Genomic DNA, 54,080 nt, shown 5'->3' on the forward strand with positions numbered 1-54,080 from the left:
GGTTGATAGGCCAGATATGGAAGCGCCGTAAGGTGTGGAGTTGACTGGTACTAATAGGCCGAGGGCTTGTCCTCAGTTGCTCGCGTCCACTGTGTAGGTTCTGAAGTAACGAACTCGCCTTTGCTGGCTGGAGTTCAACTTCATAGTGTTTCGGTGGTCATAGCGTTAGGGAAACGCCCGGTTACATTCCGAACCCGGAAGCTAAGCCTTTCAGCGCCGATGGTACTGCAGGGGGGACCCTGTGGGAGAGTAGGACGCCGCCGAACAAATTTTGATAAAGCCTCGTCCCGAGTTGAAGTAATTCGACTCGGGGCGAGGCTTTTTTGCGTTCTGGGGCAGGGCAGGGCAGGGCAGAGCAGAGGGGCGGTAACCGCCGGTCGGCGGGATGGGGGCGGTAACCCTCGGTCGGCGGGAGGGCGCGGGAGAGCGGGAGGGTGGGAGAGCGCGTAGTGCCGGCCGCTGGGGCCCGAGTCCCACGTGACGTAGATCGTCGTTGTGTGTCTAGGTCGCTTGACCTAGTGTCGGGGTGTGGACGATGACATCCAGCTTGATGTGACGGGCCCGGTTCTTGTGGTGGGCGGCTACGGGACCGTGGGCGGGGACTTGGCGCGCATGGCGGCTGCTTCGTGGCCGTTGCTCCTGACGGGGCGTACGCCGGAGCGTGGGAGGGCGCTGGCCGAGGAGGTCGGGGCGTCGGTGCGGCGGTGGGATCTGAGCGATCCGGAGCCGTTCTCGGCGAAGGTGCGGGCCGTGATCAGCACGGTGAACGACCCTGACGACCGGGTGCTGTTGGCGGCGATCCGGGGTGGTGTGCCGTATGTGGACGTCACGCGGTGGACGGCGCGGCTGCAGCGGGCGGTCGCGGTGGCGGCGGTGCATCCGCCGAAGGCGCCGGTGCTGCTGTCGTCGAGCTGGATGGGCGGGGTGACGGCGCTGGTCGCGGCCGCGCTGGCGGCCGAGGTCGGCGGGGCGTCGGCGGTGGAGATCGCGATCCGGTATGACCTGAAGGACCGGGCGGGCACGGACTCGGTGGAGTTCATGGACCGGCTGGGCCTGGACTACGAGGTGACCGTGGGCGGGCAGCGGCGGATGATCATGCCGTTGACCGGGGCCGGCCATGTGTCCATCGGGGAGCACCGGGCGAAGGTCGCGCGGATCGACACGCCGGAGCAGTTCACGCTGCCGCTGGTGCTGGGGGTGGACACCGCCCTCACGCGGATCGGGTTCAGTGCCAACTCGTCGACGTCGACGCTGCTGGCGCTGAAGAAGACCGGGTTCTTCCGGTGGGGGCGGGGCGAGAAGTTCCGGTCGACGCGGCGGTCGATGTTGTATTCGCCCGGTGAGGGCGGGAGTGCGTGCCTGCGGATCGATGTGCGCGGGCGGGGTGGTCAGCGGCGTACGGCCGTGCTGACGGATCCGGCCGGTCAGGCTCATCTCACCGCGCTGGGCGGGCTGTTGGGGCTGCGTCGGGTGCTGGGTGAGGACGGTGCGGCCGCGCCGAGCGGGGTGGTGTTCCCGGAGATGACGCCGTTGCCGCAGGACGTCGTCGCGGCGCTGGAGAAGGCGGGCGTCGGGGTGGAGGTGTCATGAGCGAGGAGAAGAGCGGTGCCGGGAAGGGCGCGACGCTGACGCGGCAGGGCAGTATCCGGCGGACGAGTCTGCTGGACGCGGCGGAGGCCGTGCTGGTGGCCAAGGGGTCGGATGCCTCGTTGCGGGCGATCGCCGGTGAGGCGGGGGTGCGGGTCGGGCATCTGCAGCACTACTTCCCGACCCGGGCCGATCTGATCAAGGCCGTGCTGGAGCGGGCGTTGGAGCGTTCGCTGGAGCGGCTGGCGGAGACGACGGGGCTGCGGATGGTGCGGGACGACCCGTCGGCCATCGAGGTCCCGGAGGGGCCGGCGAACCCCGACGAGGTGGTGGGGGTGGTCCTCGCCGAGCAGGAGGATCCGCAGCTGGTCCGGCTGTACGTCGAGGTGTGGGCGCTGGCGGCGCGGGACGACGAGATCGCCACCGTGGTGCGGGAGTTCTACCGGAAGTACGTGGCCCATGTGGAGGCGTATGTGCAGCAGGGGCGGCCGGACTGGTCGGGTGAGTTCTGCCGGGCCCGGGCCGAGACGTTCGTGGCGCTGGTCGAGGGGGCGGCCCTGATGCGGTCGGGGATCGCCGGCAGCCGGTCGTCCGCGATGGATGAGCAACTGGCGCAGTTTGCCGTGCAATTGCTCCGGGACTGAGGGTTCCGGGGCCAACGGGGAATCAGCGGGAAGTACGTCATGACCGTAGTGGTGGATCTGGCCGAGCTGGCGTCGACGGCGGGGCTGGAGCGGGAGCTGGACCGGCTGGCGAAGAGCCATCAGATCATCCGTGCCCGGCAGTTGAACGGGCTGGAGACCTGGACGGTGCTCGGGGCGGCGCTGACGCGGGAGCTGCTGAGCGATCCGCGGCTGTTCAACGACGTGCACACGCATGCGCCGCACGGGGCGTTGGTGGGATGGCGGTGATGCTGCTGGAGCAGGATGGTCCGGATCACGCGCGGCACCGCCGGCTGGTGAGTGCGGCGTTCGCGTCGCGGGCGGTGCGGGGGCTGGAGCCGCGGATCGCGGAGATCACCGGCAGCTCGGGCACAGCATGGGCGCGCTGATCGCCTACGAGGTGACCCGGCTGCTGGAGGGGGCGGACGCCGGCCGGCCGGTGCGGCTCGTCGTCTCCGGCGCCTGGGCGCCCTCCCGGGTCCGCGGCGGCACCGTCCATCTGCGGGACGACGACGGACTGGTGGAGGAGATCCGGCGCACCGGTGGCACCGACCCCCGGGTGCTGGCGGACCGGGAACTGCTGGCTCCGGCGCTGCCCGTGGTCCGCAGCGACTACCGGGCCGTCGAGACTTACCGGCACCGCCCCGGCCCGCCGCTCGCCACCCCCGTCACGGCCCTGGTCGGGGCCGCCGACCCGCTGGTGACCGTCGACGACGCGGCCGCCTGGCGGGCGCACACGGCCGGGGACTTCCGGCTGCGGGTCTTCCCGGGCGGTGACCACTTCTGCCTCACCCGGCACTGGCCGGACCTGGCGCGGGCCGTCGTCGGAGCGCCGGACCGGCAGGCGGCGGACCGGCAGGCGTCAGACCGGCAGGGAGCGGTGCGGCCAGCGGGCCCGGGCCTGCTCCGGGGAGCGCAGGGTCGCGAGCGTCAGCAGACCGCGGGCCCGGCCCGCCTCCAGCAGATCGGGTAGCGCGGGCAGCGGCGCCAGTGCCGCGATGTCGTCCAGGACGAGGGTGAGTGGTGGGTCGAGCCGACCGGCGGATGACCGTTCGGCCATGCGGCGGCCGTGCTCGACCACGTACGTGAGGAGTGCGGTGAGCAGCGGCATCGCACCCGGGTCGGTACGCGGGTCCTCGACGGGCTCGCCTACCACGTAGAGCGTTCCCCCTTCGTCGATGAATGATTCGAGAAGGAGCGAATCCGCGCGCAGCGGATTGCAGGCGTCCCGGATGTGGATCGACGACAGCGCGCCCAGCGCCCGCCCGACCAACTCCTTGGCCGCTTCCCGGCGTTCGGCGTGCGCGGTGAGCACCGACTCCAGCTCACCGGCCTGCCCCGCGGACGCCTGGGCGCTGGTCCGCAGGATCCGCACCGGCTCCTGCGCGCCGCCCGCTGCATGCGCCCAGCGGTGCAGCTGCCTGAACGGCCGGCCGTCCACCGCCGCGGCGTGCAGCCAGCAGCGCAGCAGCGTCTCCGCGGCGTCCGCGAGCGCCGAGTCCAGGGTGCTGGTGGGGCGTACGGGGGCGAGCAGGGCGGCGGCGCGGGCGGCCGCGGTGGCGAGGTCCTCGCAGCCGGCGGTGGGCGACCAGCGCATCCGGGCCGGGGTGTCGAGGCGGTGCGTGGGGTCGTAGGTCAGCAGCGGGCCGAGTTTGGCGCGGGCGTCCTTGGTCGCGTCCCACAGCGCGGGGTCCGTGGTGGCCACGATCAGCGCGCCGGGGGCGGCGGCCGCGACGGTGGCGGCTGCGGCCCGTGCGGCGGCCCGGTCGGCGGTGAACTCGACTTGCGGAAGCGCCGGTTCACCGGATGCCGCGACCGCCCCCGGCCGGCCCGGCGACGCGGTGCGCTGCTCGGGCACCGGGCCGGACGGGGCCGTCGCCGCACCGTCGGCCACGCCCTCCGGTACGGCCGGTGCCTCCGGTACGGCCGCGGCTTCCGGTACGGCCGGGGCGGCGGGTACGGACTGTGCGACGGGGGAGGCCCCCGTGGCCGATGTGGCCGATGTGGCCGATGTGGCCGATGTGGCCGGTGCGGGTGGGGCGGCCGCCGTGGCCGGCCCGGCCGGTGCGTCCTCGGCGAGGCGCTCCCGCGCCACCCGGGCGGCCCGGGCCTTCGCCCGGCGGGCGGCCCGCACGGCGCGGTAGCGGGTGATGGTGCCCATCGTGAAGATCGTCAGGACGAGCAGCACCATCAGCTCGCCGATGAAGATGCCCCAGAACAGGCCGTACCCGGAGAGCTGGCCCTTGGGCGTGCCCGGCCAGGCGGCGGCCATGTCGTGCGGTGCGGACACCAGGTGGCGCAGGGCGATCGGCGTACCGGAGTAGTCGACGCCCTCCGGCCAGGCACCGTGCGCGAACAGCCCGGCCAGCCCGGTCGCCGTCCACACCAGCAGGGTCAGGCCCAGCAGGAAGGCGAGCAGCCCGACCAGCAGCGAGTCCGGGATGCCCCGGCCCCGGCCGCCGTGCCGGTCGCGGGGGTGCGGGCGGTCCGGGGGGTGCGGTCCTCCGTACCACCCGTCCCGGCCGCCGTCGTACCGCTCGCCGTGCCGTCCGCCGTAGGGCCCGTCGTCGTATCCGCGCGTCACGCCACCGTCTCGCTCGACTCGTCTCTCCACCGGCGTTCCATCGCCATCGCCTCGGCGCGGGCCTCGGCCTCCGCGTCCGCCGCCGCATTGAGGGCCGCCCGGGTGTCGTCCGCCGGCAGCGGGGACGACTCGGTCATCGCCCGGTCGGTGTAGACCAGCGGCCGTTCGGCCTCCGTGATGAGGTGCTTGACGACCTGGACGTTGCCGTTGACGTCCCAGACCGCGATACCGGGCGTGAGGGTCGGGATGATCTCCACGGCCCAGCGCGGCAGGCCGAGCACCCGGCCGGTGGCCCGTGCCTCGTCGGCCTTCTGCGCGTAGATGGTCCGGGTCGAGGCCATCTTCAGGATCGCCGCGGCCTCCCGCGCGGCCGCGCCGTCCACCACGTCCGACAGGTGGTGGACGACCGCCACGAACGACAGGCCCAGCCGGCGGCCGAACTTCAGCAGCCGCTGGAAGAGCTGCGCCACGAACGGCGAATTGATGATGTGCCAGGCCTCCTCGACCAGGAAGATGCGTTTCTTCCGGTCGGGCCGGATCCAGGTGTGCTCCAGCCAGACGCCGACGATCGCCATCAGGATCGGCATCGCGATGGAGTTGCGGTCGATGTGCGAGAGGTCGAAGACGATCAGCGGGGCGTCCAGGTCGATGCCCGCCGACGTCGGCCCGTCGAACATGCCCCGCAGGTCACCGTCGACCAGCCGGTCCAGCACCAGGGCCACGTCCAGGCCCCAGGCCCGTACGTCGTCTATGTCGACGTTCATCGCCTCGGCCGATTCCGCCTCCGGGTGCCGCAGCTGCTCGACGATGTCCGTCAGCACCGGCTGCCGGTCGGTGATGGTCTCGTTGACGTACGCATGGGCGACCTTGAGGGCGAAGCCGGCCCGCTCGTCGAGGCCGTGGCCCATCGCCACCTCGATGATCGTCCGCAGCAGGGCCAGCTGTCCCGTCGTGGTGATCGACGGATCGAGCGGGTTGAGGCGGATGCCGCCGTTGAGGGCGGCGGTCGGGTCCAGCCGGATGGGAGTTATCCCCAGCTCCTGGGCGATGAGGTTCCACTCGCCGACGCCGTCCTCGCCCTGCGCGTCGAGCACCACGACCTGCCGGTCCCGGAACCTCAGCTGCCGCAGCACGTACGTCTTCTCCAGCGCGGACTTGCCGTTGCCGGACTCGCCCAGCACGAGCCAGTGCGGCGCCGGCAGCTGCTGGCCGTACAGCTGGAAGGGGTCGTAGATGTAGCCCTTGCCGCTGTACACCTCGCGGCCGATGATCACGCCGGAGTCGCCGAGACCGGGCGCGGCGGTGGGCAGGTAGACCGCCTGGGCCTGTCCGGTGGAGGTGCGTACCGGCAGCCGTGTCGTCTCCACCTTCCCGAACAGGAAGCTGGTGAACGCCTCGGTGAGCGCTCCGAGCGGATCGAGCATGGCCATGACGTACGCGCCTCCCAGCGGCTTTAGCGGCGGATCCCGGTCGCGAACGGCAGGGTGTTGACGAACGCCCGGTGGTGCTCCCGGTCGCACCACTCCAGCTTGAGGTACGACTTGCCGGCCGAGGCCCGGATGGTCCGCTTGTCCCGGGCCAGTGCCTCCGGCGACCGGGACGAGACGGTGAGGTAGCCGACGAGGTTGACGCCGGCCGCGCCGGACGCCAGGTCCTCGCCGCGCTGGTCGACGCGGCCGTGGTGGGCGACGTCCCGCGGGTCGACCACCCGGTTCATCTTCGCCGCGCGGCTCGCCTCCGCGTCGTCGTTGGTCTTCTCCGTCAGCATCCGTTCGATGGCGACCTCGGTGGGCTCCAGGTCCATGCAGACCGCGACCGTACGGATCACGTCCGGGGTGTGGACCAGCAGCGGCGCGAGGAAGTTGACACCCACCGGGGTCAGCGGCCACTCCTTGATCCAGGCGGTGGCGTGGCACCAGGGCGCCCGGGTCGACGACTCCCGGGTCTTCGCCTGCAGGTACGTCGGCTCCATCGCGTCGAGCTCGGCCGGCCAGGCGTTGCGCTTGCTCATCGCCTGGATGTGGTCGATGGGGTGGTCCGGGTCGTACATCGAGTGCACCAGGGACGCCAGCCGGGCCTGGCCGAGCGGCTGCCGGACCCGGATGTCGGCCTCGGCGAGCCGGGCGCAGATGTCGGTCAGCTCACGGGCCATCACCACCGCGAGCCCGGCGTCCCGGTCGAGCTTCTTGCGCAGCAGCCCTCCCTGGTGCATCCGGGCGGCCCGCGCCATGGTGTGCGCCTCGGAGGCCAGCTCGCGGGTGTAGTGCATACAGGCGACGAGGTACGCGCGGTGCTGCTCACTGCTGGTCGACACCATCGACTGCAGCTGGTCGTAGGAGTCCTGCAGCCACTGCGGGGAGTTCCGGTCGCCGCGCTGGGCGACGTCCTTGGCGTGCGCGTCCGGGTCGGCGGGGAGGGTACGCGCCAGCATCTGCAGCCGCGTCACGAAGCCGTCCCCGTTGGCCACGTGCTTCAGCAGCGTCCCGAACCGGTCGACCAGCGCCTCCTGGTCCTCGCTGTCGCGCAGCCCGACGCCGGGTCCCTCGATCTCGATGGCGGCGGTGACCGTCCGCCGGTCGGCGTGCAGCAGCACCGCGATCTCGTCCGGCCCGAAGGGAGCGCTGAGCCAGTTGATCCGGCCGATGCCGGGCGGCGGGCCGATCTCCACCTCGCGGCCGTCCAGCCGGGTGCCGGCCTCCGCCGCGCCGGAGCGGTAGACCGCGCCGCCCTTGCGGACCGTGCGCCGGAAGCTGCGCCGGATCTCGAACCACCGGTAGAACGTACGGCCCTTGTACGGCACGTAGACGGCGGCCAGCCCCAGCATCGGGAAGCCGGTGAGGCTGACGATCCGCAACGGCAGCATCGGGACCAGCAGGCCGCACATCATGCCGAGGAACGCGCCCGCGATGATCAGCGCGATCTCGCCGGTCTCGCGGTTCTTGCCGACGATCGCGTTCGGCCGGGCGCGGCCGATGAGATAGGTGCGACGTGGCGCGATCGGGTGGGACTGCGTGCTCAACGCCCCTCACCTCCTGCTGTCTTGCCGGTGCGGGCGCTGCTGCTCGGGCCGGGGCCGGGATTCGTACGGGGCGCGGGGGCGGCGGGGGACGGGGCGCCGCCGCCGGTGCGGGAGCTGTGCGCGGCGACGCCGCCGGAGACCGCGTCGGCCGACCGGGACTGGCCGCCCTGCGCGCCCTGCACCTGGCCGCCGCCGTCCCCGCCGGAGCGGCGGGTGCTGTGCGTCTTGATGCCCTGGGAGACCAGCGCGGCGGGGGAGCTGAGCACCGCGGCGGCGGCGTTCTCCGCGCCCCGGCTCATCCGGTTGTTCCGCGACGCGGCGATCTCGTCGCCGAACCCCGGGACGAACCGGTAGATCACCGCACTCGCGAAGATCGCCAGCAGGATGATGGCGAGGCCGGACACCACCGCCGAGATGGCGTTGGGGCCCTTGTCACCGGAGAGCGCCCCGGCGATGCCCAGCACGATCACGATCACCGGCTTCACCATGATCACCGCGATCATGATGCCGGCCCAGCGGCGCACGTGGCCCCACATGTTCTTGTCGACCAGCCCGGCGTACACCACCGTCCCGAGCAGCGCGCCGACGTACAGCAGCGCGGCCCGGATCACCAGCTCCAGCCACAGCACACCCGCGGCCAGCACGGAGACCAGGCTGACCACGATCAGCATGATCGGCCCGCCGCCGATGTCGGTGCCCTTCGTCAGCGCCTGCGAGAACGACCCGAAGAAGGTGTCGGTCTGCGCGCCCGTACCCTTCGCGATGATCGCCGTGACCCCGTCCGCGGCCGACACCACCGTGTACAGGATCAACGGTGTGAACGCCGACGCCAGCACGGTCAGCCACAGGAACCCGACCGCCTCACTGATCGCCTCCGTCAGCCGCACCCCACGCACCGCCCGCTTGGCCACGGCGAGCAGCCACAGCACGAGCGTGAGCACGGTCGAGGCGGCGAACACGACGGCGTACTGCCGCAGGAACGCCGCGTTGGTGAAGTCCACCTGAGAGGTGGCGTTCACGGCGTCGGACAACTTGTTGACGATCCACGCGGCGGCTTTGGCACAGCCTTTGGCGAGGGATTCGAGGGGGTCGAGGGGGTTGTTGTCGAACGGGCTGGGAGGGGTCGTGTCCCCTCCGGATTGGTTGCCCTCTTTGCAAGAGTGAGCGAATGGACCACTGAGGAGGTCGCACTTCTTGCCGCCCGGTCCCGGCGATGGAGCGGCCATGGCGCGCGTGGCCAGGGCGAGCGCAATCGTTTGTACGCCCGCGAGCGCGGCGGCGACTGAGAGCGCACGGCGATGCTTGGGCTTACCGGGCATAGGTGAAACCTCCATAGCCTTGGACCGCCTTGGTCATGTCCTCAGCCGATGCGGCAGCTTGGTCGCGTCCGATCGGAGCGGGGCCGTCCTTCTGCGTGGAGTTGGTGACCTTCCAGTCCCCGCCCGTCCACTTCATCTCGAATGTGTTGGTAAGCCAGCTCTCCGTTACGGGATTCTGCGACTGCGGACCGGCCAGCCCGAAGAGGGCGGAATACCAGACCGAAACCTTCGCCGTGTCGCCCTTGAGCGATTCGACCTTTGCGCCGACCGGGTTCGCGCGGGAAACGAACGTCATGCCCTTCGGGGCGGTCCCGTCCGGTTTGAGGCCGACCCGCCCGAGGGACGCGGCATCGGTGTACTCCTTGTTGAGGATCTTCGCGCGCGACGCTGCCACGGAGGGCGCGAACACGGTCCGAATGATCTCCTGCCGCCTGGCGGCGTTGTACATCCCGTCGCTGGTCAGCGCCACCACATAGTTCGCCGCCGCCGACTGCGCCCCCTGTTCCGTCTTGGGGAAGCCCGCGGCGATGCCGCCGTTCTTCGTCGTGACGGGCTTGGTGCCGGTGGGTGAGGTGGGGCGGGCGGGGCCGGGGGCGTTCTTGGGGGAGTCGCCGGAGGTGTCGGAGCCGGCGCTGCCGCTGCCGCCGCGGTTCGCGAAGGCGATGGCCGCGAGGAGCAGGACGATCACGCCGACGACCGTGATGAGGTTGCGGCTGGACAGCCCGCTCCGGGGCCGGCGCCCCGGGCCGTAGGGGTCGCCGCCGCTGTCGGGAAGTCTGGTGCGGGTCTGGCCCGTCTCGGGGCCGCGGTGGCCGTCGCCGCCGTAGCCTCCGTCGTCGCTGAGACTCATCGCCCCTGTGCCCCCTCTGCCTTGACCCCGGTCGCCGTCCGTGCCGTCGTTGTGCCGCCCACATATGACCGTAGCCGCGCGGGCGGCAGCTCGGGCGCAGGGATACGAGTACATCTCACGGTGACGGTTCCTCAGATGCGTGGCCGCGGAGGCGAATGGGGGACTGTGGGTTATTTGTACTCATCGCCTCGCTCCGCGTCGGCCGTCGCCCTCTTGCGCCTTTTCGGGCCTTCCTTCCCCCGGATCCACCTGTCCCCGTCCTGCGGTCAGCCCAATCGGCCCGCTGGTGGCGGGTGTGCGAAGGGCGCGCGGTGGGCCCGGCGGGCCGGGGTGAGTGGGCGTCAGCATGGGGCCTTCGCAGGGGAGGTGCGGCCGGGTGGAAGCGGGCGGGGGCACGGGACGGCGGAGAGAGGACGGGCGGGGGCGCAGGGGAGCGGCGCGGGGACGGACGACGCCTGCCCGGGTGCGCCCAGGGGCGGAGGCCGGGGTGGGGGCGGGAGGGCGGGTGAGGAGGGGGCGGACGCCTGCCGGTTTCCCGCCCCACTGCCCCGCTGTCCTGCTGCCTCGCCGTCCCCTCGGTCCCTGGCCTTGCCCTGGGCTTGTCCTGACGTTGCCCCAGGTTCCCGCCCGGCCCTCGCCTCCCGCCGCCCCGCGCCCTACACCGCCATCCCGTACACGATCGTGAACAGCGTGCCGAGGGAGCCGATGATGAAGACGCCGGTCAGGCCGGCCACGATGAGGCCCTTGCCCTGTTCGGCGCTGAAGGTGTCGCGCAGCGCGGTGGCGCCGATGCGCTGTTTGGCGGCGCCCCAGATCGCGATGCCGAGGCACAGCAGGATCGCCACCGCCATGACCACTTCGACCATCACGCGGGCCTCGTTGCCCAGGCTTCCGAACGGGCCCCAGTCCGGGGCGATTCCGCCGATGATGGTGGTGATGTCGCCCTTTTCGGCTGCAAGGACCATGTGTGACATCTGCGCCATGTGTGAACTCACCGCCCTTTATGGGTAGTTGTTGAAAAATGCCGCTGCGCCGGCCGGCGCAGGTCGGCCGCTCTCTTCGCCCTCTATCTTCGCTGACAAAGACGCCGTCAGAAGTCGACTTGACGCCTTTCTTCGACGGATCCCATGGGGGTGGCGTGTACGTGCGGGTGCGGACCACCCATTGAGCCGACGGGTCTCACTGTGTGTATCACGAGGGATAACCGTGAGCAATGATCATCGGTGCGGCGGGCAGGGGCTCAGGCGTGCGGGGCCGGGTCCGGGCGGCGCGCCCCCTGTGCCGCCGGTATGCCACCGGTGTGCCGCCGCTGTGACGCGCGACGCGCAGCGCACGGCCGGAAAAAGGCAGTGAACCGGGCCTGAATGGGGGAGGGTTGGGGGGTGCGGAAATTCTGGGTGGCCGGTGGGCTCGGGACGGGGCTGGTGCTCCTGCTCGGGCTGCTCGTGATCGGTACGTACATGGCGGCGGCCGGACTGGCCGGGGTCGGCGGGCGGGCACTCGGGCTGGCCAAGGGGGCGGTGCCGGCCGCGTACCAGGACCTGGTGCAGAAGTGGGGCACGCTCTGCCCGGCCATAAGTCCCGCGCTGCTCGCCGCGCAGCTCTATCAGGAGAGCGGGTGGAACCCCAAGGCGCAGAGTCCGGCGGCCGCGCAGGGCATGGCGCAGTTCATCCCGGCCACCTGGCAGACGCACGGGATCGACGGGAACGGTGACGGGAGGAAGGACGTCTGGGACCCGGAGGACGCGATCCCGTCGGCCGCCTCGTACGACTGCGAGCTGGCCAGCTACGTCAAGAAGGCGCCGGGCAACGCCACGCACAACATGCTCGCCGCCTACAACGCCGGCGCCTACCGCGTCATCCAGTACAACGGCGTCCCGCCGTACCGCGAGACCCAGAACTACGTGAAGACCATCACGACCCTGGCCAAGAGCTTCGAGGCGCCGCGCGGGCCGGTGGCGCCGTCCCGGCAGGCCGCCGGGGCCATCTACTACGCCCAGGACAAGCTCGGCAGGCCGTATCTGTGGGGCGGGACGGGGACGGCCGCGCAGGGCGGGCGGTTCGACTGTTCCGGGCTGACCCAGGCCGCGTACCGCTCGGTGGGCATCGAGCTGCCGCGGGTGGCGAACGACCAGTGGAACGCCGGTCCCCACCCCAAGCGCAGCGAGCTGCTCCCGGGGGACCTGGTGTTCTTCGCGTACGACCTGAACGATCCGCGCTCGATCCACCACGTGGGGATCTACGTCGGTGGCGGGTACATGATCAACGCGCCGTACACCGGGGCGGTGATCCGGTTCGACAAGATCGACACACCGGACTACATCGGGGCGACCCGGGTCACCTCGGATGGCGCAAAAGCGCTCCCCGCCGCGAACGCTGCGTGAACATAGGGCCCTGAACTGCAGTGATGAGTCAAGCTTCGATAACGTCCTGGTGATCATCCGGTGGAGAGTGGAACGCCCGGGGCGGCCGTCACGTTTCCTAGGCGTGGGGACGTAGCAGCTCGCAGCAGCACCCGCTCGACGACCACGGGGGTTGGCAGCACACGGACGGCGCACGCGCGCGCGAAAGATAAGGGGCCGCGGTAGATGGCTGGACTCGCATTCGAGGGGCCGAACCCCGACGTCGACGTGCTCGACGGCATCAACGGCCTCGCGAAGGACGCGCCCCACTGGGTCAACAAGGCCATGGAGTACATCGGCGAGTACGGCATCATCGCCGCCCTCGCGGTGCTGTGCCTGATCGCCTGGTGGTCGGCCCGCCGCCGGCCGGGCGCCGCGCCCGCCGTCGCCGGCCTGGTGTGGGCACCGCTGGCGGCCGGCATCGCGCTGCTGGCCAACATCCCGATCCGCGAGTTCGTCGAGCGGCCCCGGCCGTTCAAGGACCACGCCGGGCTGGCGGTGCTGATCCCCGGCAAGAGCGACTTCTCGTTCGTCAGCGACCACGCCACGCTGACCATGGCGGTCGGCGTCGGACTGTTCATCGCGCACCGCACCTACGGCCTGATCGGCATCGCGCTGGCGCTGGCGGAGGGCTTCTGCCGCGTCTACATGGGTGTCCACTACCCCACCGACGTGATCGGCGGCTTCGCGCTGGGCACCGCCGTCGCCCTGCTGCTCGCGCCGCTCGCCCAGGCGCTGCTGGTCCCGCTGACCACCGCGATCGGCCGCTCAAAGGCCTCCTGGCTCATCCGGGCGCCGGGGGTGCCGGCGGACGGCCGTCCGGGCCAGGACGGCGAGGGCAGCCGGGTGGTGGCATCCGGGCCGGCCCTGCCGCGCGGCCCCAAGGCGCGGGACAAGGACCTGGCGGCCTGACCGACGGCCCGCCGGCCCGGTTCCCGTGCAGGAACGAAGACCTGGCGGATGCGAACGGCCCGGACCCCACGCGGGGCCGGGCCGTCCGCATGCCCGCCGGCGGTCTCAGAGCGCCTGCGGGAAGGTGCTGAACAGCCGCTGCGGGTCGTAGGTCTTCTTGACCTCGGCGAGCCGCCCGGCGGCCGCCCCGTAGTAGGCGGTCTTCCAGTTCGTCAGGTTCGGGTCGGTGTAGTTCTGGTACGCGGCGCCCGAGGAGTACCGGCGCATCGCGTCGTGGAACGAATTCAGCCACGCTGTGCGGGTGCCGGACGAACCACTGGCCGGCCAGGACGTCAAGTACTGGGCCAGGAACCGCGATCCGCGGTGCACGAACGCGGTGTCGGTGCGGCCCACCCGGTTGATCGCGCCGCCCAGCGCGGTCAGCGCCACGTTCCCGGCGACGCCCTGGCGGCCGCCGCGCTCGATCTGGTCCATCAGGGTCCGGATGCCGGTCGCCGACAGCGAACGGTCGAAGAAGTGCGAGCGGGCGGCGTAGGTCTCGCGGCCCAGCTGGCCGCTGCCGGTGTGCCCGGGCAGCGAACCCGGCATGTGGCACTGCGCGGAGGTCTTCGACGAGCAGCCCGCGTAGGTCTCCATGGCGTCCAGATAGCCGATCGGGGTCAGGTGCACGGTGGACGCCGGGCCGGGGCCGCCCGCCTGGTCGGCGAGCCGGTCCACGGCGTTCTTCAGGTCGCCGTACGACCCCAGGGAGAACGCCGCCACCGACACCGCCGGGGTGCCGCCGGGCCGGGCGTCGAGGTGGCAGGCGGACCATATCTCGTCCGCCTGCACCGGCCCCCACTTCTGCCAGGACGCGACCACCTTCGCCGCCTTGGCCCAGGGCCAGGTGATGTACGCCATCACCGCGCGCGGCGCCGGATGCGTACGGAAGCGCAGCTCGGTGACCACGCCGAAGTTGCCGTTGCCGGCGCCGCGCAGCGCCCAGAACAGGTCGGCGTGCTGCTTGGCGTCGCAGTCGACGGTCTTCCCGTCCGCCGTGACGACGGTCGCGCCGACCAGGCTGTCGCAGGTCAGCCCGTACGCCCGGGAGACCACGCCGTGGCCGCCGCCGAGCGTCAGGCCGGATATCCCGACGGTGGGGCAGGAGCCCCCGGGTATCGTCACGCCGTGCGCCGCCAGGCCCTGGTAGACGTCGATGAGCTTGGCGCCGGCGCCGATGCGGGTCACGCCGCCGGACGGCGCGCCCACCTTCGCCAGCGCGGAGACGTCGACGATGAGCTTGCCGTTGCCGCTGGACCAGCCCGCGTAGGAGTGGCCGCCGCTGCGGATGGCCACCTGGGTGCCGTACCGCCGGGCGAACGCCAGGCATTCGGCGACGTCCGCCGGGTGCTTGACGTACGCGATCGCCGACGGCTTCAGACCGTCGTAGCGGGTGTTGTAGAGCCGCCGGGCGGCCGCGTAGGCGGCGTCCGAGGCGCGGACGAGCTTGCCGTCCAGGCTCTTGCCGAGCGCCGTCCAGGAGGCCGGTGTGGCCCGTCCGGCGGCGATCCGCGCGGGCGCGGAGGCCGCGTTGGTCTGCACGGCGTCGGAGCCGGCCGCGGCGGCGGAGGAGGAGGCTGCGCCCGTCCCGCCGCTCTTGTTGTCGCAACCGGTGGCCCAGACGACCGAGGTCGCCGCGAGTCCGCCGCCGGTCTGCAGGAGTGTGCGCCGCTTCACTGGGATGGATCCCCCTCGATGTCGAACGGTCCTGCCCCGTCCGCCGGTGGTCCGGCTGGTCGTCCGCGGGGCGGTCACGGGACCGCTGTTACTTCCCTCACTAGGCAGATGCGTGAGGGGCGTTGGGGGTTCCAGGAACGGATTCCCTCATTCCACGGGGTGGTCGGGGCGGGTCCCGTCGCCGGCCTCCGTCAGGTGCCGCGCCGCGTCCGTCCGCGCCTGTGAGCGGGCGCGCCGGGCCGGCCCGCGCCAGCCGCAGGCGCAGCGGGCCGTGCAGAAGGAACCGCGTTCGGTGGTGGAGGTCGTATGCAGCGCTCGGTCGGGCACGAGCACAACGCTACGCGCCCCGGATGTCGCCAGCGTGACGAGCCCCCTCAACGGTCGTTGAACGGATCGGTCGACGGAACGTCAGGCGCGGACGGGCGGGACGTCGGACCCTCCCGAGCGGACCGGCCGGCCAGGCCGGCCCCGAAGACGGCGGCCGAGGGGGCTCGTACGCGATGGTGGTGCAGGACAGGCGGGGCGGCCGGACGGCCGCCGTGGCCCTGGCGTGCGGGACGGGTCTGGCGGTCGGACTGCTGACGGCGGGCTGTTCCTCCGAAGGCGCCGCGGCCGACGACCACGAGCCCGCCGGCCGGTCCGCCGCCGCGGCCGCCGACCGGGTCCGCGGCAGCGCCGACGCCCTGCTCCGGGCCCGCTCGGCCCGGGTCCGTACGGCCATGGAGACCGACAGCGGCGGCACCCGCGTCGCCATTCGCGGCACCGGCGGCTACGACTTCACCACCGGCACCGGACGGCTCGTCGTGGTCCTCCCGGACCCGGCGGGCCGGCCCGGCGAGGGCCGCCAGCCGATCACCGAGATCCTCGCGCCCGGCGCGCTGTACATGAAGAACCGCGGGGCCGGGGTGCCCGCCGACAAGTGGGTGCGGGTGGAGACCGCCTCGCTGACCGACGGCAACCTCGTCACCGGCGGCGCCACCGATCCGCTCGCCGCGGCCGAACTGCTGCGCGGCGCACGGCAGGTGACGTACCAGGGCGAGGAGCGGCTGGACGGCGTGCTGGTGCGGCACTACCGCGGCACCACGGACATCGCGGTGGCCGCGCGGGCCGCCTCGGCGCGGACGAGGCCGGCGCTGGTCGCCGCGGAGAAGGGGTTCACCACCGGCGCGGTGCCGTTCGATGTGTATCTGGACGAGGCGGGCCGGCTGCGCAAGGTGCGCGAATCCTTCCATTTCGCCAATGGTGCGCCCGACGGGGCGGCGGTGACCTCCATCACCGCACTCTCCGGATTCGGCGCGCCCGTCGCGGTCAGCCTGCCGGACCGGCGTGATATCTACGCCGGCAAGATCGCCTCCGCGGCACCGTAGCCGGAGAGCCCCCCGGGGCCCGGTCGCCGGGAGCGGAAATGGTCCTTCCGTGCCATGCGCGCAGCGTGGGCCCGTCCTTACGCTGGCGGTACCACCGTACGCGCGCGAGGCGCCCGGAGGAGGAGGTGTTGTCCGTGGCCGGCCACCGCCATCCGACGGCCTGGGACCCCGTCGCCCTCGTGGAGATCGACCTGACCGGGGAGTTGATGATCGCGGCGGCGGCCGCGAGCGAGGACCGGCTCAGCCCGGACCGGATCGACGAGGTGCTGGACGTGGAGGCGGACGAGGACGGGGGCGGTGGCGAGCCGTCCGGCGGCGCCGGCCGGGGATAGTCCGCGGTCAGCTCCGCAGCATCCGCTCGATGGCCTTGGTCGCCTCCTGCACCTTGGCGTCGATGGCCTCGGGCCCCTTGACCGCCGCGTCGGCGACGCAGTGCCGCAGGTGCTCCTCCAGGAGCTGGAGACCGAAGGACTGCAGGCCCTTCGTGCTCGCCGAGACCTGGGTGAGTATGTCGATGCAGTAGACGTCCTCTTCGAGCATCCGCTGCAGTCCGCGGATCTGGCCCTCGATGCGGCGCAGTCGCTTGATGTGCGCGTCCTTCTGCTGTGCGTAGCCGTGGGCGCCGGGGGCAGGGGGAGTCTCTGCGGAATCGGTCACGGTCCGGGTCGTGCCTCGGAGGTCGGTTTTCAGCTGCGCGGGGTGCCCGGCCGCGGCGGCTGCGGCGCTGCCGGGGGGCTCGGCGTCCGTGGTCGTCATGGCCGTCTCCCGTGGTATCTAGGCGATCCATATACCCCTGGTGGGTATATAGTAACGAACTTTGCGGGCACTCGTGGTACCCCGTGCAGAGCATGCTGCCCGATGCGCGACACTGAAGGAATGCCGGTTAGCAGTGGCTGGATGATGCGCCTAGCATCAACTCGACCGAATCCGATGCACCCCGAGGATTTCACGTGCGTTTTCGTCTGACCCCCAGGGAGACGAGCTTCTACGACATGTTCGCCGCCTCCGCGGACAACATCGTCACGGGCTCGAAGCTCCTGATGGAACTGCTCGGGGCGGACGCCTCCGCGCGGACCGAGATCTCCGAGCGGATGCGCGCGGCCGAACACGCGGGAGATGACGCGACCCACGCGATCTTCCACCAGCTGAACTCCTCGTTCATCACGCCGTTCGACCGCGAGGACATCTACAACCTCGCCTCGTCGCTCGACGACATCATGGACTTCATGGAGGAGGCCGTCGACCTGGTCGTCCTGTACAAGGTCGAGGAGCTGCCCAAGGGCATCGAGCAGCAGATCGAGGTGCTGGCGCGGGCGGCGGAGCTGACCGCCGAGGCCATGCCGAACCTGCGGACGATGTCCAACCTCACCGAGTACTGGATCGAGGTCAACCGCCTGGAGAACCAGGCCGACCAGATCCACCGCAAGCTGCTCGCGCACCTCTTCAACGGCAAGTACGACGCCATCGAGGTGCTCAAGCTCAAGCAGATCGTGGACATCCTGGAAGAGGCGGCGGACGCGTTCGAGCACGTCGCCAACACGGTCGAGACCATCGCGGTCAAGGAGTCCTGAGCCCTCAGCCATGGACACCTTCGCGCTCATCGTGACCATTGCGGTCGCGCTCGGTTTCACCTACACCAACGGCTTCCACGACTCGGCGAACGCGATCGCGACCTCGGTCTCGACCCGGGCGCTGACCCCGCGGGCCGCCCTGGCGATGGCCGCGGTGATGAACCTCGCCGGTGCCTTCCTGGGCAGCGGCGTCGCCAAGACGGTCAGTGAAGGGCTGATCGAAACCCCGCACGGCGACCAGGGCATGGGCATCCTGTTCGCCGCGCTGCTCGGCGCGGTGGTCTGGAACCTCGTCACCTGGTACTTCGGGCTGCCCTCGTCGTCCTCGCACGCCCTGTTCGGCGGCATGGTCGGCGCCGCGCTGGCCGGCGGGACCGAGGTGATCTGGTCCGGGGTGATCGAGAAGGTCGTCCTGCCGATGTTCATCTCGCCGGTGATCGGCCTGGTGCTCGGCTATCTGGTGATGGTCGTCATCCTGTGGCTGTTCCGGCGGTCCAACCCGCACAAGGCCAAGCGGGGCTTCCGCATAGCGCAGACCGTCTCGGCCGCCGGCATGGCGCTCGGGCACGGCCTGCAGGACGCGCAGAAGACCATGGGCGTCGTCGTCATGGCCCTGGTCATCGCCGACGTCGAGGACAAGAACGCGGCCATCCCGATCTGGGTCAAGCTGGCCTGTGCGATCACCCTGTCGCTCGGTACGTACGCGGGTGGCTGGCGCATCATGCGCACCCTCGGCCGCCGCATCATCGAGCTGGACCCGCCGCAGGGCTTCGCCGCGGAGACCACCGCGGCGTCGGTCATGTACACCGCGTCGTTCATGTTCCACGCCCCGATCTCCACGACCCATGTCATCACCTCGGCGATCATGGGCGTGGGCTCGACGAAGGGCTCGCGCGCGGTCCGCTGGGGCGTCGCCAAGAACATCGTGATGGGCTGGTTCATCACGATGCCGGCGGCGGCGCTGGTCGCGGCGGTCGCGTACTGGCTGATCCGGCTGGCCTTCGGCTGACGCACCGGCCGGAGAACGCACCGGCCACCACCACGCAGTGGGCCCGCCCCCCCCGGGAAGGAGGGGCGGGCCCTTCGCCTTGCGGTGGCACCGCCATGCAGCACCGCAGGACGCTCAGGGGGCGTCGGCCGGGGCACGCCCCGGGGAGCCCGGCCTAGCCGAAGCGGCCGGAGATGTAGTCCTCCGTGGCCTGCACCGACGGGTTGGAGAAGATCCGCTCGGTCTCGTCGATCTCGATCAGCTTGCCGGGCTGGCCGACCGCCGCGAGGTTGAAGAACGCCGTACGGTCCGAGACCCGCGCCGCCTGCTGCATGTTGTGCGTCACGATGACGATCGTGAAGCGCTCCTTCAGCTCACCGATCAGGTCCTCGATGGCGAGGGTGGAGATCGGGTCGAGGGCGGAGCAGGGCTCGTCCATCAGCAGCACCTGCGGTTCGACGGCGATCGCGCGGGCGATGCACAGCCGCTGCTGCTGGCCGCCGGAGAGGCCCGAGCCGGGCTTGTTCAGGCGGTCCTTGACCTCGTTCCAGAGGTTGGCGCCCTTGAGGGACTTCTCGACGATGTCCTTCAGCTCGCTCTTCTTGTACGAGCCGTTCAGCCGCAGCCCGGCCGCGACGTTGTCGAAGATCGACATCGTGGGGAACGGGTTGGGGCGCTGGAAGACCATGCCGACGGTGCGGCGGACCGCGACCGGGTCCACGCCGGTGCCGTAGAGGTTCTCGTCGTCCAGCAGCACCTTGCCCTCGACGCGGCCGCCGGGGGTGACCTCGTGCATCCGGTTCAGGGTGCGCAGGAACGTCGACTTGCCGCAGCCGGACGGGCCGATGAAGGCGGTCACCGTGCGCGGCTCGATGGTCATCGAGATGTCGTCGATGGCCTTGTGGCTGCCGTAGTACGCGGAGAGGCCGCTGACGTCGATTCGCTTGGCCATGGAAATCACTGCTTCTTTCTGTCGCCGGGCTTGGTCAGCGGCCGGACTTGGGGGCCTTCCAGCGGGCGATGCCGCGGGCCACCAGGTTGAGGATCATGACGAAGGCGATGAGGACCAGTGCCGCGGCCCAGGCGCGGTCGTAGGAGGCCTCGGATCCCTGCTGCCACTGCTGGAACACGTACAGCGGGAGCGACTGCTGGGCGTCTTCGAAGGGGTTGTTGTTGATCGTCTTCGCGCCCCACACCAGGAGCAGGACCGGGGCGGTCTCTCCGGTGATGCGGGCGATGGCGAGCATCACGCCGGTGGTGATGCCGCCGATCGACGTCGGCAGGACGACCTTGAGGATGGTGCGCCACTTGGGGACGCCCAGGGCCAGCGACGCCTCGCGCAGCTCGTTGGGGACGAGCTTGAGCATCTCCTCGGTGGAGCGGACCACGACCGGCATCATCAGGATGGCCAGCGCCATCGCCCCGGCGAAGCCGGAGGGGCCGAAGCCGAGGATCAGGATCCACACGGACAGGATGAACAGGCCGGCGACGATCGACGGGATGCCGGTCATCACGTCGACGAAGAAGGTGACGGCCTTCGCGAGCCGGCCGCGGCCGTACTCGACGAGGTAGATCGCGGTGAGCAGACCGACCGGCGCGGCGATCAGGGTCGCCAGGCCGACCTGCTCCAGGGTGCCGATGATCGCGTGGTAGATGCCGCCGCCGGGCATGGCGTCCGGCAGGGTGCCCATCGAGTGCGACAGGAAGTAGCCGTCCAGGACCTTGATGCCGCGGGCGACGGTCTCCCACAGCAGGGAGGCCAGCGGGATCACGGCGAGCAGGAAGGCGACCCAGACCAGGCTGGTGGCCAGCCGGTCCTTGGCCTGCCGGGTGCCCTCGACGGCCGCGGACAGCACGAAGGTGCCGGCGATGAAGAGCAGGGCGGCGATCAGGCCCCACTGGACGGTGCTGCCCAGTCCGGCGGCCAGCCCGATGCCGGCGCCGGCGCCGGCCGCGACCAGTGCGAGCACCGGCGGGGTCCAGCGGGGCAGCCGGGCCTGCTTGAGGGAGACCGGGAGCGGGTTGCCGCCGTTGGCGACCGTACGGTGGTCCGTCATCACGCTCATGCGGCGGCTCCCGAGTACTCCTTGCGGCGGGCGATGATCAGGCGGGCCGCGCCGTTGACGAGCAGCGTGATCACGAAGAGGACGAGACCGGAGGCGATCAGGGCGTCCTGGCCGAACTGGTCGGCCTCGCTGAACTTGCTGGCGATGTTCTGCGCGAACGTGCCGCCGCCCGGGTCGAGCAGGCTGGCGCTGATCAGGAAGCTGGGCGAGAGGACCGTGGCGACGGCCATGGTCTCGCCGAGCGCGCGGCCGAGGCCGAGCATGGAGGCGCTGATCACGCCGGAGCGACCGAAGGGGAGCACTGCCATCCGGATGACTTCCCAGCGGGTGGCGCCGAGGGCCAGCGCGGCCTCCTCGTGCATCTTCGGGACCTGGAGGAACACCTCGCGGCTGACGCTGGTCACGATCGGCAGGATCATGATCGCGAGCAGGATGCCGACGGTGAACAGCGAACGGGGGGCGCCCTGGGAGTAGCTGAAGATCCCGGTCCAGCCGAGGTAGTCGTCCAGCCAGCTGTAGAGGCCGGTCAGGTGCGGGACGAGGAAGAGCGCGCCCCACAGGCCGTAGACGATGCTGGGCACCGCGGCGAGCAGGTCGATGACGTAGCCGAGCGGCGAGGCCAGCTTGCGCGGGGCGTAGTGCGAGATGAACAGCGCGATGCCGACGGCGACCGGGACCGCGATCAGCATGGCGATCACCGAGCTGACGACGGTGCCGAAGGCGAGCACCGCGATGCCGAACTTCGGCTCGGTGCCGGTGGCGTTCCAGTCGAACGTGGTGAGGAAGTCGGCCTTGTCGCCGGAGATGGCGAGCACGGACCGGTAGGTGAGGAAGACCGCGATGGCGGCCATGATCACCAGCAGGGCGACGCCGGAGCCCCGGGAGAGCCCGAGGAAGATCCGGTCACCGGGGCGGACCGCCTTGCCCGAGACGGCGGAACGCGCGTCTCCCGGTGGTGGCGGGTTGTCGGCTATGGAAGAAGCAGAAGTCATGAATTCTCCGGTCTGCGGAGTCCCGAGGGGGACTCCAGGCGCGGCGGTGCACCGGACGGGTGGCGGCCCGGCAGGGGCCCTGTGGAAGGACCCCTGTCGGCCGTGCGGTGACGGTCGGGCCGCCACCCGGGGTTGTCAGGAGAGCGTCTTGACGGTCGCGCGGACCTTGTCGGCGATCTCGGTGGGCAGCGGGGCGTAGCCCAGGGCCTTCAGTGCGGCCTGGCCGTCCTTGCTGGAGACGTAGGTCAGGAAGGACTTGGTGGCCGGCAGGGTCTCGGCCTTGTTGCCCTTGTCGCAGGCGATCTCGTACGTCACCAGGGTGATCGGGTAGGCGCCCTCGGCCTTGGTGGTGTAGTTGAGCTGCAGGGCCAGGTCGTTGCCCTTGCCGACCTGCTTGGCCTCGGAGATGGCCTTGGAAGCATTGTCCACCGTGGCCTCGACCGGCGCCTTCGCGCCGGTGTTCAGCTTGACCGTGGGGATCTTGCCGGAGGTCGCGTAGGACAGCTCGAAGTAGGAGATCGCGCCGCTGGTCTGCTTGACCTGCGAGGAGACGCCGGCCGAGCCGGACGCCGCCTGGCCGCCGGTGCCCTCCCACTTCTTCGCCGGCTCGTGCTTCCAGTCGCCGGGTGCGGCGCCCTTGAGGTACTTGGTGAAGTTGTCGGTGGTGCCCGAGTCGTCGGAGCGGTGGAAGGCCTGGATCTTCAGGTCCGGGAGCTTGGCGCCCGGGTTCAGCTTCTTGATCGCGGCGTCGTTCCACTTGGTGATCTTCGAGTCGAAGATCTTCGCCAGGGTCGGGGCGTCCAGGACCAGGTTGTCCACACCGGGGACGTTGTAGCCGACCGCGATCGGGCCGCCGACCATGGGCAGGTCGACGGCCTGGCCGCCCTTGCAGACCTGCTTGGACTTGGTGATCTCCTCGGGCTTGAGCGCCGAGTCGGAGCCCGCGAAGGCGGTCTGGCCCTGCAGGAAGGTGGTGACGCCGGCACCGGAGCCGGTCGGCTGGTAGTTGATCTCGGTGTCCTTGCAGGCGCCCGAGTAGTTCTGCACCCAGACGTCCATGGCGTTCTTCTGCGCGGACGAGCCGGACGCCAGCAGCTTGCCCTTGCCCTCGCACTTGATGTTCGCGGGCTTGGCGGCACCGCTGCCACCGCTGCCGCCGGTGGTGTCGTCGGAGCCGCACGCCGTCAGGGCCAGGGCACCGGAGACGGCGAGAGCGCCAACGGCGAGGGCGCGAACCCGGTTCTTGCGCTGAAGCTTCACTGTCGGGAATTCCTTCCTGGGGCGCGCCGCGTCGTCGGCGTGCGAGTGGTGAGGTGTGTGATGACCGCCGTGGGGGTGCGGCTTGGGCATGTCCTATCCGTGTCGCGCTTGCCTTCCGGGCGTGACGCGCACTCGGTACGGCCGAAATTAGGCAGATCAAGTGAAGCCGCCGATGGAGGGGAGTGAACGCAGGGTGAACCTCGGCCATCGGCTGGGTGCGTGGAAAGAAGTGCTCGCCCACCCGTACTAAAGGGCCCGTCGCTCTGTTGAATTACCGGCCGGTATGGCAGCATCCGCGCCGGAGAGCGACGCGAATCGGTGCGGAACGACCGGAGGTGGCTGGTGGGGAGCCAGGGGGCACGGCAGGGCGTTCGGGGCGTACGGGGGGCAAGGCCCGTACCGGGCGTACCAGGTCTGCGGGAGGAAGCGGGCGGGCCGGCCGTCACGGGCCGCCGGCTGGCGGTGTGCACGGCCGTCGTCCTGTGCGTCACGGGCCTGCTGGGCGCCACGGCGTCCACCGCGTACGCCGACGACCCGAAGGACCCGCCCGCGGGCTCCGGACGGGACGCCGACGACGCGGACGCGGGCGCCCGCCACCTCGACGACGTACGCAAGAAGATCGACGCCCTCTACCGCAAGGCCGAGCAGGCCACCGACGCCTACAACGCCGCCAAGGAGCAGGTCGAACGCCAGCAGAAGGAGATCGTCGAGCTGGCCCGCACCATCGACCGCACCCAGCACGATCTGGCCGCCCTCAAGCGGCAGGCGGGCGCCCTGGCCAGCGCGCAGTACCGCGGCGGCGGACTGCCGGCCGAGGCGAAACTGCTGCTCAACGCCGACCCGGAAGCCTTCCTCGACAACGCCACCCTGGCCCGCAAGGGCCAGCTGGCCGCCAAACGCGTGATCAGTCAACTCGGCCGGCTGCAGGGCGATTTGCAGAACTATTCGAAAGCCGCGACCGACCGCTGGGAACGGCTGGAGGCGAACCGCAAGAAGAAGGAAAGCGCCCGGAAGGACATCGAGAAAAAGATCGACGCGGCGAAGGAGCTGGAATCCCGGCTGGCCGCGAAGGAAAAGGCCCGGCTGCAGAAGCTGGAGGACGAAGCGGCCTTCCGGGAGCAGCAGAAGTGGCTCGACTCGGGCGTACTGGACGAGATCAGCGATAAAGCGTCGGCGGCCGGCCGTAAGGCGATTTCCTACGCCACCGCACAGCTCGGCAAGGATTACGTGTGGGGCGCCGAGGGCCCGGACACCTTCGACTGCTCCGGGCTCACCCTGCGGTCCTGGCAGCACGCCGGGCGGACCATTCCGCGGACCTCGCAGGAGCAGTGGCGGCAGTTGCCGCACGTCGCCCTCCGGGACATGCGGCCGGGCGATCTGATCATTTATTTCTCCGATGCCAGCCATGTCGGGATGTATCTCGGTGACGGCGCGATCGTGCACGCCCCGCGGCCCGGCCGGCAGGTGACGATCACCGGGGCCGGCTCGATGCCGATCCTCGGAGTGGTCCGGCCGGACGGTGACCCGCGACACCATGACGCGGATCACGTCCGCGATAAATGACCGGATTGTTTCCTCTCCGAGAGTTGCCGGCTTGTCGCCGAATGCACTCATGCGGGGTGATATTCGTCATTCCGCATTCCTCCCGGTCCAGGTCAAATGGCTTATCGGCCGCGGCATATGACGATGGCCGATTGCCGGCGGCCATTCCGTACCGCTCCGTTCTGCCGCTATGGTCGCCTGTCAGTGCCCGCGCGCCCGTTCGAGAGACCGAAGCGCGGAGAGCCGGGCACCGTGGCGCGCCGGTCGGCGCCCCATGGGCCCCTCGGGGGGAGGGAAGGAAGCAGACCGATGCCCGTACCCGTACCGCACCAGCGGACGGTCGTGCTGCCGCAGCAGGCAGGACCGGTGGACGCCGCCTGCGCGCGGACCGCCCGGGTCGCCGGCGCGCCGGGCGCGGGGGACGCGACGCACCGGGGCCCGGACGCCCCGGAAATCGAACAGCGACTTTCGGCCGACCACGTCCCCGCTCCGCAGGGCCTGACCCTGCTCCTCATCGGCGAGGACCCCAACAGCCACGTCCCCGAGATGTGGGACTGGGCCGGCCGCAAGGTGCGGCTGCGCACCGCCCGCAACCTCACCGAGGCCGAGCGGCTGCTCACCGACGACGTGCACTGCATCCTGCTCGACCTGCCGCCGGCCGAACCCGCCGACCGCACCGCGGGCGAGGGCGGCACCCCCGCGGGCGACGCCCTGGGCATGCTGCGCGACGTCCTGCGGATGGCCCCCTCGCACGCCGTCCTCGTCCTCACCTACGAGACGGACGCCGAGCGCGCCGCCGACGCCGTACGCGTCGGCGCCCAGGACTACCTCTTCCGCGACGAGCTCGACGGGGCGGTCCTCAGCCGCGCCGTGCGCTACGCCGTCGAACGCAAACGCGCCGACCTCGCCCAGCGCCAGCTCACCGAGTCGCGGATGCTCGCCCAGGAGAACGCCCGCCTGGAGCGCGGACTGCTGCCCACCCCGCTGCTGGACGGCTCCGACCTGCGGTTCGCCGCCTGCTACCGCCCCGGCCGCAGCCGCGCCCTGCTCGGCGGCGACTTCTACGACACCGTCCGCACCGCCGACGGCACCGTGCACGCCATGATCGGTGACGTCTGCGGCCACGGCCCGGACGAGGCCGCCCTCGGCGTCGAGCTGCGGATCGCCTGGCGCGCGCTGACCTTCGCCGGGCTCTGCGGCGACGAGCTGCTCGCCACCCTCCAGAAGGTGCTGGAACACGAGCGCGCGGACGACGAGATCTTCGCGACGCTGTGCACCGTCGACATCTCCGCGGACGGCCGCCGCGCCGGGCTGTGCCTGGCCGGCCACCCCGCACCGCTGCTGGCCAGGGCCGGCGAACGCCCGCAGTTGCTGCCGTACGAATGCGGCGGCCCGGCGCTCGGCCTGCTGCCGGAGGCCCGCTGGCCGCGCCGCCAGGTCGAGCTGGGCGGCTCCTGGAGCCTGATGATGTACACCGACGGCCTGATCGAGGGCCGGATCGGTGAGGGCAACCAGCGGCTCGGCCAGGAGGGCATGGCGGAGCTCGTCGGCCGGCAGATGGAGTCCGGGCTGCAGGGCGACGCCCTGCTGGACGCGGCCGTCCGGGAGGTACGCGACCTCAACGGCGGCGAGCTCACGGACGACGTGGCCGTGCTGCTGCTGGACCGCCGGTGATCGGCTGAACCGGGGCGTCGGCCGTTGAGCGGGGCGGGACGCGGCCGGGGGCGGGCTCAGCGCCCGCCGTTGAACGGCCCGTAGGGCCCGTCGGAGCTGGAGCCGCCGCGCCGCGGCCCGCGCCCGCCGCCGGAGACCGCCCGCAGTGCCGGCCGGACGTCGACGGTGTAGACGATCACCGCGATCACGCCGATGATCGGCAGGAACGACATCACCGGCAGGATGAACAGCAGCGCCGTGGCGAGGGCGAGGAAGATCAGCCACATACCCTTGGTCTGCTTGCTCGCCGCGCGGTAGGCGTCCTCGCGGCGCACCGCGGCGTCGATCAGCATCACGGCGGCATAAATGCCCAGGGCGAGCTGCGCCCAGCTCAGAATCGACTGGAACCCGTAGATCAGCACGCCGTCCTCCGCCCGTTCGCCTGCTGTGTGGTCTGGTGCCGTGTGGTCCGGCTGCCGGCCCGCCGGGGCCGGGGGGCCGCTGACTGCCGCCCGTGCGGCCCCACCGTACCCGCACAACGGGCCGGGCACGCCAGTGTGTGCCCGGCCCCGGCCGTGATCCGCGCCTCAGCGCGCGGTGCGCGGCCGTACGCTCACTTCGCGGACGGCGGGGTGCTCTTCTTCGCCGGTGCCGGTGCCGGTGCCGGCTTGCGCTGTGCGACCGGCTTCTTCGCCGCGGCCGACTTGCTCTGGGCCGAGGTGGTGGCCTTGGCCGAGGGGCGGGCCTTGCTCTCCGTCTTGGAGCCGTTGGCCGTACCGGTCTTCGCGGTGCTGCTCCTGGCAGCGGACTTGGGGACCGAGTCCGGCTCGATCGCCACCGCGACGTCCTCGGTGCGCTCGGCCATCTCACCGCGCCAGGTCGCCACCGCGCCCCGGCCGCGCTCGGCCAGCTCCTCGTAGCCCTCCCGGGCCCGCACCGCGGTCTCGGCGACCCGGCCCACGCCCTGCAGCGCCAGCTCCTGCGCCTGGTCGCGGAACTTCTTGAAGTCGCCGTCGAGCGACTCCAGCAGGTCGGCCAGCTTCTCCTGGGCGTCCTTGGCCTGCTTGGTGACCAGCGCCTGGACCTCCTTGGGGTCGGTGCTGCGGACGGACTCGAAGCGCTTGGGCGCCTCGGCCCGGATCCGCTCCACCAGCTGCGGCACCTCGCCGAGCTTCTCGGCGGCCAGATCGATGGTGCCGGCCACGGCGTAGAGCGGGGTCGTGTCGGTCAGGACTTTGCGGAGCTCATCGGTGTTGATGGCCATGACGTGGTTCCTCCTGGAACGAATCGGTTGCTCAGGTGGCGTGCGGGCCGTCGTCGGCCTCGGTCTCATGGGAGTCCGCTTCGCGTCCGTCCTCATGGCCGCCCGCTGCCCGGTCCTCGCGGCTGACCAGTCCGTTCTCCTTGCGGAAGGACTCGTAGATCTGCAGCAGGACCTGCTTCTGCCTCTCGTTCAGCGCCGGGTCGGTGAGGATCGCGGTCTGCACCTCGACCCCGTCCAGTCCGCGCCGCTCATCCAGGATTCCGGCCTGGACGTAGAGCGTCTCGGCGGATATCCGCAGTGCCTTGGCCAGCTGCTGGAGGATCTCCGCGCTCGGCTTGCGCAGTCCGCGCTCGATCTGGCTGAGGTACGGATTGGACACCCCGGCGGCATCCGCGAGCTGCCGCAGGCTCAGCTGCGCGGTGCGCCGCTGCTCCCGCAGGAACTCGCCGAGATTGCCGACGTTGAGTGATGCCATACGTCGATGGTGCCTCGCCGTGCTAACTATTGCAAGCAAGCGCTAGCAAAAGTGGCCCGGGGCTGGTGCACCCGCCACCGGTCCGCACGGGGCCGGTGCACACGCCACCGGTCCGCACGGGGCTGGTGCACGCGCCACCGGTCCGCACGGGGCCGGTGCACCGGCTTCCCCGCACCCATCTTCGGCAACGGTGCCCACCGTGCCGCGGCCTCGTCGGGATCCCCGACCTTTGAGACAGAGGCCTGCAGGGGCATGGCCTCGCACCTCCGGGCCGAAGGCCCACGGAACCGGTCAGGAAAGAAGAAGCGTGGCCTGCCGCCCGCCCGTAGCGTGAGCTGCACGGCGGCCGGCCGGCCGAGCGAGCCACGAGCCCGGCGGGTCCAGCAGATCCAGCCGTTTCCGCAGTTCCAGCAGATGGAGACACCGATGAGCATGGCCCCGAGGACGGACCCGCAGTCGCCGGCGCCGCACGTTGCCGACCGCCATGAGTGGATCCGCGTGCACGGCGCGCGGGTGAACAACCTCAAGGACGTCAGCATCGAGATCCCCAAGCGCCGGCTGACGGTGTTCACCGGCGTCTCCGGCTCGGGCAAGAGCTCGCTGGTGTTCGACACCATCGCCGCGGAGTCGCAGCGCCTGATCAACGAGACCTACAGCGCCTTCGTCCAGGGCTTCATGCCGAACCTCGCCCGGCCCGAGGTCGACGTCCTGGACGGTCTGACCACCGCGATCAGCGTCGACCAGCAGCGGATGGGCGCCAACCCGCGCTCCACGGTCGGCACCGCCACCGACGCCAACGCGATGCTGCGGATCCTCTTCAGCCGGCTCGGCAGGCCCTATGTCGGCCCGCCCGGGGCGTTCGCCTTCAATGTGCCCTCGGTCTCGGCGTCCGGCGCGATCAAGGTGGAACGCGGCGGCAAGAAGGCGGAGAAGGTCACCTTCAACAGGGTCGGCGGCATGTGCCCGCGCTGCGAGGGCCGCGGGGCGGTCTCCGACCTCGACCTCACCCAGCTCTACGACGACGGCAAGTCGATCAACGAGGGCGCGTTCACCATCCCCGGCTACACCGGCGGCGGCTGGAACTCCCGGCTGTACGCGGAGTCCGGCTTCTTCGACCCGGACAAGCCGATCCGCACGTTCACGAAGAAGGAACTGCACGACCTCCTGCACCGCGAGCCGACCCGGATGAAGATCGCGGGCATCAACATGACCTACGAGGGCCTGATCCCGCGCATCCAGAAGTCGATGCTGTCCAAGGACAAGGAGGCGATGCAGCCGCACGTCCGGGCGTTCGTGGAGCGTGCGGTCACCTTCACCACCTGCCCCGAGTGCGACGGCACCCGGCTCGCCGAGCACGCCCGCACCTCGAAGATCAAGAAGATCTCGATCGCGGACGCCTGCGCGATGGAGATCAGGGACCTGGCCGACTGGGTGCGCGGACTCCGGGAGCCCTCGGTGGCGCCGCTGCTGACCGCGTTGCAGCAGACCCTCGACTCATTCGTCGAGATCGGCCTCGGCTACCTCGCCCTGGACCGGCCCGCCGGCACGCTCTCCGGCGGTGAGGCGCAGCGCGTCAAGATGATCCGCCACCTCGGCTCCTCGCTCACCGACGTCACGTACGTCTTCGACGAGCCGACCGCGGGCCTGCACCCGCACGACATCCAGCGGATGAACGGTCTGCTGCTGCGGCTGCGCGACAAGGGCAACACGGTGCTCGTCGTGGAGCACAAGCCGGAGGTCATCGCGATCGCCGACCACGTCGTCGACCTCGGCCCCGGCGCCGGTACGGCGGGCGGCACCGTCTGCTTCGAGGGCACCGTCGAAGGGCTGCGGACCGGCGGCACCCTCACCGGCCGGCACTTCGGCGACCGGGCCGCTCTGAAGGAGTCGGTGCGCGAACCGAACGGGGTGCTGGAGATCCGGGGCGCGTCGGTCCACAACCTGCAGGACGTCGACGTCGACATCCCGCTCGGGGTGCTCTGCGTGATCACCGGCGTCGCGGGCTCCGGCAAGAGCTCCCTGGTGCACGGCTCGATTCCGGCCGCGGAGGGGGTGGTCTCGGTGGACCAGGCACCGATCCGCGGCTCCCGGCGCAGCAACCCGGCGACGTACACCGGACTGCTCGACCCGATCCGCAAGGCGTTCGCCAAGGCCAACGGCGTCAAGCCGGCCCTGTTCAGCGCCAATTCGGAGGGTGCCTGCCCTACGTGCAACGGCGCCGGCGTCCTCTACACCGACCTGGCGATGATGGCCGGCGTGGCCACCACGTGTGAGGACTGCGAGGGCAAGCGGTTCGAGGCGTCGGTGCTGGAGTACCACCTCGGCGGCCGCGACATCAGCGAGGTGCTCGCGATGCCGGTGGACGAGGCCATGGAGTTCTTCGCCGAGGGCGAGGCCCGCACCCCGGCCGCGCACCGGATCCTGCAGCGGCTCTCCGACGTCGGACTCGGCTACCTCACCCTCGGCCAGCCGCTCACCACCCTCTCCGGAGGCGAACGGCAGCGGCTCAAGCTGGCCACGCACATGGCCGAGAAGGGCGGCGTCTACGTCCTCGACGAGCCGACCGCCGGCCTCCACCTGGCCGACGTCGAGCAGCTCCTCGGCCTGCTCGACCGGCTCGTCGACTCCGGCAAGTCGGTCATCGTCGTCGAGCACCACCAGGCGGTCATGGCGCACGCCGACTGGATCGTCGACCTCGGCCCCGGCGCCGGCCACGACGGCGGCCGCATCGTCTTCGAGGGCACGCCGGCCGAGTTGGTCGCCGGCCGCGCCACGCTGACGGGGGAGCATCTGGCGGAGTACGTGGGGGGCTGAGCGGGGCGCCCCTGCGCGGTCGGCGGGGCGTGCCGGGAGCCACCGGGGCGTGCCAGGAAAGACGGGGCCCCGGGGCCGCGGGGCCGCGGGTGGCCGGAAACCACCGCGGCACGCCCGTAGGACGGTCCGGGCGGGGGTCCGGAGGGGTACCGGGCGGGCCCCCGCCCGGGGGAGGGGACGGAGAGGCCGTCGGGGTTTCGTCCATAGCCCTCCGGCGGTCGCACGCGGTGTGCCAAGTCTCCCGAAACCGCCCGTGACCAGGGCAAATTCTCGACAATAGAGATGTGCCGACACGTCACCACGACAGGAGTGAACCCTTGGCCACCACCCCTGACACCCGTCCGGACGCCCCCGCCGTCGGTCCCCGCTTCTCGCCGCTGCAGGACCTGATGTACGGGCACATATACGCCGACGCCGTGCGCGCCGTCCTCGTGCACGGCATCGCGGACCTCCTGGCCGACGGCCCGCGCACCGCCGAGGACCTGGCCGAACGCTCCGGCACCCGGGCCGTACCCCTGCGCCGGATCCTGCGGATGCTCGCCACCAGAGGGCTGTTCCGGGAGGAGAACGGGGCGTTCGCCCTGACGGAGAGCGGGACGGGCCTGCGCGCCGACGTGCCCGGCTCCCAGCGCGCCACCGCCCTGCTGTTCACCGACGAGATGTTCCGCCGGTCCGCCGAGAACCTCCCCGGCACCCTGCGGACCGGGGAGCCCGGCTTCGAGACCGCCTACGGCCTCCCCTTCTTCAGCCACCTGTCCGCCACGCCCGACAAGAGCCGTCTCTTCGACGCCGCGATGACCTCGCGCACCGGCCAGGCGAACGACGACATCGCCGTCGCCTGCCCCTTCCCCGACAGCGGCACGGTCGTGGACGTCGGCGGCGGCCGGGGCGGCCTGCTCCGTGAGGCCCTGACCCGCTCCCCGGGCCTGCACGGCGTCCTCTTCGACCGGCCCGAGACCGTCGCCGGCCACCTGCTCGACACCGAAGAACTCGCCGGCCGCTGGCGCACGGAGGGCGGCGACTTCTTCACGGCCGTACCGAAGGGCGGGGACCTCTACCTGCTCAAGAACATCCTGCACGACTGGTCCGACGAGGACTGCCTGCGCATCCTGCGCACTGTCCGCCACGCCGTCACGCCCGGCACGCGGCTGCTGGTCATCGACGCGGTCCTGCCCGCCGACGGCTCCCCGCACCCGGCCCTCGCCCTCGACATCGTCATGCTCATGGTCGTCCGCGGCCGGGAACGCACCGCCGCCGAGTTCGAGGACCTCCTCACCCGCTCCGGCTTCCGCCTCCACCGCGTCCTCTCGACCCGCGCCATGTCCTCCGTCATCGAAGCGGAGGCGGTGGGCGAGGCGGTGCCGGACCAGTGACCTGAGACGGCGGGCAGCGCGGCGACCGGGGTCCGGTAGGCGTCCCGGGCGGGCCGGGGCGGGCTCACTCCTTGAGCCAGAAACTGGTGGCGTCGAGCCAGGCGTCAAGCAGCGCCTGGTCGCCGAGGACCTCGACGCCGCCGCCGGAGCCGCCGGGGCCGCCTGGGGCGTGGGGGCCGCCGGGGGCGAACCGCCGGCCGTAGACGAACAGCAGGAGGTCGGACAGGGGGCCCTGGGCGGTCACGGTGGCCGGGCCCCCGCCGCGGCGCGAGACGAGCGTGTCGCCGTCCAGACGGACCAGCCATTCCGCGCCGGCTTCGGGGGCGGTGTCGGTGGCCCGGAGGCACAGGGCCCGGCCGCCGGCCAGGAGGGCGGGCAGGTCCGGCCTTGTCTCGAATACGGGCGGCAGGTGGCCGAAGCTCATCCACTCGTCCAGGGCGTCGAGGGCGACCTCGTCGTCCACGGTGAAGTCCGCCCCGACGGCGAAGGCCGCGTCCGCGCGGTGGACCACCGTTTCGTGGGTCATCCGGCGGGCCCAGAACACCGGCGTGCCACCGGGGGCCACGGTCCACACCGCGGCCTCCGGGCCCGCCGTCCGCAATGCGTCCGCCAGGTGCCCGGCGCCCTCCGTGAGCCACCCGGCGAGTTCGGCCGGGTCCTGGTCCGTCGCGTCGGAGACGTTGTTGAGCCGCTCCTCGGAGACCGGCCCGGTGGCCCGGGTCCGTACGATCGTCTCCACCCAGCGATGCGCTTCGCCGAGATGGCGCAGCAGCTGACCGAGGTTCCATCCGGGGCAGGCGGGAACGGGGGTGGACAGCGCGGCTCCCTTGACGTGGGACGTCAACAGGGCGGTCTGGGCGATGATTTCGGAACAGTGGCGGTCATAGCTCATCGAAGCCATCGAAGGAGACATGGCGTCACGATAGGACGCCACCGAACCGACTCCCCACCGCATTTCCCACTGGTTGCGCACCGGTTGCCCATCAGAGCACCCACCGGGGTTCCCTCAAAGTTCCCGCCGGGTGTCCCCTCGGAGCGCCCGCCGGTTGCCCCGACGGTTTCCCGCCGGAGTCCCGTCACCGGTTCCGTAGGACGCCACCGCCACCGCCACCGCCACCGCCACCGCCACCGCGCCGCCTGCGCTGCCGCCCCCCCCACGCAGCCCGCCGGCCCGCTAGCCCGTCCGCGTCCCCACGATCACCGTGGCGTACAGTTCCTCCGAGCGGACGATCCGCGGGAGCAGCCCCGCACCGGTGAACGCCTCGACGGCCCGGGCCGCCTGCCGTTCACTCGTCTCGACCAGCAGATGCCCACCGGGCGCCAGCCACTGCGGCGCCGCCCCGGTCACCCGGCGCAGTACGTCGAGCCCGTCCGCCCCGCCGTCGAGCGCCACCAGCGGCTCGTACTCGCGGGCCTCGGCCGGCAGCAGCCCGACCTCTTCGGACGGTACGTAGGGCACGTTGGCCACCAGGACGTCGACGCGACCACGGAGTCCGGGTGGCAGCGGGTCGAAGAGGTCGCCCTCGTAGACCTGGCCCCCGACGGGCCCGACATTACGGCGGGCGCAGCGCACCGCCGCGGGCTCGATATCGGCCGCGTACAGCTCGACCGGGCCCAGACCGGCGGCCAGTGCGGCGCCCACTGCTCCGGAGCCGCAGCACAGATCGACGACCACGGTGGGCCGCCGGCGCGCCCCGGGCTCCGGGCCGACGGACCGGCGCGGCAGGCCGAGCGCCTGTTCCACGAGGAACTCCGTGCGGCGGCGCGGTACGAAGACACCTGGGTCGACGGCGATCCGCAGTCCGGAGAACTCCGCCCAGCCCAGGACGTGTTCCAGGGGATGGCCGAGGGTGCGGCGTTCCACCATGGCGGCGAGCTCGTCGGAGGTGCGGGCGGTGGCGAGCAGCAGCGCCGCCTCGTCCTCGGCGAAGACGCAGCCGGCGGCCCGCAATCTGGCGACGACGTCCGGCGCCGGGCCGTGGCACATGCCCTGGGATGTGGTGTCAGGGCGCGATGAGGGTGCTGACAACGGGTGTGAAGGACCTGAGGGACGCGAAGAACCTGCGGGGCCGGAGAGGCGGGAAGGGCGTGACAAGTGCTGTGACGGCATGAGTGGTGAGCCTTTCGGGGCGCCGAGGGCGGGCCTGGCTCACCTGTGCCGGTAGGTCACCTGAGGCGGTGGACCACGGGGACGGGAGACGGGCGCGCCTGCCTGGACTGGCGGGGTATCGGTCTCACCTCCTGGGTTGCTCCACGGCTGGGACGGCACAGAGTACCTGACGGCGTGTGAGTGGATGTCACCCATCCGAACTGACTTTCAGGAAAGTACTTGTCAGATCGGAAAGTCCTTGGCACTCTGAAAACACGCAGCCGAAGCGACCGTCGCGGGGGGGCGAACCAGCGAGGGGAACCAGCGACGAAGCAACGGCTGCAACGGCTGATCGACGGCGAATCAAGGGAACGCCGCAACGTCGGAAACGTCAGGGGGGACTGGCATGACGAATATGCCGGAGCAGGTACACGCAGCCGAGGCCGCGACGGCCGCGCTGGCCCGCGCACAGGAGTTGAGCAGTACGGTCCGGGCCAGCACGAAGTGGTACGTCCGCTACCAGGTGATCTACGGCTGTGGGGCCGGGATGATGGTGCTTGCCCTCGGCTTGCTGGGGCAGCCCTACGGAACGGCGGTCGGCAGCGTCTTCTGGTGCGCCACCGTGGGTGGGCTTTCGGTGTACGCGGCCCGGCAGCGGGTCGCCCGGCGCGGCTTCGGCCGCTGGCACGCCGGCCTGATCACTGCCTGGGCACTGCTCTACGCCGCAGTGCTGGCGCCGGGCCTCATCTGGTTCCAGGGCGTCACGGCGTGGTGGGTCGCGGGAGCAGTCCTGGTGGCCCTTCCGGGGCTGATAGGCGGATACGCGGAGGCCCGCCGGTGAGCGTCTCGCGGCAGTTGCCCCAGGGGGCTCACCCGAGGCACGGTCTGGACGAGGTCATCCACGCGCCCGTTCGCTTCTCCATCGTGGCGACCCTGGCGGCCGCCGACAAGGCCGAGTTCGCCTTCGTCCGCGATACGGTCGAGGTGAGCGACTCGATGCTGTCGCGCCAGGTCTCCACCCTGGAGAAGGCCGGCTATGTCGCCGTCACCAAGGGCTACGTCGGCAAGCGCCCACGCACCTGGCTCGCCCTGACGCCCGACGGCCGCGCCGCATTCGCCGCACACTGCCAGGCCCTGCGCGCCATAGCCGAGGGCGCCGGCTGACGCGCGGGAACTGACGGACCAAGGCTTGCGCGTGAAGGCTGACGGGCTGAGGTCAGGACTGGTCAGCACATCTGCGAGTTGACTTGGAGCGCACTCCAACTCCTACCGTCCAGGGCGGGATTGATCGCTTGACCAGCCCGTCCAGGAGGTAGCAGCACTATGACCACGACGACCATTCCCACGCGCCGGCTCGGTGAGCTGGAGGTATCCGCGCAGGGACTCGGGTGTATGGGGATGAGCCACGGTTACGGGGAGTCGGACGACGCGCAGTCGATCGCCACCATCAACCGGGCGCTCGACCTCGGCGTCACGTTCCTGGACACCTCCGACTTCTACGGCGCGGGGCACAACGAGGAGCTGATCGGCCGGGCCATCGCCGGGCGGCGGGACGAGGTCGTGCTGGCGACGAAGTTCGGATTCGCCAACCGGCTGGGCGAGCCGACCGCGATCCGGGGCGACGCGGCGTACGTACGGCAGGCATGTGACGCGTCGCTGCGCCGGCTCGGGGTCGACCACATCGACCTCTACTACCAGCACCGGGTCGACCCCGAGGTGCCGATCGAGGAGACCGTCGGGGCGATGGCCGAGCTGGTCGCGGCCGGCAAGGTGCGTCATCTGGGACTGTCCGAGGCGAGCGCGGCAACGCTGCGACGGGCACATGCGGTGCACCCGATCGCCGCGCTGCAGAGTGAGTGGTCGCTGTGGACCCGGGATCTGGAGCAGGAGGTCGCGCCGGTCTGCCGGGAGCTCGGGATCGGGCTGGTGCCCTTCTCGCCGCTGGGGCGCGGCTTCCTGACCGGCCGCTACACGAGCGTCGAGGGGCTGGCGGAGACGGATGTGCGCCGGACCCAGCCGCGGTTCGCCGACGGCAACCTGGAGCAGAACCTGGCCATCGTCGAGAAGCTGAACGAACTCGCCGCACAGAAGGGAGTCACTGCCGGGCAGCTCGCGCTGGCCTGGGTGCAGCACCGCGGGGACGACGTGGTGCCGATTCCCGGTACCCGTCGGCAGAAGTACCTGGAGGAGAACGTCGCGGCACTCGCCATCGAGCTGTCCACCGAGGACCTTGCCGCCATCGACGCCGCGGCCCCGGCCGGCCGGGTGGCCGGGACCCGGTACGACGAGGTGAGCATGGGCTTCGTCAACGGCTGACTGGTCAACAGCTGACTGATCAACAGCTGACCGGCCAACGGCTGACTGGCCTTCCGGGGCGGGCCACCCCGGCAGGCCGGTCCTCGTGGCCCGGTTGGGCAAGCTGGCCCGGTTGGGCAAGTTGGCCCGGTTGGGCAAGTTGGCCCGTTGGGTGGGTGGGCCCGTTGGGTGGGTTGGCCAGGGTGGGTTGGCCGGGCCGGGCCGGGTGGCTTCGCAGGCCGATTACGCGGGCGACATCACCTCGTAGAGGTTGCCGGAGTCGTCGGCGAAGAACAGGCCGCGGGGGCACAGGGGGTGGTCGGTGCGGCCATTGTCCGGGGTGGCGGGGTCGTTGCCGTAAGGGATGCCGGCCGCCTCGATGCGGGAGAGGATCCCGTCGAACGTCTCGGGGTCCACGTCGAAGGCCAGATGATGGCCCTCGGCGTCCGGCACGGTCATGAAGTCGAGGGTGAGCGTCTCGTTGACCCGAACCGGCGCAAAGTGCCCCAGCCGACCGGCCAGCGGGAGCTCCTCCAGCCCCATGACCTGCGCAAAGAAGCGAGCGGCCGTCCGGTGGTCGGCGGCCGGGACGATGGTGTGGTTGAGGGTGACGGGCATAGGGGGCTCCTGGTGGTCGGGGGCCGGCGGGCGCGGTGGCTCGTCGCTGCCGGAAGTGGCCGTTCGTCGTTGCGGGGCCCGGTCGTTCGTCGCTGCTGCGCGGGGGCGTTCGTTGGGGTCGCGGCGCGGGCACGCGACGTAGCCCGGGCTGGCGGTCCGTCGTGGTGGCCGGGGCGTGACGGTGCGTCGTCGGCGATCTGGGGGGGCGTCGTGTGCGGGGCCGGGTGGGGTGGCGCCGGGTCGGGCCCGGCGGGGTTATGTGTCGTGGCCCGGGTGGGTGAGGGTGCCGTGGAGGAGGACGGCGATGAGTTCCTCACTGGTGAGGGGCGTGTCGGCCTCTGAGACGGGGGTGGGGAGGCGGGTGAAGAGCAGGCCCAGGAAGGCACCGGCGACCTTCTCGGGGGCCAGGCGGAAGGCATCCCGATCCGGTTCGATCAGTTCGGTGACGGCCTGACGGAGTGCGGCGGCGGAGCGGGCCCGGGGGTCCTCCGACGGGCCGTCCGTCCTGGCCCCCGTCTCCGGCGCAACGGCGCCGGGCTCGCGGCCGCGGCTGCGGGGGTGGCCGGAGGCGTGCAGGGCGCCGACGACGGTACCGATCCGCTCCATATGGGCGCGCAGCGCCTCGGCCGCTTCCGTCAGCCGGGCGGCGAGCGGTTCGTCCAGGGAGACCGAGGCCAGTTCGCGCAGGACGTGGTCCGTGCTGACCGCCTCGCGGACGCAGGCGTCCAGCACCTCGTCCTTGTCCTTGAAGGCCCGGAAGATCGTGGCCTCTCCGATGCCCGCGGCGCGGGCGATCTGGCTGGTGGTGACGGCCGCACCGTACTCCGCCACCAACGGCAGCGCGGCGGCCACGATCATGGCCCGGCGCTGTTCCACACTCATGCCGGGTGCGCGCCGGCGTGCAGGTTGGGGGGTCATGCCTTCGACGGTACGGAGTGAGCACTCACTCCGTCAACGGTCGTCTGTCTTGGCGCGCGCCGCGCAGGTCCGCCGTCCGCTCCCTACACTTCTTGCAACGGACTTCTCGCAGCAGATCCCGTGGCGGACTCCTGAGTTCTGTGTCGCGGTGTTCTCGCTCGCGGAGTTCTCGGTTGCGCAGTGCTCTGCCGCAGAGTGCTCTGTCGCAGGGTGCTCTGTTGCCGGGGCGCTTGGTGCGGGTGGTCGTGGGTGCTGCGTGTGGCGGGTGCTTGCTCGTGCGTCGTGGTGCCGGAAGGGCGGCGTGCCATGGACTGGAAGCTCGAATTGGTACCGGTGCCGGTGGCCGATGTGGAGCGGGCCAAGCGCTTCTACAGCGAGCAGCTGGGCTTTGCCGTCGACCACGATGTCTCGGTCGGCGACCGGGCGCGCATCGTGCAGCTGACCCCGCCCGGGTCGGAGTGCTCGATCGTCATCGGGGCAGGGGGAGGGGTCGCCGAGGTACCGCCCGGTTCCGTGCAGGGGCTCCAGTTGGTGGTCTCCGATATTGCCGCGGCCCGGGCCCAGTTGGTTGAACGGGGCGTGGCGGCGAGCCCCGTGTTGCATGTGGAGGACGGGGCGCTGGCCGACGGGCCCGGCGGGGTGTGGAATTCGTTCGTCTACTTCACCGACCCCGACGGCAACGGCTGGTCGTTGCAGGAGGGGCCCAGTGGTCGGGAGGGGGCCAGCGGTCGGGAGGGGCCCAGTGGTCGGGAGGGGGCCAGTCGTCGGGAGGGGGCCAGCGGTCAGGAGGGGCCCAGTGGTGGAGGGGAGAGCCTCGACGGCGGGCGGGAGGGGTGAGCCGGTGGCCAGGGGGTCCAGCAGCGGGCAGGGGGCCAGTTGGTGGTCGGGAGGGGCTCGCCGGCGGCCGGGAGGGGCCGCAGGGGGCTAGCACGGGGCTGCTCCGGTCCAACCGGGGCTGAGGCCTGCCCGGGTGGTTGCCGGGGCGAGGCCTGCCCGGGTAGTTGCCGGAGCCGAGACCTGCCCGGGTGGTTGTCGGGGCGAGACCTGCTGCTGTCGGGTCGGCGGTGTGGTTCAGGCGGCCGGGCGGGGCCGGGCTTCGGCTTGGGCGCTCGGGCCCTGTATCCGCCCCCACCCGTACCTCCGGAGGCGTGTCTACGATCGGTGGATGTCGACGGTTCGGGAGCAGGAAGCGTTCTTGCAGGGGTTTCACGCGGCGCACCCCGCGGTGACCGTACGGGCGATGGCGCACGGCCGGGCCGAGGACGGGCGGTCGAGCTACGAGATCCTCCGGGACCGGGTGGCGGCCTGCGAACGGGTGCTGGATCTCGGTTGCGGTGACGGGCTGTTGCTCGCACTGCTCGCCGAGCGCGGGCGACGCGCCGACCGTGCACTGGCCGGACTCGACCTGTCCGTAGAGGAGTTGGCGCTGGCCCGCCGCCGCCCCGGTGTCGATCGAGCCGATCTGAGGGCCGGACGCGCCCAGCAACTTCCTTACGAGACCGGTCGATTCGACGGCTGTGTGTCCCATATGGCGCTGATGCTGATGGGTGACGCCGAGCAGGTCGCGGCCGAGGTGGCACGGGTGCTGGCGCCCGGCGGCACGCTGGCGGTCGCCTTGGGCGGTGGTGCGGCCGGGGGCGAGGCGTATGCGGCGTTCCTGCGAGTGGCCCGGCCGCTGCTCGCGGCCGCCCCCGCCGACGAGCGGATTCCCTCGTTCGGTGACCGGCGGCTGCGGAGCCGCGAGGGATTCGACGCGGTGTTCGGGCCGGCCGGATTCGGGCCCGTGCGCTGGGAGACCGTACGGATCGATCTGACCGGGCCGCTGGAGCGCGTCTGGGCCACGGTGGGCGGCTTCTACGAGCTGGGGCCGCTCGACCCCGTGGTCACCGCGGAACTCCGTGCCCGCTTCGAGCGGGAGGCGGCGGCCCTGGCCCTGCCGGACGGACGGATTCCGTGCGCGATGCGGGTGCATATCGCCACGGCGGTGCGGAGGGACCGGCTCGGGGGTGTGGATTGCTTCGGTGGCGCGGAGTGACAGGCGCGGGACGCGGATCCGCCCGGTGATGCGGAGTGGCGAAGGCGATGCGGATCGCGCTGTGGGGGGGCGGAGTGGCGAAGGCGGTACGGATCGCGCCGTGGGGGGCGGAGTGACGAACTCGGGGGCGGAGTGACGAACGGGGTGCGGATCGCGCTGGTGGGGTGGAGCGGCCAGGGCGGCCCCAACGCGCCCTACGCCGGGTGCCGTTGGCTGTAGGTGGCCGCCAGGTGGGGCATATGGGTGGTGCCCCAGGCGCCGAGCGGGGCCAGTGCCTCGTTGAGGGAGCGACCGGCCTCGGTGAGGGAGTATTCGACCCTCGGGGGCACCTGGGCGAAGGTCTCGCGGTGCACGATGCCGTCGGCCTCCAGCTCGCGCAGCTGCTGGGTCAGGACCTTCTCGGTGATCTTCGGCAGGCTCCGGCGCAGTTCGCCGAACCGCTGTGGGCGCTCGGCCAGCGCCCACAGCAGCAGTACCTTCCATTTGCCGCCGATGACGTCCACCGCGGCATCCAGCCCGCATTCGTACGGCTTGTTGCGTGCGTTCATCCTGCAGCCCCCTGACGCGGCGCGCGCCGCGGACGTTCTCTGATGGGAGCAAGTATCCAGGCCGGGGTGGTCGATGGGTGATCGATGAATCTCGATCAGGATTCTCTCAGGGGCCCATACGTTGAAGCGGAGCCCAGACAGCCCGGATGGCCCAGATAGCCCGAGACCGGATAGCCCGGATAGCCCGGATAGTCCGGATAGCCCGGACGGCCCGGGGGAGGCCCCGAGTGGTGACGTCTCCCTCGGGGGCGTGGCCTCGTCCGGCGTTCCTAGCCCCCGTAAGGGCGCGTCGTGCGGGCCTCGCGGAGGGCCAGGGCCCACCACTCCAGCTGGCGGAGCAGGGCGGCGGCGGCCTTTTCGGCGGGGGCCGGGTCGTGCAGCCGGCCCTCGTTGTCGAAGAGGTTGCCGGCCAGCGCGAAGCTCACCGTTTCGCGCACGGTCGTCGCGTGCAACTCGGCGAAGACCAGGCGCAGTTGCTCGACGGCGCGGAGACCGCCGGAGATCCCGCCGTACGAGACGAAGCCGACCGGCTTGGCCTGCCACTGCGGGAACAGCAGGTCGATGGCGTGCTTGAGCGGGGCCGGGAAGGAGTGGTTGTACTCCGGGGTGATCACCACGAACGCGTCCGCCTGCTCCACGCGCTTGGCGAAGGACTCGTACTCCTCGCTGCCGTGGCGCAGCTCGTACGGGCGGACCTCGGCCAGATCGATCACGTCGAGGTCGACATGGGCGTGGGTCTCCGCCTGCCGGGTGAACCAGTTCGTGACGACGGGCGCGAACCGGCCCTCCCGGGTGCTGGCGACGATCACTGCGAGGCGGTAGGTGTGCTCGGACATGCGGGTCCTCCGTGGCGGGGTGGCCGGGTCGGTGGACGGCGGGATTCGTCGTCAGGACCCGACGCTAGGACCTCAAGCAAAGTTGAGGTCAAGCGTCGCCGGATCGCCGTCCCGCAGACCACTGCCCGCTGCCGTGGAGGCCGCCCGGGCACCGCAACGGCATCCGGGCCGAGACCACTTCACGCCGATCGCTCCCCGCCGATCGCCCCGCGGCAGTCACTCCACCTCGCTCACTCCCTCCCTCCCCGCTCACGCCCCACCCCGGTCACTCCCCCGTCACTCCCCCCGTCACTCCATCCCCATCACTCCGCCCCGAACAGCTTCAGCAGCTCCGTCTTCTGGAACATCTGCGCCGTCTCGATCGCCGACGGTGCGCCCGCCGACGGGTCGGCCCCGTGTGCCATCAGCACCTTGACGACCTCGTCGTCGCCCTTGAACACCGCACCGGCCAGCGGCGTCTGGCCGCGGTCGTTGGGGCGGTTGGGATCGGCGTCGCGCTGCAGCAGCGCCTCCACCGTGGCCGGGTGGCCGTGGTACGCCGCCAGCATCACGAGCGAGTCGCCTTTGTCGTTCGTCAGGTTGGCGGGCACGCCGGCGTCCACGTACGCGGCGACGGTGTCGGTGTCTCCGTGCCGCGCCAGATCGAACACCTTGGACGCGAGCTGCAGTACCTCGGGGTCATGTGCATGCTCGATCGACTCGGGCCCCTGCGGCTGGGAATTCGCGTCGCTCATGGTCGCCGGCCTCCTGCTGTCGTGGGTGGTACGTGCCTGATCAGTGCGGGATGAACGTGCGATACCTGCGCGGCACCCGCGTGCACTTGTCCTTGCACCTGGCCCTGCACTTGTCCCTGCACCTGTTCCTGAACCTGTTCCCGGACCTGTTCCCGGACCTGTTCCCGGACCTGTTCCTGCACTGTCATCGCCACTTTATGCAGGCCACCGCCCGTCCGGCAGCGCCAGCGCACCCGGCGCCGGCGCCACCTCAGGGCAGTCGGCGCCGGCCCGCCGCGTCAGAACGCCGCGTCAGAACGCCGCCTCAGAACGCCGCGCGGATCTCGCCCACCCGGGCCCCGCCACCCAGCAGCGGGACCTCCGCCAGACGGGACAGCACCGGTGCGTCGACGCCCATCAGGCGGAGGGTACGGGCGAGGACCGGGCCGAGGGCGCGGCCGGCACCGTCGTCGATCTTGAAGGCGAGCGCCCGGCCGTCCGGCAGGGCCACCGCCTGGACCGCCTCGGCGCCCATCTTCGACAGGGTGCCGGGCAGCTCCTGCATCAGCCAGGTGTCGGGGCGGCGGGTGCCGGCGACGTACTCCGGGTGGGCGCGCATCGCGTCCGCCACCTGCCGCTCCGGCGTGCCCGGGTCCGCCAGGACGAAGTGCCGGAAGGCCCGGGCCAGGCCCGTCAGGGAGAGGGAGAGCAGCGGGGCGCCACAGCCGTCCGTACCGACGTGCGTGACGTCCTCGCCGCTCGCACCGTGCACGGCCTCGGCCACCAGCTGCTGCAGCGGATGCGCCGGGTCCAGGTACGACGCCAGCGGCCAGCCGTTGGCCGCCGAGGCGGCGAGCATCGCGGTGTGCTTGCCCGAGCAGTTCATGGTCAGCCGGTCGCGGACCTGGCCCGCGGCGAGGTAGGACTCCGCCTCCTCCGGGTCCAGCGGCAGGTCGGGCGGCGTCTGGAGCTGGTCGGCGGTCAGTCCGTGCTCGGCCAGCATGGTCCGGACGAGATCGAGGTGGAAGGCTTCGCCGGAGTGGCTCGCGGCGGCCAGCGCCAGCCGCTCGCCGGACAGCTCAAGGCCCGCCCGCAGTACGGCCGCGGCCTGCATCGGCTTGTTCGTGGAACGCGGGAAGACCGGTGCGGCCACATCGCCCAGCGCCGTCTCGACGCTGCCGTCCGCCGCCAGCACCACCAGCGAGCCGCGGTGCCGGCCCTCGACGAAACCGGAGCGCACGACCTCGACGAGGACGGGGGAGACGGTCTCCGGGGAGCGGGGGGTCGGTACGGATATCGGGGTGGGCGAGGACGAGGTCATCGGCGGCCTTCCGGACGGGGACGGGACCGACCCGCGCCCGGGAGGCTCGTGGCCTGTCAGGACGGCAGGTCGTCTACTTGTCGTTAGGACAGCAGGTCGTCTACCTGCGCTTCGCCCTCACGGTACCTGCGGGCGATTTCCGCACTGCATTCGTCGGTGGTGCGCTGCAGTGACTGGCGGCGCTGCGAGACCTGGCGTTCGTAGCGGATCAGCCGGCCCATCGCCTCGTGCAGCTCCTGGTCGGTGCGCGCGGTGAGGTCGGACAACTCCACCTCGCCGAGCATCTCGTCCGCCATCCTGCGGTACTCCTCGCTGTGCGGCGTGCCGAGCGTCACGTGGCGGGCCGACGAGCGGTGCCGCGACGGCAGGTCCGTGAGGATCTCCGGCAGCCGGTCCAGCAGCGGGGATTGCTGGGCGCTACGGCGGGCGATCTCGGCCCGCAGGATGTCGATCCGGCCCTGCAGCAGCCGCCGCAGATAACTCAGATCGGCCTCCTCCTGCTGCGAGTCGCGGCGTACGACGCGCAGCTCGGGCAGCCCCAGCCCGGAGAGATCGGGTGTGGTGGCCGGGCGGCAGCGGTCGCGCTGCTGCGGGGGGCGGGGGTGCTGCGCCTGGCCTGCCTGGAGCATGGGGCCGTCCTTGGTGCCGGCCGGCTCACCGGGAGCCGCTGCCGTGGTCGTCGTGGTGGCTGTGGTGGAGGTGGTGGGGGATGCGGTGGTGGCGGTCGTCGACGCGGTGGGGGCCGCCGGGGCAGCGGGTGCCGGCCGCCCGGTGCCGGACGCGGTGGCGGCCGGTGCCGGTGGTTCGGCCGGTTTCGTACGGGCACTCGGTGTCGTTCGGGCGGTCGATGTCGTACGGGCGCTCGGTACGGGACCGGGTGTCTGTCCGGCGCCGGCAGTGCTCATGAATGGTTCCGTCCCCTCGTCCGGGCCGCGTCCAGGGCATGTTGTCCATGAAACGCACCACGTGCACGCATCGTGCCACTCTGTGCGGTCCTTCTGCAGGGCCATGGCACCCGAACGGCCCCCGTGGGGGCACGGCTGTCCGAAGCCGCGGCGCCGCCCGGCATGATGGCGGGTATGCGAGCCGTGGTGCAGAGAGTTGACGGCGCCCGCGTCGACGTGGCGGGCGAGACGGTCGGGGAGATCGTCGGGGAAGGGCTGTGCGTGCTGGTGGGCGTCACCCACGACGACACCCCGGAGAAGGCGGCACAGCTCGCCCGCAAGCTGTGGTCGGTGCGGATCCTGCAGGGCGAGAAGTCCTGCTCGGACACCGGGGCACCGCTGCTGGTGATCAGCCAGTTCACTCTCTACGGTGACGCGCGCAAGGGCCGCCGTCCCACCTGGAACGCCGCGGCCCCCGGCCCGGTCGCCGAACCACTGGTCGACGAGGTCGTCGCCCAGCTGCGCGCGCTGGGCGCCCACGTGGAGACCGGCCGCTTCGGCGCGCAGATGAAGGTCTCGCTGACGAACGACGGGCCGTTCACGGTGTTGGTCGAGGTCTGAGGGGCGGGCGGGTACTCCCGGCAGCGGCGGGGCAGGGCGGGTACTCCGGGAAGTGGCGGGCCAGGGCGGGTATTCCCGGGCTCCCCACCGGCTTTCCCCCCCGCAGCTCCCCCTCCGCAGCTCCCGCAGTCCCCGCAGCCCCGGCGTCCCCGCAGGCGTCCCTGTATCCCCGGCGTCCTCCCCGCAGTCGCCGGCGTCCCCTACGGCTCCACCACCACCTCCTGGGCCGCCGCGGTGCCGCCCGCGAGGAGGGCGGCGTCCACCGGGACGTTGCGCTTGACCAGGGCCAGGGCGATGGGGCCGAGTTCGTGGTGGCGGGCCGAGGTGGTGACGAAGCCGAGTTGGCGGCCCTCCTCGCCGTCGGCGGCCAGGCGTACCGGGGCGCCGTGCGGGGGCAGGTGCACCTCGCTGCCGTCCAGGTGCAGGAAGACCAGCCGGCGTGGCGGCTTCCCCAGGTTGTGGACCCGGGCGACGGTCTCCTGACCGCGGTAGCAGCCCTTCTGGAGGTGGACGGCGGTGCCGATCCAGCCGAGTTCGTGCGGGATGGTGCGGTGGTCGGTCTCCAGGCCGAGCCGCGGGCGGTGCGCCTCGACGCGCAGCGCCTCCAGCGCCAGTACGCCGATCGCCGGGCCGTGGGCGTCCGCGAACGCCGACAGCTCCGCACGCGGCAGGAACAGATCACGGCCGTGCGCGGTCTCGCGGACGACGGTGCCCTCGGGGGCCTCGGTGATGGACCCGGCCGGCAGGTGGACCACCGCGATGTCGTCGGTGCGGTCGGCGATCTCGACCCGGTAGAAGAACTTCATGCTCTCCAGGTAGGCGATCAGCGCCTCCTGGCCACCCGGCTCGGTGTGCATCCACGTCGTTTCCCCGTCGTCGACGAGGTACACCGCATGCTCGATGTGGCCGTGCGCGGAGAGGATCAGCGCCTCCGTGGCGTGCCCGGGCGGGAGTTCGCTGACGTGCTGGGTGAGCAGCAGATGCAGCCAGCTCAGCCGCTCGGGGCCGCTGACGGCCACCACGCCGCGGTGCGAGAGGTCCACGAAGCCGGTGCCGTCGGCGAGGGCGCGCTGCTCCCGGAACAGGTCGCCGTAGTGCGCGGCAACGCCTTCGTCGGGGGCCTCGGCGGGGACGGCGCCGGGCAGCGACAGCAGCGGGCTGACGGGTGATTGTCGCAGCATGGGGCCAGCCTACGACGCGTTCGAGGCTTTCCGCCGGGGTGGCCTCAGCCCTCGTCCCCGCCGGACTTGGCGCGGCAGTCCGCACACCGGCCGAAGATCGCGAAATGCTTCATGTCGGTGTCGAAGCCGAACTGTTCGCGCAGCGTCGCGGTGAACGGCGCGGCCACCGACAGATCCGCCTCGATGACCTCGGTGCAGTCCCGGCACACCAGGTGGATGTGGTGGTGCCGGTCGGCGAGGTGGTACGTGGGCGCGCCGTGGCCGAGGTGGGCGTGGCTGACCAGGCCCAGCTCCTCCAGGAGCTCCAGGGTCCGGTAGACCGTGGAGATGTTCACGCCGCCGGCCGTCTTGCGCACCTCGGTGAGGATGTCGTCCGGGGTGGCGTGTTCCAGCCTGTCCACGGCCTCCAGGACGAGCTGCCGCTGTGGGGTCAGGCGGTACCCGCGCTTGCGGAGGTCGCTCTGCCAGTCGGTGGTCACCACACCGCCAGTGTAGGAGGAGGTACGGCAGCGGGGTACGCACCGCATCGGTCACCTTCCCGGACGCCGGGCGGCCGACCGGCAGTTCGACGGGCGCCGGCAGCACCCACGAGGCCGGGCCCGCCCACGCCAGGTCGACCCACATCGGGCGCACCCCGCCAGCAGGACCGCGCCCGCCGGCAGGGCGACCGTCAGCACCCCGCGGCGTCCCCCCGCAGTCCACGGCGAGTGGTGCGGAACGTGCGCCGCCGCGGGCTACCGGACGTGCGGAAGGGGCTTCCACTCACCGTTGCGGGTCAGCGCGGGACTCTCACCGGACTTTCCCGCGGGGGCGCGTCACGTTTTTCGTGCGGGCAGGTCAGCCCTGGTAAGGAGTGCCGTCGGGGTTGAAGAAGGAGACCCCGTCCGGCATGTCGTCGGGCAGGCTCTCGGCCCACTCCTTCAGGTCGGCGACCTTCTTCAGGTGCGCGGACATGTACGGCCGCAGCGGCACGTCCGGGGTCGACTTCTCGCCGACCCACATCAGGTCGCTGTTGACGTAGCCGTAGAGCCGCTTGCCGCCGTTGTACGGGCCGGCCGACGCGGTCCGTGCGATGGCGTCGGTGGCCAGGTCGATCTGCGGCTTCTGGTCGGCCAGCTCGCCGTACCAGACCTCGACGACGCCCTGGTCCCGGATCATCACGACCTCGACCTTGCGGTCCGCGTCGATGCGCCAGTAGCCGCTCTCGCTCTCCAGCGGGCGGACCTTCTTGCCCTCGGAGTCGAGCACCCAGCTGTGCGAGGTGTACTCCAGGAAGTCACGGCCGTCGTGGGAGAAGGTGACCTCCTGCCCGAAGTTGCACTTCTCGGTACCGGGGAAGTCGGCGACGCCGGCGCCCTCCCAGTTGCCGAGGAGGAAGGCGAGCGGCACCAGGGCCGGGTTCAGGTCGGAGGGGATCTCGATCATGAGAGCTCAGGCGATCTGTAGAGAGGGGAAAGGGGTGTCCGCGTGCGTCAGCGCTGGCCCTGGTACAGCTTCGCCCAGGTCAGACCGGCGAACGCGATCACGCCGACGGCGACCAGAACCAGCAGGGTGGTGAAGAATGCCTCAAGCACGGGCGCGCTCCTTGGACGGAGTGAGGGACTAACGGACCGCTTGCGAGTCTAGTCGGCGGCTTGGGCCACGGCGCTGTGAGGTCTCCCGCCCGCCCGCGCCTACTCTTGCCCCATGGCGAAGAAGCTCGTGATCAAGGTGACGGCGGGGGCGGATGCGCCCGAGCGGTGCTCGCAGGCGTTCACGGTGGCGGCGGTGGCGGCGGCCAGCGGCGTCGAGGTGTCGCTGTGGCTGACCGGGGAATCGGTGTGGTTCGCGCTGCCCGGGCGGGCGGCGGAGTTCGAGCTGCCGCACGCCGCCCCGCTGCCGGAGCTGATCGACGGCATCCGTGCGGGCGGCGGCGCGATCACGGTCTGCACGCAGTGCGCGGCCCGGCGCAACATCGAGCAGAAGGACCTGATCGAGGGCGCGGGCATCGCCGGGGCCCAGGTCTTCGTCAGCGAGATCATGCCGGACGACGTGCAGGCGCTGGTGTACTGACCCTGGTGTACGGGCGCTGCTGTACTGACCTTGGTGTACGGGCGCTGGTGTACGAGCCCCGGTGCGCCGGCGTACCGACCGGGTGCCCCGGCCGCGCCCGGCGGGCCGGGGGAGGACTACCGCGGGTGCTTGTCGTCGCCGCGGTCGTCGAGCTCCCGCCACCAGCGGTCCGATTCCGGGTCGCCGGACTCGTCCCACCAGCGTTCGCCGGGCTCGCGGCGGTTGCCGATGATCGCCGCGACCGGCGGGATGACCATGGCGACCACGCACATCCCGACCGCGACCGGCACCGACCACAGCCGGACCACGCCCCAGGCCAGTACGAACAGCACGAGACAGGCGCCCATCAGCACGAAGTACCGGCGGTGACGGCGCTCTACGGGCGACCGGCGGTGCGTGTCCACGCTTCCACGGTAAGTCCGCGGGGGACCGGAAAGAAGCCGGGCCGCGGCCCGGTCGCCCGGGCCGGAGCAGCGCGAAGGGCCGCACCCCCGCCAAGGCGTCCAAGCCTCGGGGGTGCGGCCCTCGCGCCCGTACGGGAGGTACGGACAAGGGTCGCCGTCAGACGGCGATGGCGACCTCCGCCAGCCCGCCCTTCTGGGCGACGACGGTGCGGTCCGCGGTGGCGCCGGGGACGAGCGCGCGCAGCGTCCAGGTGCCCTCGGCCGCGTAGAAGCGGAACTGTCCGGTCGCGGAGGTGGGAACCTCGGCGGTGAACTCGCCGGTGCTGTCCAGGAGTCGGACGTAACCGGTGACGGGCTGGCCGTCGCGGGTCACGCTGCCCTGGATCGTGGTCTCACCGGGCTTGATGGTCGAGGCGTCCGGGCCGCCGGCCTGTGCTCCACACATGGGGTACTTCCTTGAGGGGTTCGGGGGAGAAGAAGCCTTGTTTACTTGTTGGCGCCGAGCTCGATCGGGACGCCGACCAGCGAGCCGTACTCGGTCCAGGAGCCGTCGTAGTTCTTGACGTTGGTCTGGCCGAGCAGCTCGTGCAGCACGAACCAGGTCAGCGCGGAGCGCTCACCGATCCGGCAGTAGGCGATGGTGTCCTTGGTGAGGTCGACCGACTCCTTCTCGTAGAGGGCCTTGAGCTCCTCGTCCGACTTGAAGGTGCCGTCGTCGTTGGCGTTCTTCGACCACGGGATGTTGCGGGCGCTGGGCACGTGGCCGGGGCGCTGCGACTGCTCCTGCGGCAGGTGCGCGGGGGCGAGCAGCTTGCCGCTGAACTCGTCGGGGGACCGGACGTCGACCAGGTTCTTGGCGCCGATCGCGGCGACGACGTCGTCACGGAAGGCGCGGATGGAGGTGTCCTGGGCCTTGGCCTTGTACTCGGTGGCCGGGCGCTGGGGGACCTCGGAGCCGTCGACCAGGTCGCGGGAGTCCAGCTCCCACTTCTTGCGGCCGCCGTCGAGCAGCTTGACGCTGTCGTGGCCGTAGAGCTTGAAGTACCAGTACGCGTAGGAGGCGAACCAGTTGTTGTTGCCGCCGTAGAGGACGACGGTGTCGTCGTTGGCGATGCCCTTGGCCGAGAGCAGCTTCTCGAAGCCCGCCTGGTCGACGAAGTCACGGCGGACCGGGTCCTGGAGGTCCTGCTTCCAGTCGATCCGGACCGCGTTCTTGATGTGGTTCTTGTCGTAGGCCGAGGTGTCCTCGTCGACCTCGACGATCACGACCTTCGGGTCATCGAGGTGGGCCTCGACCCAGTCGGCGTCCACGAGGACGTCGCTACGGCTCATGTTCTTCTCCTCCGGGGCAGTTACGGGGGCGGTTGGGGAAGTGGCACGCGGGTACGCCGGGCGCGCGCCGGAGGCTTCCGGACGGCCCATGACGATCGTCGGGGCGCCGGAGCGGCGCGGTGCGGGGGACACGCGGGGGATTCGGCCGGAGCGGCCGGCCGGCCGGGCGAGGGAACACCCCGTGCTCTCGCGGAGCTTGGGGGAGGGGCGTACCCGTCAGACAGGGCGACAGAGCATGGCGGCGACGCGGCACAGGTCCACTGCCCGCCGCTTCGTGAGGACCGCCAGTCCCCGCGGACGGGAACGGCTCAATGCGCTCTGCATGGCACCGATCGTAGGGACGCGGAGCCGGGCATGTCACCGGCGTGTCAAATGGCGAGACGCGTCTGTCCGTGATGTGGGACGCGTGGCCGGAACGGGCAGGTCCGGCCCGGGTGCCGGAGGCCGTCCGAGGGTGGGGGGTCTGGCGTTCGGACCCGGGCGTCTCAGGAAATGGACGGCCGGGTGGTCGCCGGGGGGTCGGTCCGGGCGGCGGGCCGGTGGGGCGGCCCGCTCGCGGGGCGCCCGGGTCAGCCGGGAAGCTTGACGTCCGTGCCGGAGGCGGAGATCGACAGCCCGTCGGCCCGCGTCGCCACCTTGTCCAGCTTCAGATTGCCCGGCAGCTGGTCCAGCTTCCAGTCGTGGTCGGTCTGGGCCCGCACCTTCGCCTCGCAGCCCGGCAGCGCCCGGCACATCGCGGGCAGCCCGTCGGCGCGCAGCCGCACGGTGTCGCCGTGGACGATGGTGATCGAGCCGGTCACGTCCAGCGAGCTGAGGAGCGGCAGCTTCGGCGAGATCTTGACCTGGCTGCGGCCGTTCTTCTCCCCGCCGTAGCTGATCTTCACGTCAGCGCCCGCGGCCTTGGTGAGGTCCGCATACGTGATCCGGGCGTTGCCGGTGGCCGTGGCCGCGCTCTCGATGGACATGTAGTCGCTGGTCAGCGCCACGTCGTGGAACTGCGCCGAGAGCTTGTCGATGCGCAGCGCGTGCCCGCCGGCGCGGGCCTCGATCCCGCCGAGCTCGGCGTCCACCTCCTGCAGATCGCGCCCGGCGACCTGGGTCAGGAACGGGAAGCCCTTGATGGTGACCTCCGGGTTCCGGTCGAGCCCCTGACTGCTGCGGATCTTCTCCGCCGCCTTGTCCTCGACGAGATTCACCGCCACCCGGTCGGCGGCCACGAACAGCCCGCTGAATATGACCACGAGGACCAGCAGCACCTTCAGTGCACGCATCGAACCACTACCCCCACACTGGGCCGGCACTGCCCGGCCGGCCCGTCGCTCGGCGCGCAGGCCCCCTGCCTGCGCGCCGGACAGACCTTGGGTCTGCCCGGTGGGGAGACCCTAAACGACCCCCTCCCCCAAAGGGGAGCGGCGGCCGCGGGCGGGCGCGAGAAGCGCTCGCCGTGCGGCCGCCGCTGCGGATCGGCGCGGGTTCCGTTCCGGCTAGCCCAGGGCCCGGCCCAGGACGTACACCGCGGGGGCGGCGAGGGCCAGGGGGAGGGCCACACCGGCCGTCATGTGGACGAAGCGGGAGGGGTAGTCGTAGCTGGCCACCCGCAGGCCGATCAGGGCGCAGCCGCCGGCCGCCAGGCCCAGCACGGCCCCGGACGTGCCCAGGCCGGTCAGCTGGCCGGCCGCGATCCCGGCGCCGGCCGCGGCCACCAGGGAGATCCCCACCGAGACGAACGAGGGCAGCGGGAGCGCCCGGGCGAGCGTGGCCACCCCGACCGCGGCGGCGCCGACGACCACCGCGTGCGGGTTCGCGGCCAGGTGGCCGGCCGCGAGCACCGCCAGTGCGGTCGAGGTCAGGCCCGCGGTCAGCGCGTACATCCGCTCGTCCGCGCTGCTGCGGTTGCGCAGCTGGAGGATCAGGACCAGCAGGCACCACACGCCGAGCGTGCCGATGCCGACCAGGGGCGCGCTCGCGGGGTCCGTGGCCAGCAGCGCCGCGTCGGTGGCCAGCCCGGCCAGGAACGCCAGCGCGATGCCCTGGCGGGCCGGCCACATGCCGTTCAGCCGGAACCAGCCGGCCGCGGTGACCGCCTGGAGGAGCACCACCGGCACCGCGAGCACCGGCCGGGCCAGCGGCGCGGTCAGCGCCAGCAGCAGCGCCAGTACGGCGGTCAGCGCGGCCGGCTGGATGCCCGGCGGGATGATCGGCGAGCGGCCCTCCAGGCGGGCGCGCTGGTTGGGCTTGAGCGGGGCGTCGGGCAGCGAGGGCGGGGCGGCCGCCATGGTGGCGGTCGCGGCCGGCTGCCGGTCGGGCAGCGGCGCGGCGGGCGCGGGCGGCTCGGCCCCGGGCCGGTCCTGGCCGTATCCGGGCTGTCCGTATCCGGGCTGTCCGTACGGGTCGCCGTAGGCGGCCTGGGGGTCGTGCGGTGCGGCGGCCGGTGGGGGGCCCGGCTGCCCGTAAGGGGCGTGCCCGCCGTACTGCTGCTGATAGGGCTCGGGCTGCCCGTACGGGGCCGGCCGCCCGTAGGCGTCCTGCGGGGCGTAGGGCCCCGGCTGCCCGTAGGGGTCCTGGGGGGCGTACGGGTCCTGGAGGGCGTACGCGTCCTGCGGGGCGTACGGGTCGTGCGGCTGGTACGGGTGGTGGCCCTGCGGCTGGTGCTCGCTCATGATCGGCTGCTCACCCTCCCGCGAACGGCGGCAGGACCTCGACGGTGCCGCCCTCGGCGAGCGGCACCAGGGCGTGGTCACGGGTGCCCACCGGATCGCCGTCCACCAGGAACGAGCAGCGCATCAGCACGCGCGCGAACTCGGGGTTCGCGGCGTGCGCGGCGCGCGCCGCGTCGAGCGCCTCGGCGAGCGTCGCCGCCGCATAGGGCTCCTCTGCCGTGCCCGCGGCGGCCTTGGCCGCGGCCCAGTAGCGCACGGTGCCAGTTGTTGTCACGGCGGCCTCTTCGTCGTGTCGGTCGGGGGACCGCCCTCGGTGGCGGCGGCCCCGTCGTTGCCGCCTCCATGATGGCGTACGCGGCGGCCGCGGCCGTCCGGGACGGGTGCCGGTGACGGCTTTCGTCCCGCTCCCGGCGGCCTTCCGGAAAATCGATTGCCGAAGGCAAGTGTTCACTTAGGCTCATTGTGTGTTGGTACGACTCGCGCGGGCGCATTTGCGGCCCTACAGGCGCTCGATGACCCTGATCGTGCTGCTCCAGCTGATCCAGACCCTGGCCACCCTCTACCTCCCCACTCTCAACGCCGACATCATCGACAACGGTGTCGTGCAGGGGGACACGGGCTACATCTTCCGCACCGGCGGTTTCATGATCGCCGTCACCCTGCTGCAGATCGTCTGCGCCATCGGTGCCGTCTACTTCGGCGCGCGCACGGCCATGGCCCTCGGCCGGGACGTCCGCGCCGCGGTCTTCGACCGGGTGCAGTCCTTCTCCGCCCGCGAGGTCGGCGCCTTCGGCGCCCCGTCGCTGATCACCCGTACCACCAACGACGTCCAGCAGGTCCAGATGCTGGTCCTGATGACGTTCACGATGATGGTCTCCGCGCCGATCATGTGCGTCGGCGGCGTCGTCATGGCCCTCAATCAGGACGTGCCGCTGTCCGGCCTCCTGCTGGCCATCGTCCCGGCCCTCGGGATCCTCGTCTCACTGATCGTGCGCCGGATGCGGCCGCTCTTCCGCGGCGTGCAGGAGCGCATCGACACCGTCAACCGCGTGCTGCGCGAGCAGATCACCGGCATCCGCGTGATCCGCGCCTTCGTCCGGGACCGGCACGAGCGTGAGCGCTTCGCCGGGGCCAACACCGACCTCTACGACGTCTCG

The 54,080-nt window shown here is 71.6% G+C and carries 58 protein-coding genes, 1 rRNA gene and 1 pseudogene (1 of these 60 running past the window's edge); 24 read left to right on the plus strand and 36 right to left on the minus strand.

Annotated elements, in window-relative coordinates; translation table 11 throughout:
- Window positions 1-149: 149 nt before the first annotated feature.
- The 6 genes from rrf (at window position 150) to AB0G35_RS18590 (ending at window position 3,222) form a co-directional block, all read left to right on the plus strand.
- Window positions 150-266, plus strand: a 5S ribosomal RNA gene (rrf, locus tag AB0G35_RS18565).
- Between the two features lie 262 nt (window positions 267-528).
- Window positions 529-1,590, plus strand: coding sequence for a saccharopine dehydrogenase (locus tag AB0G35_RS18570; RefSeq protein ID WP_360949999.1), 1,062 nt, complete (start codon window positions 529-531; stop codon window positions 1,588-1,590).
- Window positions 1,587-2,231, plus strand: a complete 645-nt coding sequence (locus AB0G35_RS18575) for a TetR/AcrR family transcriptional regulator (RefSeq protein WP_360950002.1) — start codon at window positions 1,587-1,589, stop codon at window positions 2,229-2,231. Before AB0G35_RS18570 ends, AB0G35_RS18575 begins: the two co-directional genes overlap by 4 nt.
- Before the next feature lie 39 nt (window positions 2,232-2,270).
- Window positions 2,271-2,498 (plus strand): hypothetical protein, encoded by a 228-nt coding sequence (locus AB0G35_RS18580; protein ID WP_360950005.1) that lies wholly within the window; start codon window positions 2,271-2,273, stop codon window positions 2,496-2,498.
- Complete coding sequence (locus AB0G35_RS18585; RefSeq protein WP_360950008.1) at window positions 2,498-2,638, plus strand: hypothetical protein; 141 nt, start codon at window positions 2,498-2,500, stop codon at window positions 2,636-2,638. Before AB0G35_RS18580 ends, AB0G35_RS18585 begins: the two co-directional genes overlap by 1 nt.
- Window positions 2,626-3,222 carry a thioesterase domain-containing protein gene (locus AB0G35_RS18590; protein WP_360950011.1) on the plus strand — a complete coding sequence of 199 codons (597 nt, stop codon included), beginning with the start codon at window positions 2,626-2,628 and terminating at the stop codon, window positions 3,220-3,222. The genes AB0G35_RS18585 and AB0G35_RS18590 overlap by 13 nt, the downstream gene beginning before the upstream one ends.
- On the opposite strand, the gene AB0G35_RS18595 is transcribed toward AB0G35_RS18590, so the two are convergent.
- The 6 genes from AB0G35_RS18595 to AB0G35_RS18620 form a co-directional block, all read right to left on the minus strand.
- On the minus strand, window positions 3,112-4,692 hold the full coding sequence (locus tag AB0G35_RS18595) for a type VI secretion protein (RefSeq protein ID WP_360950374.1): 1,581 nt from the start codon (window positions 4,690-4,692) through the stop codon (window positions 3,112-3,114). The two genes, AB0G35_RS18590 and AB0G35_RS18595, sit on opposite strands and share 111 nt — an antisense overlap.
- A gap of 137 nt (window positions 4,693-4,829) precedes the next feature.
- Window positions 4,830-6,257 (minus strand): ATP-binding protein, encoded by a 1,428-nt coding sequence (locus tag AB0G35_RS18600; protein ID WP_360950377.1) that lies wholly within the window; start codon window positions 6,255-6,257, stop codon window positions 4,830-4,832.
- A 29-nt stretch (window positions 6,258-6,286) separates the two neighbouring features.
- Window positions 6,287-7,852: an SCO6880 family protein gene (locus AB0G35_RS18605; RefSeq protein ID WP_360950014.1), complete on the minus strand. Its 1,566-nt coding sequence runs from the start codon at window positions 7,850-7,852 to the stop codon at window positions 6,287-6,289.
- Window positions 7,849-9,171 (minus strand): hypothetical protein, encoded by a 1,323-nt coding sequence (locus AB0G35_RS18610; RefSeq protein ID WP_360950017.1) that lies wholly within the window; start codon window positions 9,169-9,171, stop codon window positions 7,849-7,851. The genes AB0G35_RS18605 and AB0G35_RS18610 overlap by 4 nt, the downstream gene beginning before the upstream one ends.
- The gene (locus AB0G35_RS18615; RefSeq protein WP_360950020.1) at window positions 9,161-10,021 is read right to left on the minus strand and encodes a hypothetical protein; all 861 of its coding nucleotides are present in this window, start codon (window positions 10,019-10,021) and stop codon (window positions 9,161-9,163) included. The genes AB0G35_RS18610 and AB0G35_RS18615 overlap by 11 nt, the downstream gene beginning before the upstream one ends.
- 656 nt (window positions 10,022-10,677) lie before the next feature.
- Window positions 10,678-10,986: a hypothetical protein gene (locus AB0G35_RS18620; RefSeq protein ID WP_030415911.1), complete on the minus strand. Its 309-nt coding sequence runs from the start codon at window positions 10,984-10,986 to the stop codon at window positions 10,678-10,680.
- A gap of 417 nt (window positions 10,987-11,403) precedes the next feature.
- Between AB0G35_RS18620 and AB0G35_RS18625 the strand changes: the two genes are divergently transcribed.
- Both AB0G35_RS18625 and AB0G35_RS18630 read left to right on the plus strand, forming a co-directional pair.
- Window positions 11,404-12,405, plus strand: coding sequence for a bifunctional lytic transglycosylase/C40 family peptidase (locus AB0G35_RS18625; RefSeq protein ID WP_360950023.1), 1,002 nt, complete (start codon window positions 11,404-11,406; stop codon window positions 12,403-12,405).
- Between the two features lie 204 nt (window positions 12,406-12,609).
- Entirely contained in the window at window positions 12,610-13,335 is a 726-nt protein-coding gene (locus tag AB0G35_RS18630) for a phosphatase PAP2 family protein (protein WP_360950026.1), read from the plus strand.
- A 105-nt stretch (window positions 13,336-13,440) separates the two neighbouring features.
- Here AB0G35_RS18630 and AB0G35_RS18635 read toward each other — a convergent pair whose 3' ends face one another.
- Entirely contained in the window at window positions 13,441-15,051 is a 1,611-nt protein-coding gene (locus tag AB0G35_RS18635; RefSeq protein ID WP_360950029.1) for an FAD-binding oxidoreductase, read from the minus strand.
- Window positions 15,052-15,198: 147 nt separating this feature from the next.
- Window positions 15,199-15,378: a hypothetical protein gene (locus tag AB0G35_RS18640; RefSeq protein WP_360950032.1), complete on the minus strand. Its 180-nt coding sequence runs from the start codon at window positions 15,376-15,378 to the stop codon at window positions 15,199-15,201.
- 173 nt (window positions 15,379-15,551) lie between these two features.
- Here AB0G35_RS18640 and AB0G35_RS18645 point away from each other — a divergent pair, with 173 nt between their 5' ends.
- Entirely contained in the window at window positions 15,552-16,418 is an 867-nt protein-coding gene (locus AB0G35_RS18645; protein ID WP_360950035.1) for a hypothetical protein, read from the plus strand.
- 128 nt (window positions 16,419-16,546) lie between these two features.
- A complete protein-coding gene (locus tag AB0G35_RS18650; RefSeq protein ID WP_360950038.1) occupies window positions 16,547-16,750 on the plus strand; it encodes a hypothetical protein in 204 nt (67 codons plus the stop codon).
- Between the two features lie 7 nt (window positions 16,751-16,757).
- Here the strand turns inward: AB0G35_RS18650 and AB0G35_RS18655 are convergent, their stop codons facing one another.
- Window positions 16,758-17,174: a metal-sensitive transcriptional regulator gene (locus AB0G35_RS18655; RefSeq protein ID WP_360950041.1), complete on the minus strand. Its 417-nt coding sequence runs from the start codon at window positions 17,172-17,174 to the stop codon at window positions 16,758-16,760.
- 194 nt (window positions 17,175-17,368) lie between these two features.
- Between AB0G35_RS18655 and AB0G35_RS18660 the strand changes: the two genes are divergently transcribed.
- Window positions 17,369-17,989: a DUF47 family protein gene (locus tag AB0G35_RS18660; RefSeq protein ID WP_030415904.1), complete on the plus strand. Its 621-nt coding sequence runs from the start codon at window positions 17,369-17,371 to the stop codon at window positions 17,987-17,989.
- 10 nt (window positions 17,990-17,999) lie between these two features.
- A complete protein-coding gene (locus tag AB0G35_RS18665) occupies window positions 18,000-18,998 on the plus strand; it encodes an inorganic phosphate transporter (protein ID WP_360950044.1) in 999 nt (332 codons plus the stop codon).
- A gap of 154 nt (window positions 18,999-19,152) precedes the next feature.
- On the opposite strand, the gene pstB is transcribed toward AB0G35_RS18665, so the two are convergent.
- From pstB to pstS, 4 genes are all read right to left on the minus strand, one after another.
- A complete protein-coding gene (gene pstB, locus AB0G35_RS18670; protein WP_360950047.1) occupies window positions 19,153-19,929 on the minus strand; it encodes a phosphate ABC transporter ATP-binding protein PstB in 777 nt (258 codons plus the stop codon).
- 34 nt (window positions 19,930-19,963) lie between these two features.
- Window positions 19,964-21,034 carry a phosphate ABC transporter permease PstA gene (pstA, locus tag AB0G35_RS18675; protein WP_360950380.1) on the minus strand — a complete coding sequence of 357 codons (1,071 nt, stop codon included), beginning with the start codon at window positions 21,032-21,034 and terminating at the stop codon, window positions 19,964-19,966.
- A 5-nt stretch (window positions 21,035-21,039) separates the two neighbouring features.
- Window positions 21,040-22,035 (minus strand): phosphate ABC transporter permease subunit PstC, encoded by a 996-nt coding sequence (pstC, locus tag AB0G35_RS18680; protein WP_360950050.1) that lies wholly within the window; start codon window positions 22,033-22,035, stop codon window positions 21,040-21,042.
- A gap of 135 nt (window positions 22,036-22,170) precedes the next feature.
- Window positions 22,171-23,295, minus strand: a complete 1,125-nt coding sequence (gene pstS / locus AB0G35_RS18685) for a phosphate ABC transporter substrate-binding protein PstS (RefSeq protein ID WP_360950053.1) — start codon at window positions 23,293-23,295, stop codon at window positions 22,171-22,173.
- A 456-nt stretch (window positions 23,296-23,751) separates the two neighbouring features.
- Between pstS and AB0G35_RS18690 the strand changes: the two genes are divergently transcribed.
- Window positions 23,752-24,858, plus strand: coding sequence for an NlpC/P60 family protein (locus AB0G35_RS18690; protein WP_360950383.1), 1,107 nt, complete (start codon window positions 23,752-23,754; stop codon window positions 24,856-24,858).
- Window positions 24,859-25,146: 288 nt separating this feature from the next.
- Window positions 25,147-26,511: a SpoIIE family protein phosphatase gene (locus AB0G35_RS18695; RefSeq protein WP_360950056.1), complete on the plus strand. Its 1,365-nt coding sequence runs from the start codon at window positions 25,147-25,149 to the stop codon at window positions 26,509-26,511.
- A 56-nt stretch (window positions 26,512-26,567) separates the two neighbouring features.
- Here AB0G35_RS18695 and AB0G35_RS18700 read toward each other — a convergent pair whose 3' ends face one another.
- The 3 genes from AB0G35_RS18700 to AB0G35_RS18710 form a co-directional block, all read right to left on the minus strand.
- Complete coding sequence (locus AB0G35_RS18700; RefSeq protein ID WP_360950059.1) at window positions 26,568-26,912, minus strand: DUF2516 family protein; 345 nt, start codon at window positions 26,910-26,912, stop codon at window positions 26,568-26,570.
- Between the two features lie 191 nt (window positions 26,913-27,103).
- Window positions 27,104-27,754, minus strand: coding sequence for a hypothetical protein (locus tag AB0G35_RS18705; protein ID WP_360950062.1), 651 nt, complete (start codon window positions 27,752-27,754; stop codon window positions 27,104-27,106).
- Between the two features lie 31 nt (window positions 27,755-27,785).
- Window positions 27,786-28,229: a helix-turn-helix transcriptional regulator gene (locus tag AB0G35_RS18710; protein WP_360950065.1), complete on the minus strand. Its 444-nt coding sequence runs from the start codon at window positions 28,227-28,229 to the stop codon at window positions 27,786-27,788.
- Between the two features lie 426 nt (window positions 28,230-28,655).
- On the opposite strand from AB0G35_RS18710, the gene AB0G35_RS18715 reads away from it, so the two are divergent.
- Window positions 28,656-31,043: an excinuclease ABC subunit UvrA gene (locus AB0G35_RS18715; protein WP_360950068.1), complete on the plus strand. Its 2,388-nt coding sequence runs from the start codon at window positions 28,656-28,658 to the stop codon at window positions 31,041-31,043.
- A gap of 317 nt (window positions 31,044-31,360) precedes the next feature.
- Window positions 31,361-32,416: a methyltransferase gene (locus AB0G35_RS18720; protein WP_360950071.1), complete on the plus strand. Its 1,056-nt coding sequence runs from the start codon at window positions 31,361-31,363 to the stop codon at window positions 32,414-32,416.
- A gap of 64 nt (window positions 32,417-32,480) precedes the next feature.
- On the opposite strand, the gene AB0G35_RS18725 is transcribed toward AB0G35_RS18720, so the two are convergent.
- Window positions 32,481-33,329: a maleylpyruvate isomerase family mycothiol-dependent enzyme gene (locus tag AB0G35_RS18725; protein ID WP_360950074.1), complete on the minus strand. Its 849-nt coding sequence runs from the start codon at window positions 33,327-33,329 to the stop codon at window positions 32,481-32,483.
- Window positions 33,330-33,590: 261 nt separating this feature from the next.
- Window positions 33,591-34,403, minus strand: a complete 813-nt coding sequence (locus tag AB0G35_RS18730; RefSeq protein ID WP_360950077.1) for a putative protein N(5)-glutamine methyltransferase — start codon at window positions 34,401-34,403, stop codon at window positions 33,591-33,593.
- 508 nt (window positions 34,404-34,911) lie between these two features.
- On the opposite strand from AB0G35_RS18730, the gene AB0G35_RS18735 reads away from it, so the two are divergent.
- The 3 genes from AB0G35_RS18735 (at window position 34,912) to AB0G35_RS18745 (ending at window position 36,821) form a co-directional block, all read left to right on the plus strand.
- Window positions 34,912-35,346 (plus strand): hypothetical protein, encoded by a 435-nt coding sequence (locus AB0G35_RS18735; protein WP_360950080.1) that lies wholly within the window; start codon window positions 34,912-34,914, stop codon window positions 35,344-35,346.
- Complete coding sequence (locus tag AB0G35_RS18740) at window positions 35,343-35,669, plus strand: transcriptional regulator (protein ID WP_360950083.1); 327 nt, start codon at window positions 35,343-35,345, stop codon at window positions 35,667-35,669. Before AB0G35_RS18735 ends, AB0G35_RS18740 begins: the two co-directional genes overlap by 4 nt.
- A gap of 159 nt (window positions 35,670-35,828) precedes the next feature.
- Window positions 35,829-36,821, plus strand: coding sequence for an aldo/keto reductase (locus AB0G35_RS18745; RefSeq protein WP_360950086.1), 993 nt, complete (start codon window positions 35,829-35,831; stop codon window positions 36,819-36,821).
- Between the two features lie 222 nt (window positions 36,822-37,043).
- Here AB0G35_RS18745 and AB0G35_RS18750 read toward each other — a convergent pair whose 3' ends face one another.
- The gene (locus AB0G35_RS18750; RefSeq protein ID WP_360950089.1) at window positions 37,044-37,418 is read right to left on the minus strand and encodes a VOC family protein; all 375 of its coding nucleotides are present in this window, start codon (window positions 37,416-37,418) and stop codon (window positions 37,044-37,046) included.
- Window positions 37,419-37,673: 255 nt separating this feature from the next.
- On the minus strand, window positions 37,674-38,276 hold the full coding sequence (locus AB0G35_RS18755; protein ID WP_360950386.1) for a TetR/AcrR family transcriptional regulator: 603 nt from the start codon (window positions 38,274-38,276) through the stop codon (window positions 37,674-37,676).
- 366 nt (window positions 38,277-38,642) lie between these two features.
- Between AB0G35_RS18755 and AB0G35_RS18760 the strand changes: the two are divergent.
- A pseudogene (locus AB0G35_RS18760) lies at window positions 38,643-39,044 on the plus strand (VOC family protein); the annotation flags it as partial.
- Between the two features lie 457 nt (window positions 39,045-39,501).
- Entirely contained in the window at window positions 39,502-40,371 is an 870-nt protein-coding gene (locus AB0G35_RS18765; protein ID WP_360950092.1) for a class I SAM-dependent methyltransferase, read from the plus strand.
- Window positions 40,372-40,565: 194 nt separating this feature from the next.
- Here the strand turns inward: AB0G35_RS18765 and AB0G35_RS18770 are convergent, their stop codons facing one another.
- The 6 genes from AB0G35_RS18770 to AB0G35_RS18795 all read right to left on the minus strand — a co-directional run bounded on the left by AB0G35_RS18770 (window position 40,566) and on the right by AB0G35_RS18795 (window position 44,743).
- Entirely contained in the window at window positions 40,566-40,919 is a 354-nt protein-coding gene (locus tag AB0G35_RS18770) for a helix-turn-helix domain-containing protein (RefSeq protein ID WP_360950095.1), read from the minus strand.
- Window positions 40,920-41,188: 269 nt separating this feature from the next.
- A complete protein-coding gene (locus AB0G35_RS18775; RefSeq protein ID WP_360950098.1) occupies window positions 41,189-41,755 on the minus strand; it encodes an NAD(P)H-dependent oxidoreductase in 567 nt (188 codons plus the stop codon).
- Window positions 41,756-42,057: 302 nt separating this feature from the next.
- On the minus strand, window positions 42,058-42,489 hold the full coding sequence (locus tag AB0G35_RS18780) for an ankyrin repeat domain-containing protein (RefSeq protein ID WP_360950101.1): 432 nt from the start codon (window positions 42,487-42,489) through the stop codon (window positions 42,058-42,060).
- A 304-nt stretch (window positions 42,490-42,793) separates the two neighbouring features.
- A complete protein-coding gene (locus AB0G35_RS18785) occupies window positions 42,794-43,789 on the minus strand; it encodes an asparaginase (protein ID WP_360950104.1) in 996 nt (331 codons plus the stop codon).
- 83 nt (window positions 43,790-43,872) lie between these two features.
- Window positions 43,873-44,418, minus strand: coding sequence for an ABC transporter substrate-binding protein (locus tag AB0G35_RS18790; protein ID WP_360950107.1), 546 nt, complete (start codon window positions 44,416-44,418; stop codon window positions 43,873-43,875).
- A gap of 25 nt (window positions 44,419-44,443) precedes the next feature.
- The gene (locus AB0G35_RS18795; RefSeq protein WP_360950110.1) at window positions 44,444-44,743 is read right to left on the minus strand and encodes a hypothetical protein; all 300 of its coding nucleotides are present in this window, start codon (window positions 44,741-44,743) and stop codon (window positions 44,444-44,446) included.
- Between the two features lie 125 nt (window positions 44,744-44,868).
- Here AB0G35_RS18795 and dtd point away from each other — a divergent pair, with 125 nt between their 5' ends.
- Complete coding sequence (dtd, locus tag AB0G35_RS18800; protein ID WP_360950113.1) at window positions 44,869-45,294, plus strand: D-aminoacyl-tRNA deacylase; 426 nt, start codon at window positions 44,869-44,871, stop codon at window positions 45,292-45,294.
- 200 nt (window positions 45,295-45,494) lie between these two features.
- Here the strand turns inward: dtd and AB0G35_RS18805 are convergent, their stop codons facing one another.
- The 3 genes from AB0G35_RS18805 to AB0G35_RS18815 form a co-directional block, all read right to left on the minus strand.
- The gene (locus AB0G35_RS18805; protein ID WP_360950116.1) at window positions 45,495-46,475 is read right to left on the minus strand and encodes a folate-binding protein; all 981 of its coding nucleotides are present in this window, start codon (window positions 46,473-46,475) and stop codon (window positions 45,495-45,497) included.
- A gap of 44 nt (window positions 46,476-46,519) precedes the next feature.
- Entirely contained in the window at window positions 46,520-46,957 is a 438-nt protein-coding gene (locus AB0G35_RS18810; protein ID WP_360950119.1) for a Fur family transcriptional regulator, read from the minus strand.
- 355 nt (window positions 46,958-47,312) lie between these two features.
- Window positions 47,313-47,900 carry an FABP family protein gene (locus AB0G35_RS18815; protein WP_360950122.1) on the minus strand — a complete coding sequence of 196 codons (588 nt, stop codon included), beginning with the start codon at window positions 47,898-47,900 and terminating at the stop codon, window positions 47,313-47,315.
- A gap of 261 nt (window positions 47,901-48,161) precedes the next feature.
- Between AB0G35_RS18815 and AB0G35_RS18820 the strand changes: the two genes are divergently transcribed.
- Window positions 48,162-48,527 carry a DsrE family protein gene (locus tag AB0G35_RS18820; protein ID WP_030414758.1) on the plus strand — a complete coding sequence of 122 codons (366 nt, stop codon included), beginning with the start codon at window positions 48,162-48,164 and terminating at the stop codon, window positions 48,525-48,527.
- Between the two features lie 116 nt (window positions 48,528-48,643).
- On the opposite strand, the gene AB0G35_RS18825 is transcribed toward AB0G35_RS18820, so the two are convergent.
- From AB0G35_RS18825 to AB0G35_RS18855, 7 genes are all read right to left on the minus strand, one after another.
- Window positions 48,644-48,874, minus strand: coding sequence for a hypothetical protein (locus tag AB0G35_RS18825; RefSeq protein WP_360950389.1), 231 nt, complete (start codon window positions 48,872-48,874; stop codon window positions 48,644-48,646).
- 214 nt (window positions 48,875-49,088) lie between these two features.
- Complete coding sequence (locus AB0G35_RS18830; RefSeq protein WP_030812677.1) at window positions 49,089-49,376, minus strand: DUF1416 domain-containing protein; 288 nt, start codon at window positions 49,374-49,376, stop codon at window positions 49,089-49,091.
- 41 nt (window positions 49,377-49,417) lie between these two features.
- Entirely contained in the window at window positions 49,418-50,263 is an 846-nt protein-coding gene (locus tag AB0G35_RS18835; RefSeq protein WP_360950125.1) for a sulfurtransferase, read from the minus strand.
- Window positions 50,264-50,479: 216 nt separating this feature from the next.
- The gene (locus tag AB0G35_RS18840; protein WP_351531855.1) at window positions 50,480-50,587 is read right to left on the minus strand and encodes a putative leader peptide; all 108 of its coding nucleotides are present in this window, start codon (window positions 50,585-50,587) and stop codon (window positions 50,480-50,482) included.
- Between the two features lie 245 nt (window positions 50,588-50,832).
- A complete protein-coding gene (locus tag AB0G35_RS18845; protein WP_360950128.1) occupies window positions 50,833-51,534 on the minus strand; it encodes a DUF2993 domain-containing protein in 702 nt (233 codons plus the stop codon).
- Window positions 51,535-51,747: 213 nt separating this feature from the next.
- A complete protein-coding gene (locus AB0G35_RS18850; RefSeq protein WP_360950131.1) occupies window positions 51,748-52,923 on the minus strand; it encodes a hypothetical protein in 1,176 nt (391 codons plus the stop codon).
- Window positions 52,924-52,933: 10 nt separating this feature from the next.
- Window positions 52,934-53,179 carry a MoaD/ThiS family protein gene (locus AB0G35_RS18855; RefSeq protein ID WP_360950392.1) on the minus strand — a complete coding sequence of 82 codons (246 nt, stop codon included), beginning with the start codon at window positions 53,177-53,179 and terminating at the stop codon, window positions 52,934-52,936.
- A gap of 208 nt (window positions 53,180-53,387) precedes the next feature.
- On the opposite strand from AB0G35_RS18855, the gene AB0G35_RS18860 reads away from it, so the two are divergent.
- Window positions 53,388-54,080, plus strand: partial view of an ABC transporter ATP-binding protein gene (locus AB0G35_RS18860; protein WP_360950134.1) — the 5' portion only. 1,041 nt of this gene lie beyond the right edge of the window; the window shows 693 of its 1,734 coding nt (coding positions 1-693); the start codon lies at window positions 53,388-53,390; the stop codon falls past the right edge of the window.

Source organism: Streptomyces sp. NPDC021749 (genome assembly GCF_040640655.1).
In the GTDB taxonomy this organism is placed as follows: domain Bacteria; phylum Actinomycetota; class Actinomycetes; order Streptomycetales; family Streptomycetaceae; genus Streptomyces.

Excerpts from the sequence above, each read along its gene's own strand:
- AB0G35_RS18770 (WP_360950095.1), bottom strand. The coding sequence starts at position 40,919 with ATGAACGCACGCAACAAGCCGTACGAATGCGGGCTGGATGCCGCGGTG.
- AB0G35_RS18695 (WP_360950056.1), top strand. The coding sequence starts at position 25,147 with ATGCCCGTACCCGTACCGCACCAGCGGACGGTCGTGCTGCCGCAGCAG.
- pstB (WP_360950047.1), bottom strand. The coding sequence starts at position 19,929 with ATGGCCAAGCGAATCGACGTCAGCGGCCTCTCCGCGTACTACGGCAGC.
- dtd (WP_360950113.1), top strand. The coding sequence starts at position 44,869 with ATGCGAGCCGTGGTGCAGAGAGTTGACGGCGCCCGCGTCGACGTGGCG.
- AB0G35_RS18825 (WP_360950389.1), bottom strand. The coding sequence starts at position 48,874 with ATGGGCGCCTGTCTCGTGCTGTTCGTACTGGCCTGGGGCGTGGTCCGG.
- AB0G35_RS18765 (WP_360950092.1), top strand. The coding sequence starts at position 39,502 with ATGTCGACGGTTCGGGAGCAGGAAGCGTTCTTGCAGGGGTTTCACGCG.
- AB0G35_RS18790 (WP_360950107.1), bottom strand. The coding sequence starts at position 44,418 with ATGCTCCAGGCAGGCCAGGCGCAGCACCCCCGCCCCCCGCAGCAGCGC.
- AB0G35_RS18750 (WP_360950089.1), bottom strand. The coding sequence starts at position 37,418 with ATGCCCGTCACCCTCAACCACACCATCGTCCCGGCCGCCGACCACCGG.
- AB0G35_RS18590 (WP_360950011.1), top strand. The coding sequence starts at position 2,626 with ATGGGCGCGCTGATCGCCTACGAGGTGACCCGGCTGCTGGAGGGGGCG.
- AB0G35_RS18585 (WP_360950008.1), top strand. The coding sequence starts at position 2,498 with ATGCTGCTGGAGCAGGATGGTCCGGATCACGCGCGGCACCGCCGGCTG.
- AB0G35_RS18615 (WP_360950020.1), bottom strand. The coding sequence starts at position 10,021 with ATGAGTCTCAGCGACGACGGAGGCTACGGCGGCGACGGCCACCGCGGC.
- AB0G35_RS18835 (WP_360950125.1), bottom strand. The coding sequence starts at position 50,263 with ATGAGCCGTAGCGACGTCCTCGTGGACGCCGACTGGGTCGAGGCCCAC.
- AB0G35_RS18610 (WP_360950017.1), bottom strand. The coding sequence starts at position 9,171 with ATGCCCGGTAAGCCCAAGCATCGCCGTGCGCTCTCAGTCGCCGCCGCG.
- AB0G35_RS18710 (WP_360950065.1), bottom strand. The coding sequence starts at position 28,229 with ATGGCATCACTCAACGTCGGCAATCTCGGCGAGTTCCTGCGGGAGCAG.
- AB0G35_RS18600 (WP_360950377.1), bottom strand. The coding sequence starts at position 6,257 with ATGCTCGATCCGCTCGGAGCGCTCACCGAGGCGTTCACCAGCTTCCTG.
- AB0G35_RS18845 (WP_360950128.1), bottom strand. The coding sequence starts at position 51,534 with ATGCGTGCACTGAAGGTGCTGCTGGTCCTCGTGGTCATATTCAGCGGG.
- pstC (WP_360950050.1), bottom strand. The coding sequence starts at position 22,035 with ATGACTTCTGCTTCTTCCATAGCCGACAACCCGCCACCACCGGGAGAC.
- AB0G35_RS18745 (WP_360950086.1), top strand. The coding sequence starts at position 35,829 with ATGACCACGACGACCATTCCCACGCGCCGGCTCGGTGAGCTGGAGGTA.
- AB0G35_RS18705 (WP_360950062.1), bottom strand. The coding sequence starts at position 27,754 with ATGGCCATCAACACCGATGAGCTCCGCAAAGTCCTGACCGACACGACC.
- AB0G35_RS18850 (WP_360950131.1), bottom strand. The coding sequence starts at position 52,923 with ATGAGCGAGCACCAGCCGCAGGGCCACCACCCGTACCAGCCGCACGAC.
- AB0G35_RS18830 (WP_030812677.1), bottom strand. The coding sequence starts at position 49,376 with ATGTGTGGAGCACAGGCCGGCGGCCCGGACGCCTCGACCATCAAGCCC.
- AB0G35_RS18840 (WP_351531855.1), bottom strand. The coding sequence starts at position 50,587 with ATGCAGAGCGCATTGAGCCGTTCCCGTCCGCGGGGACTGGCGGTCCTC.
- AB0G35_RS18735 (WP_360950080.1), top strand. The coding sequence starts at position 34,912 with ATGACGAATATGCCGGAGCAGGTACACGCAGCCGAGGCCGCGACGGCC.
- AB0G35_RS18655 (WP_360950041.1), bottom strand. The coding sequence starts at position 17,174 with ATGACGACCACGGACGCCGAGCCCCCCGGCAGCGCCGCAGCCGCCGCG.
- AB0G35_RS18630 (WP_360950026.1), top strand. The coding sequence starts at position 12,610 with ATGGCTGGACTCGCATTCGAGGGGCCGAACCCCGACGTCGACGTGCTC.
- AB0G35_RS18620 (WP_030415911.1), bottom strand. The coding sequence starts at position 10,986 with ATGGTCCTTGCAGCCGAAAAGGGCGACATCACCACCATCATCGGCGGA.
- AB0G35_RS18665 (WP_360950044.1), top strand. The coding sequence starts at position 18,000 with ATGGACACCTTCGCGCTCATCGTGACCATTGCGGTCGCGCTCGGTTTC.
- AB0G35_RS18785 (WP_360950104.1), bottom strand. The coding sequence starts at position 43,789 with ATGACCTCGTCCTCGCCCACCCCGATATCCGTACCGACCCCCCGCTCC.
- AB0G35_RS18725 (WP_360950074.1), bottom strand. The coding sequence starts at position 33,329 with ATGTCTCCTTCGATGGCTTCGATGAGCTATGACCGCCACTGTTCCGAA.
- AB0G35_RS18775 (WP_360950098.1), bottom strand. The coding sequence starts at position 41,755 with ATGTCCGAGCACACCTACCGCCTCGCAGTGATCGTCGCCAGCACCCGG.
- AB0G35_RS18795 (WP_360950110.1), bottom strand. The coding sequence starts at position 44,743 with ATGGACAACATGCCCTGGACGCGGCCCGGACGAGGGGACGGAACCATT.
- AB0G35_RS18815 (WP_360950122.1), bottom strand. The coding sequence starts at position 47,900 with ATGATCGAGATCCCCTCCGACCTGAACCCGGCCCTGGTGCCGCTCGCC.
- pstA (WP_360950380.1), bottom strand. The coding sequence starts at position 21,034 with ATGACGGACCACCGTACGGTCGCCAACGGCGGCAACCCGCTCCCGGTC.
- AB0G35_RS18820 (WP_030414758.1), top strand. The coding sequence starts at position 48,162 with ATGGCGAAGAAGCTCGTGATCAAGGTGACGGCGGGGGCGGATGCGCCC.
- AB0G35_RS18715 (WP_360950068.1), top strand. The coding sequence starts at position 28,656 with ATGAGCATGGCCCCGAGGACGGACCCGCAGTCGCCGGCGCCGCACGTT.
- AB0G35_RS18645 (WP_360950035.1), top strand. The coding sequence starts at position 15,552 with ATGGTGGTGCAGGACAGGCGGGGCGGCCGGACGGCCGCCGTGGCCCTG.
- AB0G35_RS18730 (WP_360950077.1), bottom strand. The coding sequence starts at position 34,403 with ATGTGCCACGGCCCGGCGCCGGACGTCGTCGCCAGATTGCGGGCCGCC.
- AB0G35_RS18780 (WP_360950101.1), bottom strand. The coding sequence starts at position 42,489 with ATGAGCGACGCGAATTCCCAGCCGCAGGGGCCCGAGTCGATCGAGCAT.
- AB0G35_RS18805 (WP_360950116.1), bottom strand. The coding sequence starts at position 46,475 with ATGCTGCGACAATCACCCGTCAGCCCGCTGCTGTCGCTGCCCGGCGCC.
- AB0G35_RS18580 (WP_360950005.1), top strand. The coding sequence starts at position 2,271 with ATGACCGTAGTGGTGGATCTGGCCGAGCTGGCGTCGACGGCGGGGCTG.
- AB0G35_RS18755 (WP_360950386.1), bottom strand. The coding sequence starts at position 38,276 with ATGATCGTGGCCGCCGCGCTGCCGTTGGTGGCGGAGTACGGTGCGGCC.
- AB0G35_RS18575 (WP_360950002.1), top strand. The coding sequence starts at position 1,587 with ATGAGCGAGGAGAAGAGCGGTGCCGGGAAGGGCGCGACGCTGACGCGG.